Annotated in this window: 56 protein-coding genes, 2 tRNA genes and 1 pseudogene (2 of these 59 cut by a window edge); 24 read left to right on the plus strand and 35 right to left on the minus strand. The window is 65.9% G+C overall.

The features are described 5' to 3' along the window. The 3 genes in view from LG661_RS04535 to LG661_RS04545 are tightly spaced (at most 38 nt apart) and all read left to right on the plus strand, a layout consistent with a single transcriptional unit that may run on beyond the window. Positions 1–789 carry the 3' portion of an SDR family oxidoreductase gene (locus tag LG661_RS04535; RefSeq protein ID WP_230530676.1) on the plus strand. 63 nt of this gene lie to the left of the window's left edge, so the window shows 789 of its 852 coding nt (coding positions 64–852); the start codon falls outside the window, past its left edge; its stop codon occupies positions 787–789. Between the two features lie 38 nt (positions 790–827). Continuing rightward, positions 828–1,823 (plus strand): magnesium transporter CorA family protein, encoded by a 996-nt coding sequence (locus LG661_RS04540; protein WP_230530677.1) that lies wholly within the window; start codon positions 828–830, stop codon positions 1,821–1,823. A 9-nt stretch (positions 1,824–1,832) separates the two neighbouring features. Next, a complete protein-coding gene (locus LG661_RS04545; RefSeq protein ID WP_230530678.1) occupies positions 1,833–2,582 on the plus strand; it encodes an SOS response-associated peptidase in 750 nt (249 codons plus the stop codon). 106 nt (positions 2,583–2,688) lie between these two features. Here LG661_RS04545 and LG661_RS04550 read toward each other — a convergent pair whose 3' ends face one another. Further along, entirely contained in the window at positions 2,689–4,080 is a 1,392-nt protein-coding gene (locus LG661_RS04550) for a fused MFS/spermidine synthase (protein WP_230530679.1), read from the minus strand. Between the two features lie 677 nt (positions 4,081–4,757). On the opposite strand from LG661_RS04550, the gene LG661_RS04555 reads away from it, so the two are divergent. After that, positions 4,758–6,725: a diguanylate cyclase gene (locus tag LG661_RS04555; RefSeq protein ID WP_230530680.1), complete on the plus strand. Its 1,968-nt coding sequence runs from the start codon at positions 4,758–4,760 to the stop codon at positions 6,723–6,725. A gap of 379 nt (positions 6,726–7,104) precedes the next feature. Further along, positions 7,105–8,219: pseudogene (locus LG661_RS04560) on the plus strand (glycosyltransferase family 2 protein). 28 nt (positions 8,220–8,247) lie between these two features. Here LG661_RS04560 and LG661_RS04565 read toward each other — a convergent pair. From LG661_RS04565 to ygfZ, 12 genes are all read right to left on the minus strand, one after another. Next, complete coding sequence (locus LG661_RS04565; RefSeq protein ID WP_230530681.1) at positions 8,248–9,507, minus strand: class I SAM-dependent RNA methyltransferase; 1,260 nt, start codon at positions 9,505–9,507, stop codon at positions 8,248–8,250. After that, the gene (locus LG661_RS04570) at positions 9,500–10,228 is read right to left on the minus strand and encodes a TlyA family RNA methyltransferase (protein ID WP_230530682.1); all 729 of its coding nucleotides are present in this window, start codon (positions 10,226–10,228) and stop codon (positions 9,500–9,502) included. Before LG661_RS04570 ends, LG661_RS04565 begins: the two co-directional genes overlap by 8 nt. Positions 10,229–10,262: 34 nt before the next feature. Then, positions 10,263–12,170: a 1-deoxy-D-xylulose-5-phosphate synthase gene (dxs, locus tag LG661_RS04575; protein ID WP_230530683.1), complete on the minus strand. Its 1,908-nt coding sequence runs from the start codon at positions 12,168–12,170 to the stop codon at positions 10,263–10,265. Positions 12,171–12,272: 102 nt separating this feature from the next. After that, positions 12,273–12,521, minus strand: a complete 249-nt coding sequence (locus tag LG661_RS04580; RefSeq protein ID WP_230530684.1) for an exodeoxyribonuclease VII small subunit — start codon at positions 12,519–12,521, stop codon at positions 12,273–12,275. Positions 12,522–12,557: 36 nt separating this feature from the next. After that, on the minus strand, positions 12,558–15,251 hold the full coding sequence (locus LG661_RS04585; protein ID WP_230530685.1) for a DUF2339 domain-containing protein: 2,694 nt from the start codon (positions 15,249–15,251) through the stop codon (positions 12,558–12,560). A 58-nt stretch (positions 15,252–15,309) separates the two neighbouring features. Then, a complete protein-coding gene (locus LG661_RS04590) occupies positions 15,310–15,828 on the minus strand; it encodes a tyrosine phosphatase family protein (RefSeq protein ID WP_230530686.1) in 519 nt (172 codons plus the stop codon). A gap of 50 nt (positions 15,829–15,878) precedes the next feature. Continuing rightward, positions 15,879–16,472, minus strand: a complete 594-nt coding sequence (locus LG661_RS04595; RefSeq protein WP_230530687.1) for an HD family hydrolase — start codon at positions 16,470–16,472, stop codon at positions 15,879–15,881. Next, positions 16,473–17,081, minus strand: coding sequence for a DNA-3-methyladenine glycosylase I (locus LG661_RS04600; RefSeq protein WP_230530688.1), 609 nt, complete (start codon positions 17,079–17,081; stop codon positions 16,473–16,475). Between the two features lie 58 nt (positions 17,082–17,139). Next, positions 17,140–17,586 (minus strand): aminoglycoside 6'-N-acetyltransferase, encoded by a 447-nt coding sequence (aac(6'), locus tag LG661_RS04605; protein ID WP_407666660.1) that lies wholly within the window; start codon positions 17,584–17,586, stop codon positions 17,140–17,142. A gap of 16 nt (positions 17,587–17,602) precedes the next feature. Further along, a complete protein-coding gene (locus LG661_RS04610; protein WP_230530690.1) occupies positions 17,603–18,250 on the minus strand; it encodes an FMN-binding negative transcriptional regulator in 648 nt (215 codons plus the stop codon). A 97-nt stretch (positions 18,251–18,347) separates the two neighbouring features. Further along, positions 18,348–20,294, minus strand: coding sequence for a hybrid sensor histidine kinase/response regulator (locus LG661_RS04615; RefSeq protein ID WP_230530691.1), 1,947 nt, complete (start codon positions 20,292–20,294; stop codon positions 18,348–18,350). Between the two features lie 102 nt (positions 20,295–20,396). Continuing rightward, positions 20,397–21,284 (minus strand): CAF17-like 4Fe-4S cluster assembly/insertion protein YgfZ, encoded by an 888-nt coding sequence (gene ygfZ / locus LG661_RS04620; protein ID WP_230530692.1) that lies wholly within the window; start codon positions 21,282–21,284, stop codon positions 20,397–20,399. Positions 21,285–21,362: 78 nt separating this feature from the next. Here ygfZ and LG661_RS04625 point away from each other — a divergent pair, with 78 nt between their 5' ends. Further along, complete coding sequence (locus tag LG661_RS04625) at positions 21,363–22,697, plus strand: dihydroorotase (RefSeq protein WP_230530693.1); 1,335 nt, start codon at positions 21,363–21,365, stop codon at positions 22,695–22,697. Between the two features lie 30 nt (positions 22,698–22,727). Here the strand turns inward: LG661_RS04625 and LG661_RS04630 are convergent, their stop codons facing one another. The 6 genes from LG661_RS04630 to LG661_RS04655 form a co-directional block, all read right to left on the minus strand. Further along, a complete protein-coding gene (locus LG661_RS04630; protein ID WP_230530694.1) occupies positions 22,728–23,120 on the minus strand; it encodes a VOC family protein in 393 nt (130 codons plus the stop codon). 49 nt (positions 23,121–23,169) lie between these two features. Further along, a complete protein-coding gene (locus tag LG661_RS04635; RefSeq protein WP_230530695.1) occupies positions 23,170–23,553 on the minus strand; it encodes a VOC family protein in 384 nt (127 codons plus the stop codon). Positions 23,554–23,578: 25 nt separating this feature from the next. Then, a complete protein-coding gene (locus LG661_RS04640; RefSeq protein WP_230530696.1) occupies positions 23,579–23,842 on the minus strand; it encodes a hypothetical protein in 264 nt (87 codons plus the stop codon). Between the two features lie 161 nt (positions 23,843–24,003). Beyond that, on the minus strand, positions 24,004–24,612 hold the full coding sequence (locus tag LG661_RS04645; RefSeq protein ID WP_322098837.1) for a TIGR02301 family protein: 609 nt from the start codon (positions 24,610–24,612) through the stop codon (positions 24,004–24,006). Then, positions 24,600–25,058, minus strand: coding sequence for an NUDIX hydrolase (locus LG661_RS04650; RefSeq protein WP_230530697.1), 459 nt, complete (start codon positions 25,056–25,058; stop codon positions 24,600–24,602). Before LG661_RS04650 ends, LG661_RS04645 begins: the two co-directional genes overlap by 13 nt. After that, positions 25,048–26,214, minus strand: coding sequence for a citrate synthase (locus LG661_RS04655; RefSeq protein ID WP_230530698.1), 1,167 nt, complete (start codon positions 26,212–26,214; stop codon positions 25,048–25,050). Before LG661_RS04655 ends, LG661_RS04650 begins: the two co-directional genes overlap by 11 nt. A 78-nt stretch (positions 26,215–26,292) precedes the next feature. Here LG661_RS04655 and LG661_RS04660 point away from each other — a divergent pair, with 78 nt between their 5' ends. Next, positions 26,293–27,363: a citrate synthase/methylcitrate synthase gene (locus tag LG661_RS04660; protein WP_230530699.1), complete on the plus strand. Its 1,071-nt coding sequence runs from the start codon at positions 26,293–26,295 to the stop codon at positions 27,361–27,363. Here the strand turns inward: LG661_RS04660 and LG661_RS04665 are convergent. Both LG661_RS04665 and pdxH read right to left on the minus strand, forming a co-directional pair. Next, positions 27,360–28,082 (minus strand): SDR family NAD(P)-dependent oxidoreductase, encoded by a 723-nt coding sequence (locus tag LG661_RS04665; protein WP_407666661.1) that lies wholly within the window; start codon positions 28,080–28,082, stop codon positions 27,360–27,362. The genes LG661_RS04660 and LG661_RS04665 overlap by 4 nt on opposite strands. A gap of 109 nt (positions 28,083–28,191) precedes the next feature. After that, on the minus strand, positions 28,192–28,800 hold the full coding sequence (pdxH, locus tag LG661_RS04670) for a pyridoxamine 5'-phosphate oxidase (RefSeq protein ID WP_230530701.1): 609 nt from the start codon (positions 28,798–28,800) through the stop codon (positions 28,192–28,194). 47 nt (positions 28,801–28,847) lie between these two features. Between pdxH and LG661_RS04675 the strand changes: the two genes are divergently transcribed. From LG661_RS04675 to LG661_RS04690, 4 genes are all read left to right on the plus strand, one after another. Further along, positions 28,848–29,324, plus strand: coding sequence for an RT0821/Lpp0805 family surface protein (locus tag LG661_RS04675; RefSeq protein ID WP_230530702.1), 477 nt, complete (start codon positions 28,848–28,850; stop codon positions 29,322–29,324). Positions 29,325–29,495: 171 nt separating this feature from the next. After that, on the plus strand, positions 29,496–30,452 hold the full coding sequence (locus tag LG661_RS04680; RefSeq protein WP_230530703.1) for a DnaJ C-terminal domain-containing protein: 957 nt from the start codon (positions 29,496–29,498) through the stop codon (positions 30,450–30,452). A gap of 118 nt (positions 30,453–30,570) precedes the next feature. Continuing rightward, positions 30,571–31,395 (plus strand): enoyl-ACP reductase FabI, encoded by an 825-nt coding sequence (fabI, locus tag LG661_RS04685; RefSeq protein ID WP_230530704.1) that lies wholly within the window; start codon positions 30,571–30,573, stop codon positions 31,393–31,395. A 12-nt stretch (positions 31,396–31,407) separates the two neighbouring features. Then, on the plus strand, positions 31,408–32,001 hold the full coding sequence (locus tag LG661_RS04690; RefSeq protein WP_230530705.1) for a histidine phosphatase family protein: 594 nt from the start codon (positions 31,408–31,410) through the stop codon (positions 31,999–32,001). A 15-nt stretch (positions 32,002–32,016) separates the two neighbouring features. Here the strand turns inward: LG661_RS04690 and LG661_RS04695 are convergent, their stop codons facing one another. Further along, the gene (locus LG661_RS04695) at positions 32,017–32,907 is read right to left on the minus strand and encodes a DMT family transporter (protein WP_230530706.1); all 891 of its coding nucleotides are present in this window, start codon (positions 32,905–32,907) and stop codon (positions 32,017–32,019) included. An 89-nt stretch (positions 32,908–32,996) separates the two neighbouring features. On the opposite strand from LG661_RS04695, the gene LG661_RS04700 reads away from it, so the two are divergent. From LG661_RS04700 to LG661_RS04715, 4 genes are all read left to right on the plus strand, one after another. Beyond that, positions 32,997–34,421, plus strand: coding sequence for an aminotransferase-like domain-containing protein (locus tag LG661_RS04700; RefSeq protein ID WP_230530707.1), 1,425 nt, complete (start codon positions 32,997–32,999; stop codon positions 34,419–34,421). A gap of 120 nt (positions 34,422–34,541) precedes the next feature. Further along, a complete protein-coding gene (gene aroC / locus LG661_RS04705) occupies positions 34,542–35,657 on the plus strand; it encodes a chorismate synthase (protein ID WP_230530708.1) in 1,116 nt (371 codons plus the stop codon). A gap of 45 nt (positions 35,658–35,702) precedes the next feature. Next, the gene (gene ribB, locus LG661_RS04710; protein WP_230530709.1) at positions 35,703–36,992 is read left to right on the plus strand and encodes a 3,4-dihydroxy-2-butanone-4-phosphate synthase; all 1,290 of its coding nucleotides are present in this window, start codon (positions 35,703–35,705) and stop codon (positions 36,990–36,992) included. A 69-nt stretch (positions 36,993–37,061) separates the two neighbouring features. After that, on the plus strand, positions 37,062–38,486 hold the full coding sequence (locus tag LG661_RS04715; RefSeq protein ID WP_230530710.1) for a lipopolysaccharide biosynthesis protein: 1,425 nt from the start codon (positions 37,062–37,064) through the stop codon (positions 38,484–38,486). Here the strand turns inward: LG661_RS04715 and LG661_RS04720 are convergent. From LG661_RS04720 to LG661_RS04740, 5 genes are all read right to left on the minus strand, one after another. Then, on the minus strand, positions 38,461–39,402 hold the full coding sequence (locus tag LG661_RS04720) for a histone deacetylase family protein (protein WP_230530711.1): 942 nt from the start codon (positions 39,400–39,402) through the stop codon (positions 38,461–38,463). The two genes, LG661_RS04715 and LG661_RS04720, sit on opposite strands and share 26 nt — an antisense overlap. 144 nt (positions 39,403–39,546) lie before the next feature. Then, the gene (locus tag LG661_RS04725; RefSeq protein WP_230530712.1) at positions 39,547–39,735 is read right to left on the minus strand and encodes a hypothetical protein; all 189 of its coding nucleotides are present in this window, start codon (positions 39,733–39,735) and stop codon (positions 39,547–39,549) included. A 143-nt stretch (positions 39,736–39,878) separates the two neighbouring features. Next, a complete protein-coding gene (locus tag LG661_RS04730) occupies positions 39,879–40,334 on the minus strand; it encodes a DoxX family protein (protein WP_230530713.1) in 456 nt (151 codons plus the stop codon). 57 nt (positions 40,335–40,391) lie between these two features. Beyond that, entirely contained in the window at positions 40,392–41,237 is an 846-nt protein-coding gene (locus LG661_RS04735) for a patatin-like phospholipase family protein (RefSeq protein ID WP_230530714.1), read from the minus strand. Between the two features lie 5 nt (positions 41,238–41,242). After that, positions 41,243–41,734 carry a MarR family winged helix-turn-helix transcriptional regulator gene (locus tag LG661_RS04740; RefSeq protein ID WP_230530715.1) on the minus strand — a complete coding sequence of 164 codons (492 nt, stop codon included), beginning with the start codon at positions 41,732–41,734 and terminating at the stop codon, positions 41,243–41,245. A 237-nt stretch (positions 41,735–41,971) separates the two neighbouring features. On the opposite strand from LG661_RS04740, the gene LG661_RS04745 reads away from it, so the two are divergent. Next, positions 41,972–42,751, plus strand: coding sequence for a DUF1499 domain-containing protein (locus LG661_RS04745; RefSeq protein ID WP_230530716.1), 780 nt, complete (start codon positions 41,972–41,974; stop codon positions 42,749–42,751). Between the two features lie 5 nt (positions 42,752–42,756). Here the strand turns inward: LG661_RS04745 and LG661_RS04750 are convergent, their stop codons facing one another. Beyond that, entirely contained in the window at positions 42,757–43,668 is a 912-nt protein-coding gene (locus LG661_RS04750; protein WP_230530717.1) for an MBL fold metallo-hydrolase, read from the minus strand. A gap of 242 nt (positions 43,669–43,910) precedes the next feature. On the opposite strand from LG661_RS04750, the gene LG661_RS04755 reads away from it, so the two are divergent. Next, the gene (locus tag LG661_RS04755) at positions 43,911–44,522 is read left to right on the plus strand and encodes a biotin transporter BioY (RefSeq protein ID WP_230530718.1); all 612 of its coding nucleotides are present in this window, start codon (positions 43,911–43,913) and stop codon (positions 44,520–44,522) included. A gap of 67 nt (positions 44,523–44,589) precedes the next feature. Here LG661_RS04755 and LG661_RS04760 read toward each other — a convergent pair whose 3' ends face one another. Further along, a complete protein-coding gene (locus LG661_RS04760) occupies positions 44,590–44,880 on the minus strand; it encodes a hypothetical protein (protein ID WP_230530719.1) in 291 nt (96 codons plus the stop codon). Positions 44,881–45,043: 163 nt separating this feature from the next. Here LG661_RS04760 and LG661_RS04765 point away from each other — a divergent pair, with 163 nt between their 5' ends. Further along, entirely contained in the window at positions 45,044–45,730 is a 687-nt protein-coding gene (locus LG661_RS04765) for a hypothetical protein (protein ID WP_230530720.1), read from the plus strand. A 27-nt stretch (positions 45,731–45,757) separates the two neighbouring features. On the opposite strand, the gene LG661_RS04770 is transcribed toward LG661_RS04765, so the two are convergent. Continuing rightward, positions 45,758–46,198, minus strand: a complete 441-nt coding sequence (locus tag LG661_RS04770) for a DoxX family protein (protein WP_230530721.1) — start codon at positions 46,196–46,198, stop codon at positions 45,758–45,760. 573 nt (positions 46,199–46,771) lie between these two features. On the opposite strand from LG661_RS04770, the gene LG661_RS04775 reads away from it, so the two are divergent. Next, positions 46,772–47,203, plus strand: a complete 432-nt coding sequence (locus tag LG661_RS04775) for a hypothetical protein (protein ID WP_230530722.1) — start codon at positions 46,772–46,774, stop codon at positions 47,201–47,203. Between the two features lie 40 nt (positions 47,204–47,243). Here the strand turns inward: LG661_RS04775 and LG661_RS04780 are convergent. After that, positions 47,244–47,320: transfer RNA gene (locus LG661_RS04780), tRNA-Pro, on the minus strand. A gap of 148 nt (positions 47,321–47,468) precedes the next feature. Here LG661_RS04780 and LG661_RS04785 point away from each other — a divergent pair. From LG661_RS04785 to LG661_RS04805, 5 genes are all read left to right on the plus strand, one after another. Next, a tRNA-Gln gene (locus LG661_RS04785) sits at positions 47,469–47,543 on the plus strand. A gap of 163 nt (positions 47,544–47,706) precedes the next feature. Next, positions 47,707–48,030, plus strand: coding sequence for an XdhC family protein (locus LG661_RS04790; RefSeq protein ID WP_230530723.1), 324 nt, complete (start codon positions 47,707–47,709; stop codon positions 48,028–48,030). A 33-nt stretch (positions 48,031–48,063) separates the two neighbouring features. Then, complete coding sequence (locus LG661_RS04795) at positions 48,064–48,756, plus strand: XdhC family protein (protein ID WP_230530724.1); 693 nt, start codon at positions 48,064–48,066, stop codon at positions 48,754–48,756. Then, positions 48,753–49,772 carry a molybdopterin-binding protein gene (locus LG661_RS04800; RefSeq protein WP_230530725.1) on the plus strand — a complete coding sequence of 340 codons (1,020 nt, stop codon included), beginning with the start codon at positions 48,753–48,755 and terminating at the stop codon, positions 49,770–49,772. The genes LG661_RS04795 and LG661_RS04800 overlap by 4 nt, the downstream gene beginning before the upstream one ends. Next, a complete protein-coding gene (locus LG661_RS04805; RefSeq protein WP_230530726.1) occupies positions 49,769–50,353 on the plus strand; it encodes a nucleotidyltransferase family protein in 585 nt (194 codons plus the stop codon). The genes LG661_RS04800 and LG661_RS04805 overlap by 4 nt, the downstream gene beginning before the upstream one ends. Before the next feature lie 8 nt (positions 50,354–50,361). Here LG661_RS04805 and LG661_RS04810 read toward each other — a convergent pair whose 3' ends face one another. The 4 genes from LG661_RS04810 to LG661_RS04825 form a co-directional block, all read right to left on the minus strand. Next, positions 50,362–51,573 carry a vWA domain-containing protein gene (locus tag LG661_RS04810; protein WP_230530727.1) on the minus strand — a complete coding sequence of 404 codons (1,212 nt, stop codon included), beginning with the start codon at positions 51,571–51,573 and terminating at the stop codon, positions 50,362–50,364. After that, positions 51,570–52,484 carry an AAA family ATPase gene (locus tag LG661_RS04815; protein WP_230530728.1) on the minus strand — a complete coding sequence of 305 codons (915 nt, stop codon included), beginning with the start codon at positions 52,482–52,484 and terminating at the stop codon, positions 51,570–51,572. Before LG661_RS04815 ends, LG661_RS04810 begins: the two co-directional genes overlap by 4 nt. Before the next feature lie 74 nt (positions 52,485–52,558). Beyond that, complete coding sequence (locus LG661_RS04820) at positions 52,559–53,365, minus strand: FAD binding domain-containing protein (protein WP_230530729.1); 807 nt, start codon at positions 53,363–53,365, stop codon at positions 52,559–52,561. A 14-nt stretch (positions 53,366–53,379) separates the two neighbouring features. Continuing rightward, on the minus strand, positions 53,380–55,650 hold the 3' portion of the coding sequence (locus tag LG661_RS04825; RefSeq protein ID WP_230530730.1) for a xanthine dehydrogenase family protein molybdopterin-binding subunit. Its footprint extends 93 nt past the window's final position; only the last 2,271 of its 2,364 coding nucleotides appear in the window; the start codon falls outside the window, past its right edge; it ends in the stop codon at positions 53,380–53,382.

Below are 55,650 nucleotides of genomic sequence, written 5' to 3' on the forward strand. Positions count from 1 at the left end.
GGCCTTCGCGCAGCCAAGGACGGCGCGAATGTCGTCATCGCCGCCAAGACGGCCGATCCGCATCCCAAGCTCCCCGGCACGATCTACACGGCGGCCGAGGAGATCGAGAAGGCCGGCGGCAAGGCGCTCCCTCTCATGGTCGACGTGCGCGACGAGGAAGCGGTGAAAGGGGCCATCGAGAAAACGGTCGAGACCTTCGGCGGCCTCGACATTGTGGTCAACAATGCCAGCGCCATCAGCCTCACGCCGACCACGCAGACCGACATGAAGCGCTTCGATCTGATGCACCAGATCAATACGCGCGGCACCTACATGGTCTCGAAATACGCGATCCCGCATCTGGAAAAGGCCGAGGACCCGCACATCCTCATGCTCTCGCCGCCGCTCGACATGAGCGAGAAATGGTTTGCGCCCCATGTCGCCTATTCCCTGGCGAAGTACGGCATGAGCATCTGCGTGCTGGGGCTTGCGGGCGAATTGCGGGGCAGGGGGATCGCCGTCAACGCGCTCTGGCCGCGCACCACCATCGCCACCAGCGCCATCAAGAACCTGCTCGGCGGCGAGGAGATCATGCAGGCGAGCCGTACGCCGGACATCCTGGCCGATGCGGCCTATGCTATCTTCCACAAGCCCTCGCGGAGCTTTACCGGGCAGTTCCTTATCGACGATGTGTTTCTGCATGGCGAGGGCGTGAGGGATTTCGAGAAGTACCGGGTCGACCCGACCAAGCCCCTTGCCCCGGATTTCTTCGTGCCGGACGATACGCCGCCCCTCTCGCAGTTGTCATGAGAGCTGGGTTAAAGCATACCCGCTAATGGGAGACGGGTATGATTTTAATCCACAGGCCAGCGCAGGATACGGGACCGGCAGGGCAGTCCCTCGATCGTTACGTTCTGCCCCCCGGGGCGCCGATCCCCGACGATGCGCTGTGGATCGATCTCATCGAGCCGACCCGGGAGGAGGATCGGATTGTCGAGCTCCATCTCAATATCGAGATCCCGACCCGGGAGGAGATGGCCGACATCGAGCCCTCGGAGATCCTCTACCACGAGAACAACGCCCGCTACATGACGGTGCGCGTGCTCTGCAGCTCCGAGTCGGATGCGCCGAAGCTTATCGACGTATCTTTCATCCTGACCGAGAAGGCGCTCGTGACCGTTCGCTACGGCGAACCGCTCTCCTTCCAGATGTTCATGTCCCGGGCCGGCAAGCCGGGCGGGTGCCGGCATCAACCGGAAGCCGTTCTCGATGGGCTGATCGAGACGATCATCGACCGCGCGGCCGAGATCCTGGGCACGATGGGCATGCGCATTGACCGTCTGTCGCAGGCGATCTTCGAGAACGAGAAGCGGGGCGCGCGCCGCGCGGCGTCCTACCGCGCGGCATTGAAGTCCATCGGCCGGAAGGGCGACATCATCTCCAACGTGCGCGAGAGCATGGTCTCGGTCGAGCGCATGCTCCTTTTCCTTTCGGCCAGCATGCAGAGGCCGCAGCGCGCCTCCGGCTTCCAGGCCGAATGGCGCACCGCGCTTCGCGACGTGCAGTCCATCGAGGAGCACGCGACCTTCCTCTCCAACAAGATCCAGTTCCTGCTCGATGCGACGCTGGGCCTCGTCACCATCGAGCAGAACGACATCATCAAGATCTTCTCGGTCATGTCGGTGATCTTCCTGCCGCCGACCCTGGTTTCGTCGGTCTACGGCATGAATTTCGAGATCATGCCGGAACTCCAGTGGGACTACGGCTATCTCTGGGCGATAGGCCTCATCATCCTCGCCGCCGCGCTGCCCTATCTCTTCTTCCGCTGGAAGCGCTGGCTTTAGGAGGGAACTATGTGTGGGCGCTATGCGATCACGCTTCCTCCCGAGACGTACCGGGAGTTCTACGGTTATCCCGAGCATCCGAACTTCCCGCCGCGCCACAACGTGGCTCCCACCCAGCCGGTGCCCATTGTGCTGGAGGATCGGGGCGAGCGGCACTTCATGCTCGTGCGCTGGGGCTTCCTGCCCTCCTGGGCGAAGGATCCCAAGGAGTTCCCGCTCGTCATCAACGCACGCGGCGAAACGCTGGAGACAAAGCCTACCTTCAAGGCGGCCCTGAAGCGTCGGCGCTGCATCTTTCTCGCCGACGGGTTTTACGAATGGCGACGCAGCGGGCGCGAGAAGACACCCTTCCTTATCCGTCTGCGAAGCCGCAAGCCGATGCCGCTGGCAGGTCTTTGGGAGACCTACAGCAGCCCGGACGGCGGAGAGATCGACACCGCCGCCATCGTGACGACGGACGCCAATGGCACGCTTTCCGCCGTGCACGACCGGATGCCGGTGATCCTGTCGGAGAGCGACATCGCCGCCTGGCTCGACGTGCGCGATGAGCGCGCCGACGTCATGCGCCTCGTCAGGCCCTGTCCGGACGACTGGCTCGACATAGTGCCGGTCTCAAGCCGCGTGAACAAGGTCGAGAACGACGATCCCGGCCTGATGGAGCCCCTGAGCGCGCCCGTGGCCGCGCCGGTTCCTGCGGCAAAGCCCAAGGCGAAGAAGCCACTCTCCAGCGACGAGGACGGGCAGGGACGGCTGTTCTGAAATTGTCTCGGGCGTTCCGGATCGCTCCTATGCCTTGCAAGGCGGCTCGCCTCCGCCTCAGGGCTCTGTTCCGAAGAAAGCTGGAGTTCGCCAGGAGCGGGCAGGGTCAATGATCCAGGAAGGAACGGTTCCGGTCATCCGTGTAGATGTCGTAGGGCTCATTCTCGAGCCTGCCGGACAGGTAGAGCACGCTGGCGACCTTTCCGGTCTGCGTCTGCGGCAGGATCTGGCGCGTGACGAAGGGAAATACGCTGCGGATCGTGGCGTCGATGCTGCGGCTGAACCGGTCGGCGAAGGTCGGTGACGTGATGATGTTCATGATCACCTGACCGCCCGGGGCCAGCGCCTGTTTGGCCGCCGCGAAAGCTTCCTGGGTGATCAGGTCCGGCGGCAGGTTGATGCGGTTGGTGAAGGCGTCGAGCACGACGACGTCATAGGTCTGTTTATTGCGGCGCAGGAATGCGCGGGCGGATTCGGGGACGAATGTCTTGTTCGGACCCAGGGGGCGGTGCAGGAAATGCTCCTCGCTCACGTCACGAAGGGCAGGGTCGATATCCACGTAGGTGTAGTCGTTGAAGCGATCCTCGAGGCCGATGGTGAACCCTCCGGCCCCGATCACGAGAATGCGTTGCGGCCTGGCGGAGTCGAGCTTCCTGATCACCTCTTTCTCGATGAACTTCACATAGGCGAAGCGGTGCTCGGGATGCGCCGCCACTTTGGACGAGGGACTGTTGTTGATGATGAGAAGACGGCTGTCCTCGGCCGGATTGGCGACGACCCGGACCTCGCTGTAGAGGTTGTTGCTGACGATGCCGTACGCCTCGACCGATGCAGGACTGTTGATGAACGCAATGTAGAGGCCGAGTGCAGCGCTCGTGAGAGCCAGTCTGCTCCGTCCCTCCATTCGCCAGCCGATCAGCGCAGCGAGCAGAACCAGGAGTCCGAGGGTGATGGCCACCGTGATGTGGACGCCCAGAAAGGTCATGAACACCAGGGTCGACACCACCGAGCCGAGAAACGATCCGAGGGTGGAAAGAAAGAGCATCAGGCCCGTAGAGCGCGGCAGGTTTGCGCCGGTCGAGCAATAAGCCACCAGCGGAAGGGTCTGGCCCAGGAGATAGATCGGGTAGACCAGGAACAGGCACGCATGAACCGAGGCCTGAACCAGGCGGTGCGTGAGCCCGAGGCCGTCGAGGATCTGGAAGAAGGCCGCCAGAAAAGGATGGGACAGCCCGAAGCTGAGGACGAGGGCTGCAATCAGGAGATTTCGGGTCAGCTGCCGGCGAACTCCCGTCTCATCGCCCTGAGCGAGGCTCGCCCGGCCGCCCGCTTCGTAGCCGAGAGCGAGCGGGAGCAGGACCGCGGCAATCACGATGGCGACCGTATCGGTCGCATTGCCCACGTAGGGCGTGAGCTGACGGATGGCGAGGAGCTCCACCGCGAGGACGACGTAGCCCTCTATGGCGATGGCGCCGAGTAGCAACGGGGAGGAGAGCATGAGTGGTCGGTCGCCATTGATGGTGGAACGGTAGTCACCTGCAGCAGACTAGAGCCGTTTCCGCGCAAGTGGAATTGCTCCGGGCGGGTATACATCCTTCCGCCGTTCGGCATTTCCACCCCGATGCGCTCAGGAGTGAAATGGCGTTACAAGTGGGCCGGTGCGCAGCCCGTCCGCAGCGGACAGAGGCTCGGATGTGACGGATCGTCACAACTTCGCCTCGGCATCCTCCTCCAATGCTTATTTTCAAAGACGTTGAGGCAAATTTGCCTATCATAGCCCGTTGCCCGCCTACAGGATGTACCGTAACGGAAACAATGGTAATTGGGCGCGCCAATCCGTTGTCGTACTGCGCCGGTGACAGGCAGTTCAGACCGGCAATTGGATTCTGAACGCGCGCCCGGGACCGCAGTATCGGACGAAAGGCGTCCGGCCGTATCCGGCGGCCGGCTCAAACAATCGAAGCTCTTCATCGGGCGACTGCGCGAGGCAGTACGGGGCAATCATGTTTGCATTGAACGGGAGCGATCTCCTGCGCATGGCAGTTTTCAGCGGTGCGCTGGGATTTGCGGTCTTCTGCGCTTCCTACGGCGTCTTGGTCTGGAGGAAGCGCAACAAGTCCCGTGACCGACAGCCGAGCTGGATGCGACGCATCTCCTATGCCTCCGTGATCCTCGGTGCCTTGTCTCCTGATCACGTGGGCCTTCAGCAAGCTTGAGAGGCGCGACGGTGTCGCCGGCGGCAATGACCTCTTTGTCGTGCATGCCCGTCGCGACAACACGGCCCTGCGTCTGACCTCGCGCGACGAAATCGAGGCCGGGGAGGTGATTGCGGAGTTCGTTCCGCCTGCCAACGAGACGCAGCTTGCCGTCAAGGATATTCAGCAGGCGCAGGCACAGGCGAAAAAAGAGGTCGTTCGTGCCCAGCCCCTTCCGATCGATCAGGGGCTCGTCCAGCGCGAGCTGCAGATCCGCACGCAGATCACGCAAGCCGAAGGCTTTCTTCTCGAACTTCAGAAGTTTCGCAACGAGATCGAGAGGGCGCGCGCGGCGCTCCTGACGGAATGGACGCGTGAGAAGACCAGGATCGAGGGTGAAATCGCAGCCACGGAGAAGTTTCTGGCGGCTGCCCTGAGCCAGCTGGAGATTGCACGCTCTGCCCTGCAACAGGCGTCCGACTCCTTCAAGAAGCAGATCATCACGCAACCGGTCTATGACGCGCGGCGCTCGAACCTGATCAATGCGGAGCGTGAGGTCGATGGCCAGCGGGTGGCGCTTTCCTCGCTGAAATCTCGAAGTGAGGCGTTGGAGGATCAGTTCAGGCGTTCCGATGCGGCCCTGGCTCAGCAGCTTGTCCAGATCGGCGAAAACAACGCCAGGTTCAGCGCCTCGCTGGAAGAATACAAGGCGCAGCTCGCCGAGACCGAGCGCCTCCTCAACGATGACCGTGCTCGCGCAAGGGCGCTGGTCGCGCGCGAGATCGAGGCCGCGGACCTCGAGACGTCGATTGCGGCGGCCGAGAAGGACCGCGCCATCGAGACGACCCAGCTGAAAGCCCCGTTCTCAGGCCATGTCGTGTTCCGCCACCCGACGCCAGGGCTCGCCGCCGACGGAGCGCCGGTCCTGGCTCTCTCCTCCGGCACGGGCTTCCTGGCCCGGGTCCGCCTGACGCGGGCTGAGGCCGACAAGCTCGCAGCTCATGGGCAGCCGGTTCCGCTGATGCTGGATCACTCCGTGCTGCGCAACGTCATCACGGCAACCTTCGTGCGGGTGGACCCAGTCCCCCTGGTGAAGGACCAAGTGATTGCTCTGCTGGAATGCACGCTGCCGGCGGAGGTTGTCGCGGGGCTCGGAAATTCCAACGAGCCGATCAAGGTGCGTCTGCTCTGGAGGCCTTCCCTGCTGGAAAACACCGGGGCTCAGGCGAGCGCTGCGCTGGCCCTGTTTGGTCTCCTTGGCGGCATGTTCAGCGGCTCCCGCGCGAGGCAGGAAGCCCAGCCCGACGTGGTATCGGAAGCCCCGTCCTCAACGGCCGATCAGGTCAAGGCTGGAGATGACGCGACAGCGCCGGGCGAGAGCATTGAGGTCGAGGAAAAGACAAGCCGGATCGTCGACATCAGAAGCCGAAAGACTCTGGTGCAGCATCACGGCGGGCTCGTTCCCAAGGATTCCGTGACGGGCCTCCTTGATCGCGACCAATTCCTGACCATCGCCGAATCCGAAGTGAGAGTCGCGTCGGAGGCGGGCACGTCCCTCACCATATTGATCGTCCGCATCAATCAGCTCAGGGAGACCAACGCCTTCTATGGACGCAAGGTTGGCGACGAGGTCTTGAAGGACTTGGCGGATGTGTGCCGCGGTTCGCGCGAGCGGGATATCACCGCGCGCTGGACGGGCGAGGAGTTCGTCGTGCTGCTTCCGGAAACGGATCTTGCGGGGGCCGCAATCGTCGCGGACCGGCTGCGTCTGAAGGCGAAGCACCTGCAGGTCGGCGATCTGCCCCACATGCAGAACTCCATCAGCGTCGGCATGGCGCAGGTGCTTTCCGGAGAAACGACGGTCCTGCAGGCGCTGGAGCGAGCGGCTCAGGACCGGCAGGCCGACGAGGATGACGACGGCATGCAGACCGCCTCCGTGACGGCCTGAGGCGCAGCAGGAAATTCGCAAGACTGGCCGGAGCCCGTTCGGTATGGCTCGCAGCCAGGACAGTTCTGCCGATCCGTGAGCGAAGCTTAAAATGTCTGAGATGGTGGAACAGGCGGGGAATGCCGGCGGGTTCAGGGCGCGCCGCCGGATTGTTCCGCGAGCGCTGGTCAACTTCCTTGCTGCGGCCACCTTCACCTACGGGGTGGCCCTGTCGGTGACGCTGCCGTGGAGCATGAAGGAGGCCGCCTTCGCCGAAACCGGGCTTGCCGCCACGGGACCTCTGGGCCACATCCAGGCCATTCTCCTTGTGGCCACCGGAGCCTTCATCCTGGTGCGCTGGCTTTTGATTCAGGGGCTGGCATTCTTGGAGCTCGACCGGATGCGGTGCTCGACCCCGGCCGAGGTCGACGATCCGCCCTTCGTTTCGATTCTGGTGCCAGCGTACAACGAGTCGGAAACCGTTGTCGCCGCGCTCCAATCCCTCATCCGCCTCGATTATCCTTCCTACGAGGTCATCTTCATCGATGACGGATCATCGGACGATACGAGCGCTGCACGGTTCAGGTGCATACCAAACCGAATGGGGGCAAGTGGAGCGCGCTGAACTTCGCCTATCAGAAGGCGAGGGGAGATCTGGTTCTCTTTGTCGATGCGGATTCAGGGCTCGCGCGGGATGCGCTGAAAATCATGGTGTCCCGACTCCTGGAGTCCAATGCCGCGGCGGTATCGGGGCAGGTCACGATCCGCAACCGGATCAACGTGCTGACCCGGTTCCAGGCCATCGAATACCTCCTCGGCAACGGCGGCATGAGGACGGCGCTCAGTTCGCTGGGCGTGGTCACCGTCGTGCCCGGCCCCATCGGTCTCTACAGGCGGGAGGTTCTGGAGAAGGTCAGGCAACTGCCCGGAAACCAGCCGAAGGGGTCTGCCGGCAGCAAGCCCGGCGACGCCTTCGGCCCGCTCTCGGGTGAGACGTTTGCCGAGGATTTCCAGCTCTCGCTCTCGGTGCTCTCTCTGGGCGGCCGCATCGTCTACGAGCCGCGCGCCTACGCCTATACGCGATTCCCGGAGGACATCAGCACCCTCATGAACCAGCGCTATAGATGGTTCCGCGGCACGTGGCAGGTCTATGCCGTCTACTGGCGGCAGCTGCGCCACCTGAAGAAGGAGAAGCTTCGCTTCCTGCCGACGATCATGGCGCTGTTCTATCCCTTGGATATCTACGTCGTCCCGATTCTGAACTTCATCTTCTGGAGTTCGATCGCCCTGTCCGCGGCCGCCGGCGCGTCGCTGAACGATGCCGCAGCCTGGATCGGATCGGTGAGCCTTCTGAACATCATGACGGCGATGATCTATGTGCTCGAGCAGGACGACGAGTTCGATCTGCTGCCCTTCGTCCCCTTCCTCGACATCTACCAAAGCTTCCTGGTGAACAGCGCCTGGATCGTCGCTGCCATCGATGAGGTGCGCGGCGCCCGCATGAAGTGGTCCTGAGAGACCAACCTCCCGCTCCATGCGCGGATCATGAACGGCGCGACGGCTTCTTCGCCACGCCCCGCCGCAGGATCCCGACGACCTCGAGATGCGGCGAGTGCTTGAACTGGTCGACCGGGATGACGCGCTCCAGGCGGTAGCCGCCTTGCATGAGGATTGCAGCGTCGCGGGCGAAGGTAGCGGCATCGCAGGAGACGCTGACGACGAGCGGCACCTTCGAGACTGCCAACTGCTTCGCCTGCGCCTCCGCGCCTGCGCGCGGCGGATCGAGCACCACCGCGCCGAAGGCGTTCAGCTCCGGTGTCAGCAGAGGACGACGGAAGAGGTCGCGCGCCTCCGTCGCGATGCGCCGCAGGCCGGGCGTCGCGCGAAAAGCCTTGTCGAGGGCGGTCATCGAGCCCTGGTCGAATTCGACCGCGTGGACCTCGGACTTCTCCGCGAGCCTCAGCGAGAAGGGGCCCCATCCGGCAAAGAGATCGGCCAAGCGCTTGGTCTTCGCGCAGGCCTCTGTGACGAGGCTGGCAAGCGTCTCCTCGCCGAGCCGCGTCGCCTGCAGGAACGAGCCCGCAGGCGGCACCACGGAGGCGCGGCCCATGACGATGGCGGGCGGACGCCGCTCCACGATGACGTCCCCATGGACCGACAAACGCGAGAGATCTAGGCTGGCCGCAAGGTCGATGAGGCTCAGGCGTTCCTTGTCCTTCAGAGGGCCATGACCGCGCACGTCCACGTCGAGGCCGGTTTGCGTGTTCGTGATCTGAACATCGAGCGGCTTGCGCGCAGCGCTCAGGTGCTCGCCGATGGCGCGGGCGACGACGGGCGCGCGCTCCTTCAGTCCGGGCTCGGCGATGGGGCAGAAGGCGATCTCGACGATCCTGTGGCTCCTCGGCGCCATATAGCCTACATGCATGGCGCGCTCGGGAAAGCGCACATGGAGCGTCACGCGCCGCCGGCCTTCGCCGTGGGCGTCGATGAGCGGCTCGATGGGAGCCTCGATCCGAGCCTGTCTCAGGGTATGGGCAAGAATGTCCCGCTTCCAGGTCTGGTAGAAGCCGTGCTTCATGTGCTGCGTGGCGCAGCCGCCGCATTCGTCGAAGTAGGGGCAGAACGGCGTCTCGCGCTCGGGCGATGGCGCATCGACGCTGACGAGGCGCGCATGCGATCCGTCCCGTTCGATGGTGACCGTCTCGCCCGTCAGCACCTTCGGCACGAAGACGGGGCCGGATGCGCTCTCCGCGATGCCGTCGGCCTTTGCGCCGAGGCGCGTGATCGTCACCTGTTCAGCCACGGCGTGCTCCCAGCAGGAATTCGCGATTGCCGTCCCCGCCCTCGATAGGGGAGGAAACGAGTCCGATAATCTCGAAACCGAGAGACGCAACGAAGCCCTTCATGTCCTCGCATACGGCCCGATGCACCGCCTCGTCACGCACGATGCCTTTCTTGACACGATCGCGTCCCGCTTCGAATTGCGGCTTCACCAGAACGGCGAGCTCGGCGCGGGCAGCGAGGCGTGCGACAGCGGCCGGAAGGACGAGTCTGAGCGAGATAAAACTCACGTCGGAAACCAGAAGGTCCATGGCTTGAGGAATGAGTTCAGGTGTCAGGGAGCGGGCGTCAGTGCCCTCCAGATTCGTCACGCGCGCATTGCCGACGATGGTCGGATGCAACTGGCCGTGCCCGACATCGACCGCATAGACATGCGCCGCCCCGCGCTGGAGCAGCACTTCCGTGAAGCCGCCGGTGGAGGCGCCGATATCCAGGCAGATCCTGTCCTTCGGATCGATGTGGAAGGCGTCGAGGGCCGCCGCCAGCTTCACGCCGCCGCGCGAAACGTAAGGATGCGGCTGCTCGGCCGTGATGACGGCTTCTTCCGGCACCGTGTCGGAGGCCTTGCGGATCGTCGCGCCGTTCACGGTGACGAGGCCCGCGGCGATGGCCTCCTGCGCCCGGGCGCGGCTTGCGAAGAAGCCGCGCTCGACGAGAACCACATCGGCGCGCTTGCGGGTCATGCTGCCCTCGGGATGAAGAAAATCGGTGCGCCGGTCAGGCCCGGGCCTGCTGCGCCATGTCCTGGCCGAGCGCTTCGAAGACCTTGGTCACAATGCCCACGGCATCGAGACCGGCCTTGGCGTACATCCGCTCCGGCTTGTCCTGGTCGATATAGGTGTCGGGCAGGATCATCGAGCGAACCTTGAGGGTGCCGCCGTCGAGCGCGCCTTTGTCCGAGAGAAGCTGCAGAACGAAAGAGCCGAAGCCGCCGACGGAGCCTTCCTCGATGGTGATGAGCACCTCGTGCTGGCGGGCGAGCTGCAGGATCATCTCCTCGTCCAGAGGCTTGGCGAAGCGGGCATCCGCCACGGTGGTGGAGAGGCCCCGCGCCTCCAGCTCTTCCGCCGCCTTCAGGGCTTCGGAGAGGCGTGTGCCGAGCGACAGGATCGCGATGCGGCTGCCCTCGCGGACGATGCGTCCCTTGCCGATGGGAAGCGGCACGCCTTTCTCGGGCATGTCGACGCCGACGCCTTCGCCGCGCGGATAGCGGAAGGCGATGGGACCGTCGTTGTAGGCCGCGGCCGTCGCGACCATGTGGACGAGCTCCGCCTCGTCGGCGGCGGCCATCACCACCATGTTCGGCAGGCAGCCGAGATAGGCGATGTCGAAGGAGCCTGCATGGGTAGGCCCGTCCGCGCCCACAAGGCCTGCGCGGTCCAGCGCAAAGCGCACCGGCAGGTTCTGGATCGCCACGTCGTGCACGACCTGGTCGTAGGCGCGCTGCAGGAAGGTGGAATAGATTGCGCAGAACGGCTTGTAACCTTCCGTCGCCATGCCGGCGGCAAAGGTCACCGCATGCTGCTCGGCAATGCCGACATCGAAGGTGCGCGCCGGGAACTCCTTGGAGAAGTGGTCGATGCCCGTGCCGGAGGGCATGGCCGCCGTGATCGCTACGATCTTGTCGTCGGCCTGCGCCTCCTTGATGAGGCTCTCGCCGAAGACCTTGGTGTAGGCGGGCGCATTGGCTTTCGCCTTGGTCTGGGCTCCCGTGATTACGTCGAAGGTGACGACGCCGTGATACTTGTCGGGCGCAGCTTCCGCCGGCGCGTAGCCCTTGCCCTTCTGCGTCACGACATGGACGAGGATCGGGCCCGTTTCCGTGTCCCTGACATTCTTCAGGATCGGCAGCAGGTAGTCGAGGTTGTGTCCGTCGATGGGGCCGACATAGTAGAAGCCCAGCTCCTCGAACATGGTGCCGCCGGTCCAGAACCCGCGGGCGAACTCCTCGGCGCGCTGGGCCTTCTCATAGAAGAATTTCGGCAGCTTCTTCGCCAGCTGCTTGGCGGTCTCGCGGATGCCGCGATAGGTGCCGCCCGAGACCAGGCGGGCGAGGTAGGACGACATGGCGCCGGTGGGCGGCGCAATCGACATGTCGTTGTCGTTGAGGATGACGATAAGGCGCGAATGCATGGCGCCGGCATTGTTCATGGCCTCATAGGCCATGCCGGCGGACATCGCCCCGTCGCCGATCACGGCGATCACGTTGTTCTGCTTGCCCTCCAGGTCCCGCGCCACGGCCATGCCGAGCCCGGCCGAGATCGAGGTGGAGGAATGGGCTGCGCCGAAGGGGTCGTACTCGCTCTCAGCGCGCTTGGTGAAACCCGATAGCCCGTCTGCCTGGCGCAGCGTGCGGATCCGGTCGCGCCGGCCGGTGAGGATCTTGTGCGGATAGGCCTGGTGTCCCACGTCCCAGATCACCCGGTCGCGGGGCGTATCGAAGACGTAATGAAGCGCCACCGTCAGCTCGACGACGCCCAGCCCTGCGCCCAGGTGCCCGCCCGTGACGGACACGGCGCTGATCGTCTCGGAGCGCAGCTCGTCCGCCACCTGCTTGAGCTGATTTTCGGGAAGCTGACGGAGATCTTCCGGGATCTTGATGGTGTCGAGGAGAGGTGTGGACAAATTGCTCTCGCCAGGCGCTCGCAGGGATCTGATCTAGTGCAGATAGGGTCTCACGGGGGCCGGGTCAAACGCAGGGTTCAGCATTCCCTTGAGAAAGCTCGACTATTCCCCGACACCAAGCGGAGCCGTTCCGGAGGCCTGGCCGTCCGGGCCGACGGTGATCTTCTCGATTCGGGCCTCGGCCTTTTTCAGAAGCTGCTCGCAATGCTTCTTCAGGGCTTCCCCGCGCTCGTAGATCGCAATCGAGTCCTCGAGGGGCACATCCCCGCGCTCCAGGCGGCGCACGATCTCCTCCAGCTCGGCCAGGGCCTTCTCGAAGGGGAGCGTCTTGATGGAAGTGGTATCGGTCATGGAGCTATCCGCCAGTGATTTCGTTGCTCCGCCCTCTCACGGTGAGAGGGCGGCATGGCTCGGTCGTTGCGCGAGGAGCCTTTGATAGACCAGACCGATGCCGATGAGAACAAGCCCGAGGCCGATAAATGACAGGGCCCGCATCACCCCTTCCAGGTTGGCCAGGTCGATGATGAAGACCTTGAGCACGGCGAGCACGAGATAGACCGCCGAGGCGAGGCGGGCGAAGCGGTTGCCGCGGAGAAGCCCGAAGCCGAGAAGGGCTATTCCGGTGACGAGCAGCGCTACGGAGTATCCCCACTGCTCGCCTTGGGTGAAGCCGCGCCACAGGCCTGGCTCCGGCCCCTGGAAGAACAGCCGGATTTCCAGCGCCACAAAGCCTGAGAACAACAGCAGGCTCAGGACGGCTGAGGACAGGGAATAAAAGCGAGGCCGCGCCTCCCGCTCGACCAGGGCGAGAGCGCCTGCCAGGAGGGACGGCATCAGATAGGCGAGGATCAGGACGTTGAAGAACGTGCCGCCGGAGATCTCGTCGTTCCCGAACAGCGGGTTCTCCACAATCAGGAGGCCGCCGGCGCAGAGGGCGAGCGACAGGAGTTTGAAGATCAGCGAGCCCCAGCGATAGACCGGATCGGCCCTGCGCAGGTCCAGCCGTGTCAGGAGGATCGCGAAGACGAGGCTTTCTGTCGCAATGAGCCCGACCTCCAGGAGATCGGTCGTGGCAGCGAGCGGGTCTCCCATCCAGAGCACGTGGCGGATCTCGAAGAAGATCAGGAACGCCCCAAAGACGATGCTCAGGCTCTCGGCGAGCCGGACGATCCGATCGCGCCCGGTCCGCTCCATCAGGCGGCTGGCGAGGAGGAACGAGAGGGCCGGGACGCCGTAGCCCCAGAGCAGCCAGTTGAACAGGAGGGGGCCCGGGTCGCCGCCCACGATGGTGGGGTCCCAGATCAGCCGTCCCAGGATGACGAGGCCGATAGCGCCGACCGCGTAGCGGAGGGCCGGAATGGCGACCCGATCCGCGATCCAGGCCGTACCCAGAGCCGTCAGGGCGAAGGCGACGGTGAGCATGCCTCTGTCGAGTGCGAAGGTCAGGCCCAGGGACAGGGCGGCCAGGACCGCCGAGGCCGTTGCGCCGAGCGCCAGATGGGCGGACGGTCCGTTTTCGCCCTGTCGGCGCGCAAGCCAGCTGGTGGCGGTGACGAAGGCGAGGGCGAGCCCCCCGGCGACGAGGGAGAAGGACAGGCTGCGCTCGAATTCCGCGATCCGCCAGTAGGAAGCCACCAATGCGAGAAGCGGGCCAGTCGTGGCTGCGCCGACGTACCAGGCGGCGGCAGGCAGGCGGAGGTGGGGCGAGCGCGCCAGCCGGAGCAGCGAAATACCGGCGATGATGGGCGGAAGCGCGAAGGCAACGGCCAGATAGAGCCCGAGGGAGTGGGGGCGGACCGCGAAAATATCCCCGCTCTGGTAGAAGAGATTCTCGGGATTGCCGCCGATCTCCGCTTCGATGGGCCAGACCAGAAGGGTGCCGATGGCCGTCAGAGCCGCCCAGGCTGCGGCGGGTGCTGCCGGCGCGAAACGGATGCCGGTGGCGAGGAGAACAAGCGCGATGGCTGCGAGGAGGACCGGGCGTCCCTCTCCGGCCGCGATCGAAGCGGAGACGATGACCGCAGCGAGGGCAAAGGCGAGCAGAACGGCGCTCGCGGCCCAATCGGTCCGGGCTTCCGGGTCGGGAACATGGCGGTAGGGCTCGGCTCCCAGGAAGAATGCGGCCAGAGCCGTCTGGAGCACCAGGTGCACCATGGCCGGCATCACGTCCGACGGCTCCATGAGGAAGACCGGCAGGGCCCAGATCAGCGCGCCGATGGCGGCGGCCAGGGCAAGCCTACGCCACAGGCGCAGCCGCGCGACGCCGTAGGCGGGGAGCACCACGAAGGCGAGATAGATCACGAGCGCCCAGGGCTGCGGTTTGTCCGACGACACGAGAAGCGGGCTTGCCATCGCGGCAAGCAGGCCGAGTGCGGCCAGTGCGGGCCCGTGCAGCATGGCGGCGATCATCGTCAGTACGGCGATGACGCCCAGAAGCACGAAGGCCGTCGCAGGGCCGATCAGGCTGTAGAGCGCATAAGCCGCATAGGCCGAGGCGAAGGCGGTGCAGGTCCCGGCCGCCGTGAGGATGCTCGGCACATTGGCGTTGGGAATGCCCGGCAGGGCGAAGCTGCGTTCGCGGCGGCGCAGCCACTCGCCCGCGCCGATCAGGGCCAGCGCAAACAGCCCGCCGAGGGCGATGCGGGTCGCGGGGCTCAGCAGGTTCTGCTCGATGGAGTACCGGACGAGGAAAATCCCGCCGAGCGCCAGCGCTACGCCGCCGACCCAGATCGCCCAGCGGGAGCCTATCGTCTCCTCGAGATCCTGCCTGTCCCGGACGGGCCGGGCCGCAGCGGCCGGGATGACCGGAACGGGGGCAGTTGTCTGGGCTATCGGTTCCGGGGTTGGGGGCGGGGATGCTTCAGGCGCGATGGGCTCTTCGTCCAGGATTTCAGGGGATGATGCTTGGGCCGCTGGTGGAGCATCTCGGGTGGCCTGTTCCCTGATGGCCCGCAGCTCGCTTTCCAGGACGGCGAGGCGGCGACTCAGAACATCGAGCCGGCTTCGCGCCGACAGGCCGAGCACGAGGCCCGCAATTGCACAGATCGGAATGCCGAGAGCCAGCAGAGCGAGCAGCACCATGTCCAAGAAGAAGCCCTCAGGTTCACGCCAGGGGCCAAAGCCGCTCCGAGGGAATCGGCTAGTCCCTGTTAACCTGTAACATGAAGGGCGTGCCCTCCATAGCCTCCGCGCCCCGGCCGATGGCGCGGATGGAATCGACCATCCTGCCCCGGCGTCCGAGGATGTCGTCGGCGAGCGCAACGAAGCGGGCGTTCGGCGTGGCCGAGGGGGATGCCTGGCGCAGGGCGCGGGCGATCTCGGCCTCGTCCCGCTCGGGCGTCAGCGCGCAGGCCGCAATATAGGCGGCTGCCGTCGAGCGGCTGATGCCCGCCCAGCAATGGATGACAAGGGGACTTTCGCGGCCCCAAAGCCGCACGAAGGCGAGGAGCTGCTCGATATGCTCGGCCCCCGGCAGGATGTGCCCGTCCAAAGGCTCCACGATGTCGCTGACCCCGATGAAGAGGTGGCGGTCCGCCGTGATGGTGGCAGGCCTTTCGACCGCAGACCCCGTATTGATGAGGGTCACCACATGGCTGGCGCGGGTCTCCGCCACGGTGTCGTGCAGGCGGGAGAGGGGGCAGACGTGCAGGGTCGGCATGGGCTTGATCTCCGCTTGCGGTGGGGCAGCCTTACACGATTCGGGCGGTCTCAATGAGACAGCGCGGCTGTGACGTGATCCCGGTAGCGCTCCTCCGCCTTCGCCACGGGCCAGGGATCGAGGAAATCCTGGATCGCGCGGGGCAGGGGCTTGGGGCGGCCGAAGAACTTGACCGCCTCTTCCCGTCCGAAGCCGGCGAGGTTCGTCGCTTCGAGAAAGGCCGCCTGCCGGTCCGCGCGCTTGATGAAGCGCTTGAGGGCGGCTGTCGGTTCGGCGGGCAGGCCGAAATGCAGGTGGATCGCGCCGAGCAGGCGCGCCTCGATGGTCTTGTAGGCATCCCCGATCACCGCCTTGAAGGGCGAGATGATGTCGCCGATCACGTATTCGGGCGCATCGTGCAGCAACACCGCAAGCCGCGCGGGGCGGGTCATGCCGGGGTCGAGATGATCCGCAATCGCCTCCACCAGCAGGCTGTGCTGCGCCACGGAAAAGATATGCGCGCCTTCCGTCTGCCCGTTCCAGCGGGCGACGCGGGCAAGCCCGTGGGCGATGTCGTCGAGCTCGACGTCGAGAGGCGAGGGATCGAGGAGATTGAGGCGCCGGCCCGAGAGCATGCGCTGCCAGACGCGAGGCTCCTTGGCCATCTATCGGGCCTCGGCGAGGGCGGCGCATTCCGCGTGGCGATAGCAGCCGGTGAGATGATCGTTCGACATGCCGACCGCCTGCATGAAGGCATAGACGATAGTGGGGCCGACGAAGTTGAACCCTTCGGCCTTCAGGGCCTTGGAGATCTTCCGGGAGACATCGGTCTCCGTCGGCACGTCCCTGCGAGTCCTCGCATTGGTCTGGACCGGCCTTCCGTCCACGAAGTCCCAGAGAAATTTCGAGAAGCCGCCGCGCTCCTGAATCGCCAGCCAGACGCGCGCGCCCGCAATCGTCGCCTCGATCTTGGCGCGGTTCCTCACGATGCCGGAATCGAGCATCAGCGCCTCGACCTGCGCCTGGTCGAATCGGGCGATCACCGCGGGCTCGAAGCCGGCGAAGGCGCGGCGGAAGTTCTCGCGCTTGCGCAGGATCGTGATCCAGGAGAGGCCGGCCTGAAACCCGTCGAGGATGAGCTTCTCGAAGAGCGCCCGGTCGTCGAATTCCGGCACGCCCCATTCGGTGTCGTGATAGGCGACATAGAGCGGGTCCGTGCCGGGCCACCGGCAGCGGGCCCTCTGGTCGGGATGAAGGATCAGTCCGTCGGTCATGGCCACCTGTGTAGCTGGGCCGTGCGCAAACGGAAAGATCCGCTCCTGACGGAATGCCTCAGGAGCCCGGCAGCAGCTTGCGGAAACAGACCACCCGTTCCGTCTCCTCGAAGCCGAGGGCGGCATGCATCTGCTGGGAGTCCCGGTTGTGCAGTTCCGTATCCGACGCCAGTTCCCGGCAGCCGAGTCTGACGGCCCATTCTTCCACGGCCCGGACCAGCAGCCGGGCGAGGCCCTGCTTCCGGAAGGCCGGCTGCACGTAGATGCCCTCGACAAACACCACCGGGGAGCTGGCGCAGCCATTCACGTAATCATGCCGCAGGGCAGCCTCGGCGAAGCCGGCGGCCACGCCGCCCGGCACCCGCGCCAGGAAGGCTCGCGCCTTCTCCGGTTCCCAGATCATGGCCTGGGACTCGGAGAGATGGTCCTGCTCCGGCGTCTCGGGCCACAAGGCCTGCCGCAGGGCGACCCATTCCGAAAGCGTCCGCCGCGCGCAGGGTTCGATCCAAGGCTTGCCGCTGTCACTCACGGGGCACGGCCCCCTTGGCTTCGACCAAATCCGCCATCTGCCGGGCGGCATCGTCGTCCAGAAGCCGCAGGCCAGCGGAGACGCCCTGGCGGTCCGCCTCCGACCGGTTCTGGCTCACCTTCCACTTGCCTTCGATACGGGCGATCTCGATCTCCACGCCGACGATGCCCTTGAGCTGCGCGGCGACGAAGGCATCGGGTGCATCGCTCACGGCCCAGGGCGTCGGCTGCACGGCTTCCTGCCCAGCGGTCATCGTGGTGACCTGGCGCAGGATCCATGCGGGATCGTCAATCACCCGCAGACGCCCACGAGCCTGCACGATGGCGTAGTTCCAGGTCGGCACCACCTTGCCGTGCTCGCGCTTTGCCTCGTACCAGGAGGGCGTGATGTAGGTCTCCACCCCCTGGAAGACGACGAGCGCCTCCTGGGCGGAATCGAAGTCGCGCCATTGCGCGTTGGCCCGGGAGAGATGAGCCTTCAAGGTCCCCAGCGGCGAGGCGGAGGAGTCGAGCACGAAGGGTATCGGGTTCGCGGCCAGTCCCGTGCTCCCGACCGTCACGAGGAGCCCGAGCGGGTGAGCCCGGATCAAGTCGTGCTGGACCTCGAGGCGGTCTTCGCGGAAGTGCGGCGGCTGGTACATGGCGTTCCCGTCATCGGCGGAGCGGGAAAGCTAGCGGCAAGCGCCATGGTGCACCAATCAAAAATGCGGATGCCATGCATCACGGGGCATGAACGGATCAGGGTCCGCTCCGGAGGCTCCTCAGCTTTTCCGAAAGCTCCGTCCAGCGATATGGCTTGCTGATGAAGGAGATATCCGCGCCGAAGCCTTCCGATGACAGGGCCGACATGGGATAGCCGGAGGCCAGCAGGATCTTGATGGCGGGCCGCAATTCGCGGGCCTTTCGCGCCAGCTCGACACCGTTCATGCCGTGCGGCATGACCACGTCGCTGAACAGGACGTCGATCTTTTCGTCGCGCCCCAGGATGTCGAGGGCGGCGAGGGCGTGGTGGGCCGAAAGGACGTCATAGCCCAGGCTCTCGAAGATTTCGGTGGCGACGTCCAGAACGGCCGGCTCGTCCTCCACGATCAGCACGGTTCCCGTGCTGTCGGCGGCCGTGCGGATGTCGCCGGGACCGGCCGTCTTTTCCTCCTCGGGACCGACCCGCGCAGGCAGGAGAAGGGTGACCGTCGTGCCGTTCCCGGCCGCGCTTTCGACGGCCACATGGCCGCCCGACTGGGTTACGAAGCCATAGACCTGGCTCAGACCCAGGCCGGTGCCCTTGCCGACCTCCTTGGTCGTGAAGAAGGGCTCGAAGACGCGGGACGCGACATCGGGCTCCATGCCGGTCCCCGTATCCTGCACGGCGATGGACACGTAGTCCCCAGGCAGCGGGCCGGATCGCGCGGCTTCGGCGCTGCCGATGTCGATATGGCCGGTCGTGATCGTCAGGGTGCCTCCCTCCGGCATGGCGTCGCGGGCATTGACGACGAGGTTGAGGAGCGCGGCCTCGAATTGCTGCTCGTCGATATGCGTCCACTTGAGGGGCGACGTCAGAGCGAGGCGCAGGTCGATCATCTCGCCGCAGGCGCGGCGAAGGACGGCCTCGAAGCCGCCGATCAGCCTGTTCGGGTTCAGGAGTTGCGGCTGCAGAGGCTGGCGGCGGGCGAAGGCCAGGAGCTGCTGCGTGAGCTTCGCCCCGCGCTCGGCCGCTCGCTGCGCGCTCTCGATCAGTTTCATGTCGCGCGGGTCGCCGATCCTGCGGGTGAGCAGGTCGAGGTTGTTGACGATGACGGTCAGCAGATTGTTGAAGTCGTGCGCCACCCCGCCCGTGAGCTGGCCGACCACGTCCATCTTCTGGGACTGGAACAGGGCGGCCCGCGCCTCGTCGAGGGACTCTTGGGCCTTGCGCCGCTCGGTCATGTCCCGGGTGATCTTGGCGAACCCGATCAGGCGGCCGAGATCGTCATGGATGGCGTCGATGACCACGCTCGCCCAGAAACGGGAGCCGTCCTTGCGGACGCGCCAGCCTTCGTTCTCGAAGCGGCCCTCGCGGGTGGCCGTGTCGATGGCCCGCTCGGGCAGACCGCTCGCCCGATCCTCCTCCGTATAGAAACGGGAGAAGTGCTTCCCGACGATCTCATCCCTGCTGTAGCCCTTGATGCGCTGGGCTCCGGCATTCCAGTTCGTGATCCGGCCCTGGAGATCGAGCATGAAGATGGCGTAATCCGTGACGCCCTGGACCAGAAGCCGGAAGCGCTCCTCGCTCTCACGCAGCGCCTCCTGGGCCTGCCGGCGCTCGGTCAGGTCCCGGGTGATCTTGGCGAAACCCAGGAGGTCTCCGTTCTCGGCGCGGATCGGGTCGATGACGACATGGGCCCAAAAGCGGGTCCCGTCCTTGCGGACGCGCCAGCCCTCGCTTTCGAACCGCCCCTCCAGGGCCGCCGTTGCGAGGGCGCGCTGAGGAAGGCCGATCAGCCGGTCCTCTTCCGTATAGAACTTGGAAAAATTCGAGCCGAGGATTTCCTCTTCCGTATAGCCCTTGAACCGTTGCGCACCCGGATTCCAGCTCGAGATCGTTCCGGTCGGATCGAGCATGTAGATGGCGTAGTCGGTGATGGCGTTGACGAGGAGCTGGAACCGCCCTGCATCCTGCTCCGTCCTGTACGCTTTTACGGCGCTCATGGAAGATCCCCTGACGGTCCGGGCGCGCGCAATTGCTTCGGCGCATCACTGGACCGATCATGCACAACGCCACGGGAATTGTGCGGTTCCGCGGCCCGCCTCTTATTTTCCTAGGCTAGCGTCGGATATCTCGCCTGGGAAGGCGAAACCGGCCCATGCAGGCCTCCTGAGCTCGACAGGAATGCCTCCGGCCCTGATCGTCTCGCCGGCGGCCAGGGCATCCGCCGCCCGGTCGAGACGGATCATGAGAAGACCGCGGCCTTGCGCGCCGGTGCCCGTCTTGCCCAGGGCCTTGTCGCCCGCCGTGACATCGACCCCGAGCTCCGCCGCGAAGCCGCCCTCGTAAACGGCGGGCACGATCCGCGTCCTGGCCGTGCCCCGGTGCTGCATGCGAGAGACCACCTCCTGGCCCACATAGCAGCCCTTGTCGAAATCAACTCCGTGGAGCTGATCCATGAGGGCCTCGTGGGGAAAGGCGTCGCCGAAGAGGAAGTCGCGGCCGCCCTCGGGGACGCCGAGCGCAATGCGGTGCGCGTGGTAGGCATCCACCGGGTTCTTCGCGAACTCCGCCGCATCCTCGGCGGCGACGATGGCGCGCCAGCCGAGATCGGGCAGTCGGGGATCCCCCGCCACGAGGCCGGCCTCGTCCTCGGGCCGGGGCATGTCCCAGCCTGCGATGACGGCAAGGGATTCGGACAGGTCCTCGACCGCCACCTTGGCGCGCAGCTTGTAGAAGGACAGGCGCTTGGCGAGATCGGGCGCAAAGACCTTGAGCACGTCGAGGTAGTAGGCGCCGCCGATTTCGGCGGGTGCTTGGAAGACGATGAAGTCGAACAGGATCTTCCCCTGGGGCGTCAGCAGGGCGCCGAATCGCGCGGCTTGCGGAGAGACCCGGTCGATGTCGCAGGTTACGAGGCCGTCGAGAAAAGTCTTGGCGTCGTCGCCCGAAACCCTTACCACGCCCCGGTCGGCCAGATGGACTGACGGCATATAACCCGCTCCCGCTGCTCTTTGCTACAAAGCGTGACATATGCTCCCCGCGCACCGGCCTCAAGGGATGAGATCGCCATGCCCCAGACCTTCGACCTGATCCTCAAAGGCGGCGTCGTCGTGAACCACGACGGACGCGCCGAGCGCGATGTCGGCGTGAGGGACGGCCGGATTGTCGCTATCGGCGACCTGCCCCAAGCCTCTGCCGGGCGGGAGGTCGATTGCCGGGGGCTCCACATTCTGCCGGGGGTCATCGATACCCAGGTGCATTTCCGCGAACCCGGCCTCGACCATAAGGAAGACCTGGAATCCGGCTCCCGCGCCGCCGTCATGGGCGGCGTCACGGCGGTCTTCGAGATGCCGAACACCGATCCGCAGACCACGAGCGCGGAGGCGCTCGCGGACAAGGTGCGGCGCGGCCATCACCGGATGCATTGCGACTTCGCCTTCTGGGTCGGCGGAACGCATGAGAACGTCAAAGACCTCCCGGAGCTGGAGCGCTTGGCCGGTGCTGCCGGCATCAAGGTGTTCATGGGCTCCTCCACCGGCTCGCTCCTGGTCGAGGACGACGAGGGAATCGCCAACATCCTCCGCCACACGCGCCGCCGCGCCGCATTCCATTCCGAGGACGAGGCGATGCTGCGTGAGCGGAAGGGGCTGCGCGTGGACGGCGATCCCAGCTCGCATCCCGTCTGGCGCTCGGCGGAGGTCGCGCTCGCCTGCACGCAGCGCCTCGTGCGCATCGCCCGGCAGACCGGCGCACGCATCCACGTGCTCCATGTGACGACCGCGGAGGAGATGGCGCTCCTGAAGGATCACAAGGACCTCGTCACCGTCGAAGTGACGCCGCACCACCTGACGCTCTGCGGGCCTGACGACTACGAGCGCCTCGGCACCTATATCCAGATGAACCCGCCCGTGCGCGACGCCGTGCACCGCCAGGCCCTCTGGCAAGGGCTCGACGAGGGCATCGCCGACGTCCTCGGCTCCGACCACGCGCCGCATACCCGCGAGGAGAAGGACAAGGCCTATCCCAACACGCCCTCCGGCATGACCGGCGTGCAGACCCTCGTTCCCGTCATGCTCGACCATGTGAACGCGAGCCGCATGACGCTTGAACGCTTCGTCGACATGACGAGCGCCGGCCCCAAGCGCCTCTTCGGCATCGCCAACAAGGGCCGCATCGCTGTCGGCTACGACGCCGATTTAACGGTGGTGGACTTGAAGCGCACCGAGACGATCACGAATGCCTGGATTGCCTCGAAATGCGGCTGGACCCCCTATGACGGCCGCAAGGTCACCGGCTGGCCCATCGGCACGGTGGTGCGCGGCAACATCGTCATGTGGGACGGCGCCCTCGCGACGCCGTCTCAGGGCGAGGTGGTGCGGTTCGAGGAGACGATTGGGGAATAAGGCTTGTTGCGTCTTTGCATCCCGGGACGCCTACTGCGTCCAGGCGGAGTTTTGGAGCACGACGCGATAGCCGTCCGGATCCTCGAAGGTGACTCCTAAACGATCCCAGTAGGGATTGAACGACGGGACAGGGGAGTGTCCGTTGGCACGCATGCGCTCGACTGCGCTCTGCCATTCGGCGTGATTTGGAATGTAGAGAGCAAGCAGGTTGTCTTGCGTGGGCGCGCGCCCGGCGGTGTGACCACGCTGCCGGGTGAATTCCAGGTGCCACATCGCACCAGGATGCCCAAGCATTCTCCCGTCGAAGCCGTCGTGATCATCGAAGGCGGCGATGACCTCGAAACCAAGACCGTCCCGGTAGAATCCCACGACCGCCTCGAGGTTGTCGGTAGGCCGCGCCACTCGAATTTTGATGTCTTTCATGGCTGATGCTCCGCGAAGCGCAGGCAAAGGCGCTCTCAGGTCAGGTGGTTTACTTCACCCAATCCATGTTCTGGAGCACGACACGGTAGCCATCAGGATCCTCGAAGGTCACTCCTTGACGATCCCAATAGGGGTTGAAGGAGGAGACAGGAGTATGTCCCTTGTCACACATCCGCTGGACAGCAGCTTCCCACTCCGTGCGATCCGGAAGGTAGAAGACGAGCAGGTTGTCCTGCGTTGGAGCGCGACCGGCCTTATGATTGCGATAATATGTAAAGGCGAGATGCCATGGCGCCTGCGGATGACCAAGGATCCTGCCCGCGAACCTGTCGTGATCATCGAAGGCGGCAATGATCTCGAAACCTAGGCCCTCCTGATAGAAGCGCACGACCTCGTCGAGCTGGTCCGTCGGGCGCACGACTCGAAGCTTCATGTCCTTCAAGGGAGGAGTGCCAGCTTCAATGCTTCGGCGAAACCGCCATCGAGAAGGCGCCGGTGCGAATCTTATCGGGAAGGCTGGCTGCGTATTCCGCAACGGCATCCTCGCCATAGGTGGCGACGAGTTCCGTGAAGGCCGCGAAGAGGGCGGCATGGGCCATGCAATCGGCGTCCAGTCCGTCGAACTCGGCCTCGGCGAAAGCCTCGGTCACATAGCTCAAGGCCGCCTGCTTGATGGCGCTGAGTTCGGGGAGTTCGGAGAGAGTGACGTCGTTGTCGTTCATGATCCAGGCCCCTTCGAGGGGCGGCGCACAGGTTCGGTTGATTCGTACTTAAAACATCGCGCCGTCCCACGACCAGCATCACCTTGCAAAGAGGTTAACGCGAGAGGGGTACACCGGAAAAATGTGGATAATAGTGTCGCAGCTCCCGACCGATCGAATCCCTAGCCGCCGTAGCGTCCGGTGATGTTGCGGGCGAGCTGTTCGCCTTCCCTTAGGAAACGAGCCGAAGCCTCCTGGGCCGACGGGGTGCAGACCCGGTAGGTGAGGGCGTAGGCCTGATAGCCCCTGTTGTAGGCCCCCGCGAGACGCTCGCGCCGCCCGGGGGTGGTGCCCTCGGCCTCGAGCAGGGTCTGCATGCGCCGGCTCCATTCATTGGCGTCGGGCGCGGTGCAGAGGGGGCGCAGCATGGCGAGCGCTCCGATGATCTCGGCAAGCCGCAGCATCTCCTTCTCGTAAGGGGCGGGCGGCGGTTCGATCACGGGGGCGGGTTCGGCCTGCTGCTGCGGTTCCGATGGCGGCGGGCTCGAGCGCTGCGGCTGCGTCTGCTGCCGTCTCTGCGGCTGGGGCTGCGGCTGCGGCGGAGGCCTGTATTGCGGCACGGGCCGGTATTGCGGCTGCGGGCCGTATTGCGGCTGCGGGCCGTATTGCGGCGGGACGCCCGGAGGCCGGGGCGGGCCGAACAGGCGCTCGAAGAAACTCTGGGCGGCCAATGGTTCAAGGGAGACCAGCAGGGCCGCGAGCGCGGCAAGGCCCGTCCTCACGCGCCGCATGGGACCGCGTCCTCCCGTTCCAGCCGGAAGGCCTGCTCCAGAACCGCGGCGAGACCTGGCGTCATAGGCAAATCGGCGATGTCCCGTTCCGTGACCCAACGGATATCCTTTGCTTCCGGTCCTGTCTGGGGTTCGCCGGAGACCCAGCGGGCGGCGTGGGCGGCGATGACGACGTGATGCTTTATATGGCCGTCCGCATCCCTTTCAATGAATTCGACAGGCGCGATCAGGCCGACGAGCTCCGCTTCCACCCCGACCTCCTCGCGGAGCTCCCGGAGGGCCGCCTCGCCCAGGGTCTCGCCGATCTCCACCATTCCCCCAGGCAGCGAATAGAGATCCTCGCTCGGCGGCTTGCCCCGGGCGGCGAGGAGGATGCGTCCCTCACGGAAGACCGCGACGGAGGCGGCGAGGACGGGGCGCTCGGGGTAGAAACGGTCACGGCTCATGGGGGGCCTCCTCCGCCACAACATAGCGGGCACGGGGCCGGATGAGCGAGCCTTGGGAACGCTGCTCCACCGCATGGGCGAGCCACCCGGCGCTGCGGCCGCTGGCGAAGAGGGCGAAGGCCGCGCCTCGCGGCAGGCGGAAGGCCCGCTCCATGGCGACGAGCCCGACATCGACGCTGGCATGGCCCGCGCCCGCCTCCGCGATGGCGCTGAGGGCTGCGGCGTCGCAGGCAAGCAGCGGCAGGCCCTCGACGATCGCCGCCCCGCGCGGGTCGCCGTCCGGATAGAGCGGGTGGTGAAAGCCGGGGATCTCCTCGCTCGCTTCCAGCCTCGCGGCGAGGCGCTCCACGCCTCCTTCCGCCTCATGGTCCTCCAGCAGGGCGCGGACCCGCTCCGTCGCGCCGCCATGGAGCGGACCGCTGAGCGCCGCCAGCCCCGCGATCACCGCATTGCCGAGGGTCGCGCCCGTGGAGGCCGCGACCCGGACCGCGAAGGCGGAGGCAGACAACTCATGATCGGCGCAGAGAACGAGCGCCCGGCGGATCGCCTCGCCCGCCTCCTCGGCATTCCAGGCTCCTGCGAGATGGCGGTGGAAGGGCCGGGCTCTCGGATGCGAGCCACTCCCCGCCATGACCATGAGGCGCAGGATCGAGACGACATCGCAGGCCGTGTGCCCTGTCTCCTCTCCATGCTCCGACAAAAGCCGGATCGCCCGTGCGACATAGGCGCGGGGGCCGAGAGCCGGAGACTCGGGCGAGCCTGTGGGCGGGGAGGGTGCGTCGAATGCCTCCGCCTCCATGCCGCCGACGAGAAGACACGCGACGGCTTCGATCCCCGCAGTCTCAGCCAAGGTGAGCGCATCCGCGCCCCGGTAGAATAATCTCCCGTCCTTGATTTGCGTGATGCGGGTCTCCAGCACCGGCAGGCCCCAGTCGAGGGCCGTCGCCGCCGCGGCAGCCGGGCGGCGGAAGCGCGCCTTGCGCTCGACCAGGGCCTCCACGTCGTCCAGGGCGTAGAGCCGCTGGCGCGGATCGTGCGGCGAGGTGAAGGAGCGGATCAGGCCCCGGCTGACATAGGCATAGAGGCTCGCCCGGCTGATGCCGAGGCGGGCGGAGGCGACCTCCGCAGAGGTCAGGTCGAGGGCGGAGGATCTCATAGGTTGATATGTTGATTCAAGATTGACCGCTCCGCAAGCCCGGCGCGAAGCTTCACCCACAATCGATGGAGAAGCCTCATGAAAATCGGACTCGATGACGTCGTTGCCGCGGAAACAATCCTCAGCCACGTGGACGGCGCGGCAGGCCGCCTGATCATCCGGGGCCACGATCTGGAGGAGTTGGCGGGCCGCGCATCCTACGAGGAGGTTGTCGCGATGCTGTGGGAAGGGCTCGTTCCGGATGCCTCGGCGGATCCTCGCGCGCTTCTCGGCCGCGCAAGAGAAAGGGCTTTCCGGCATCTCGCGCCGCTTGCCCCCCACTTGGCCGGCCTCACTCCGGTCGAGGGCATGCGCCTCCTGCTCTCCGTCCTGCCGCATGCGGAGGAGGACCATGCCGGGCTTGCCGTCGGCGCGGCCGCGGTGGCAGCGGCCATGGCGGTGCGAGGGGCAAGCGGTCTGCCGCCCATCGCGCCGGACGCGACCGCCGGCCACGCCGCCGACCTCCTGCGGATGCTGCGCGGCGCACCCGCCGACGAACGCGAGGCGAGGGGGCTCGATACCTATCTCGTGACGGTGATCGACCACGGCCTCAACGCCTCCACCTTCGCAGCGCGGGTGGTCGCTTCCACGGAAGCGGGCCTCCTCTCATCCGTCGTCGCCGGCCTGTGCGCCTTGAAGGGCCCCCTCCATGGCGGCGCGCCGGGGCCTGTGCTCGACATGCTCGACGCCATCGGCCGCGAGGAGAACGCGGAGCCCTGGCTCGATGCGGCCATTGCCAGGGGCGAGCGTCTCATGGGCTTCGGCCACCGCATCTATCGGGTGCGGGACCCGCGCGCCGATGTGTTGAAGACCGCCGTCGGCCGGCTCAAGGGGCGCGACAACCGCATCGCCTTCGCCGAGGCCGTGGAGCAGACGGCGCTTCGCGTGCTGGAACACCGCAAGCCGGGCCGGAGGCTCAACACCAATGTGGAGTTCTACACCGCGCTCCTGCTGGAGGTCTTGGGGGTTCCCCGCGAGGGCTTCACGCCCCTCTTCGCCGCGGGCCGCAGCGCGGGCTGGGCGGCGCATGCCGTCGAGCAGGTGAAGACCGGCCGAATCATACGCCCGCGGTCGCACTATGTGGGGCCGCGGCCGGCGGAGGCGGCCTAAACGTGCTGCCCGCCGTTGATGTGCAACTCCGCGCCGGTGACGTAGGAGCTGGCGTCGGTGCAGAGGAAGTAGATGGCTTTGGCGACCTCGTCGGGGGTGCCGAGGCGGCGCATGGGGATCTGCTCGACGATCTTCTCCGTGCCCGGCGAGAGGATCGACGTATCGATCTCTCCGGGCGAGATCGCGTTCACGCGAACGCCCAAGGGCCCGAAATCGGCGGCCATCTCGCGGGTGAGCGCCGCGAGGGCAGCCTTCGAGGTGGCGTAGGCCGCGCCGGCGAAAGGATGGACGCGCGAGCCCGCGATGGAGGTCACGTTCACCACCGAGCCTTTGGCCTTTGTCAGTTCGTCCTGCAGACCGCGGGCCAGCATGATGGAAGCGAAGAAGTTCACGTGGAAGACGCGGATCCAGTCCTCGTAGGGAGTCTCGATGGCTCCCAACCGTGAGCCGCCGGGGCCCTTGGGCGAGATGCCCGCATTGTTGACCAGCGCATGGAGGCAGCCGCCTTCGGCTGCGAGCCTTTCCTTCACCTCGGCGATGGCCCGGCGGGTGTCGTCCGGGTTGGCGAGATCGACCTGGAGGTGATCCTCCGGGCCCATCTCCCAGGGGCAGTTTTCGGGAAAGCCGTGCCGCGAGCAGGTGATGACCCGCCAACCGGCCGCGGAGAAGCGCTTGACCGTGGCATGCCCGATGCCGCGGCTGGCGCCGGTCAGCAGCATGATGCGGCGGGAATTGGTGGACGAAGACGACATGGCACACCTGACCTGAGAGGGCGCAGACCTTTAACCTGAGCGGCGATCCGGGTCCATGAGTGTTTCCGCGTCCGGCTTACGGATAGAGCCGCAACTTCCGCCAGCCATCACCCTCGCGGGTGAAGACAACCCGGTCGTGGAGGCGGAAGGGCTTGTCCTGCCAGAACTCGATGGAGACCGGCGCGATGCGGAAGCCCGTCCAGTAGGGCGGGCGCGGCACCTCGCCGATGGCGAATTTGGCGGTGTTGAGGGCAACCGCCTTTTCCAGGGCGAAGCGGCTTTCCAGCGGGCGCGACTGCTGGCTCGCCCAGGCGCCGATGCGGCTGTCGCGGGGGCGGCTATGGAAATAGGCGTCGGCCTCTTCGTCGCTCACCAGCGTCACCGGACCCCGCGCACGCACCTGCCGGCGCAGGCTTTTCCAATGCAGAACGAGAGCGGCCTTCTTCTGCCCCAGAAGCTCGCGGCCCTTGTTCGATTCCGTGTTGGTGTAGAAGACGAAGCCATTCTCGTCCGCACTCTTCAGCAGCACCATGCGCACGTTCGGCAGGCCGTCCTCGTCCACGGTGGCGAGGGCCATGGCGTTGGGGTCGTTGGGCTCGGAAGCCTCCGCCTCCTTCATCCAGTCCCGGAACAGGGCGATGGGCTCTTCGGTCTCGGTGAAGTCACCGGTTGTTAACTGGTTCACTGTTTTATCTCGGTGTGTGACTTTTCGTTCTGGGGGACCGACGCGTGATGATGATCAATACGCGCCGTTATAGATCAGATGCCGCCTTCAGCGAAGCCATCAAAATCCTTGCCGCAGGTCTCGTTGCGCTCTCGGTCAGCGCCTGCAGCTTCTCCGTCGGGGTCATGGATGTCGAGCCCGAGGAGCCGGAGATCACGGGCACCATCGCGCTCAGTGCCGCTATATCCCTCTCTCCCGACCTGAACGAGGAGGACTGGCGGAGGGCCAAGGCGGCGCTGGGCCTCGCCCTCGATCCGCAGGGGCCGGGCACGCAGGTGTCCTGGGACAATCCCGATACCTCCATGAAAGGCACCTTCACGCCCACCGGCGCACCCTTCGTCAAGGACGACGAGATCTGCCGGGCATTCGCCGCCCGCCTCGGCCCTCCCTCCGGCGCATCCCTTCAGGGCACGGCCTGCCGCCCCTCGGGCGGGGAATGGGCCATCAAGGACATCAAGCCGGCAAAAGTGGCTTCCAAGGCCTAGCTTTCCGCGGCAGGGGCGTTGCAGTCCGGCAACACTTTCCCCATATGGTCGTCAGCTTCCGTTAGAGCATCGTGCGGAAAAGCGGATCCGGTTTTCCGCGCTGAACGATGTTTTCACATAAGAGCTTCAGGCTTCCCGCCCTCAATTCGACGGTCCATTGGATTCCATAAGATGCGCAACCCCTACGACGTTCTTGGCGTGCCCCGCACCGCGAGCGAAGCGGACATCAAGAAGGCGTTCCGCAAGCTTGCCAAGACCTACCATCCGGACAGCAACAAGGACGACCCGAAGGCCAAGGACAAGTTTGCGGAGGTGAATTCCGCCTACGAGATCCTCGGCGATGCGGGCAAGCGCGCCCAGTTCGACCGGGGCGAGATTGATGCCGAGGGCAAGCCCCGCTTTACCGGCTTCGAGGGGTTCGGAGGCGGGCGCGGCGGCGCGCGGCCCGAGGATTTCGCCGGTTTCGGCTTCGGGTCGGGCTCCAGCGGGCCCTTCGGGGGCGGCCGGAGCCGCCGCGGTTTCGGCGCCGATCCGGGCGAGGATTTCTTCTCCCAGATTTTCGAGAACGCCTTCCGCTCCTCGGGCGAGGGCATGCGTCAGGAGCGCGGGCGTCCCAACCAGCAGAAGGGCGGGGATGTATCCGCCACGCTTACCGTCACGCTCGAGGAGATTGCCAGCGAGGCCAAGAAGCGCCTGCGCCTGCCGACGGGCCGCGACGTGGACGTGGTGATCCCCAAGGGCGTAGCGGATGGACAGGTGATCCGTCTGCGCGGGTTGGGGCAGGGGGCTCCCGGCGCCGATCCGGGCGATGCGCTGCTGACCATCAAGTTCACTCCCCATGAGCGCTTCACCGTCGAGGGCCAGAATCTGCGCCTGCGGCTGCCGGTCGAGATCGAGGAGGCGATCCTCGGGGGCGCGGTTCGCATCCCGACGCTGACCGGCGCGGTCGAGATGACCATTCCGCCCCTGACCAATTCCGGACGCACCTTCCGCCTGCGCGGCAAGGGCCTGCCCGGCAAGTCGGGCCCCGGCGATCTGCTCGCGACGGTCGAGATCAAATTGCCCGACATCGTGGACGAGGACCTGATGGATTATGCCCGCAAGCGGCGCTCGGCCAAGGCGAAATAGAAAATTCAGCCTGTCGCGACTGGATTGGGCATCGCAGGGATAACAGGACTTCCCCCCTGCCGCGCTGTCGGCTAAGAAGCCGTCTTTCTGACGTGTCCAGCGACGGTTTAGGTGAATTATGGCGCAGACAACGGCTCCCGGCATTCTGGCCGGCAAGCGCGGCTTGATCATGGGTGTGGCGAACAATCGTTCCATCGCCTGGGGCATCGCGCAGGCGGCTCGCAAGCACGGGGCGGAACTCGCCTTCACCTATCAGGGCGAGGCCCTTAAGAAACGCGTCGAGCCCCTGGCGAAGGAGCTTGATGCGGCGGTCGTCGGCCATTGCGACGTGACGGACGGCGCGACCATCGACGCCGTGTTCGAGGAGGTGAAGCGCCTCTGGGGCTCGATCGACTTCGTCGTCCACTGCATCGCCTTCTCCGACAAGGATGAGCTGACCGGCCGCTATGTGGAGACGTCCGAGGGCAACTTCACCAAGTCGCTCCTGATCTCCTGCTATTCCTTCACGGCCATCGCCCAGCGGGCCGAGAAGCTGATGAACGAGGGCGGCTCGCTCCTCACGCTCACCTATTACGGCGCCGAGAAGTGGATGCCGCACTACAACGTCATGGGCGTGGCGAAGGCGGCGCTCGAGGCCTCCGTGCGCTATCTCGCGGCGGATCTCGGGCCCAAGAACATCCGCGTCAACGCGATCTCGGCGGGACCCATCAAGACCCTCGCCGCCTCCGGCATCGGGGACTTCCGCTATATTCTCAAGTGGAACGAGTACAACTCGCCCATGCGCCGCACGGTCACCATCGAGGAGGTCGGCGAGACCGCAGCCTATCTCGTCTCCGATATGTCCCGCGGCATGACCGGCGAGATCCTGCACGTGGATGCGGGCTATCACGTGGTCGGCATGAAGAACCCGGAAGCGCCCGACCTTTCCCTCGACAAAGAGTAGCCTGGACCTGCCGTGACCGCGTCCCGCCCCACGATCTACTTCATCCGCCACGGCGAGACGGACTGGAATCTCGAAGGCCGGCTCCAGGGGCAGAAGGACATCCCGCTCAACGATCTCGGCCGCGTGCAGGCGGAGGAGGCGGGCCGCCGTCTCCAGACCCTCGCACCCCACATCGAGGATCTCGCCTTCATCGCGAGCCCCATGGGGCGGACCCGCGAAACCATGGAGCGGCTGCGCCAGACCATCGGCCTGCACCCGGAGGGCTACCGGCTCGACGAGCGCCTCGTCGAACTGACCTTCGGCTCCTGGGAGGGCATGACCTGGAAGGAGGTCCGCAAGGCCGAGCCGCAGATGGCCGCCATGCGCGAGCGCGACAAGTGGAACTACGCCCCGCCCGGCGGCGGCGAGAGCTACGCCATGCTGACGGAGCGCATCCGCCCCGTCCTGGAGGATCTCACCCGCGATACGGTCCTCGTCGCCCATGGCGGCGTCGCCCGCGCCTTTCTGGCCCTCTGCTGCGGGGTGTCTCCCCGCCAGGCCGCCAGCATCGACATCTGGCAGGGCAGGGTGCTGGTGATCGAGGGGCGCAATCACCGCTGGGTGTAGAGCCCAGCGGAGCTCCTACGAGATTCGCAGTTTCACCTCGCCGGGCTTTGCAAAGCGCTTCGCTCCTGCCACGCAGAGAATGACGGCAGTGGTCACGGCGATCATCGGCCATCCGACGCTCTCGTGCAGAAGCATGGCCGAAAGCGTCAGCCCGAAAAAGGGCTGAAGGAGCTGCAGCTGGCCGACGCCGGCGATGCCTCCGAGAGCCAAGCCTCTGTACCAGAAGACGAAACCGATCAGCATGGAAAACAGCGAAACGTATCCAAGCGCGAGCCAGGCCGGCATGGCAACGCCGCTCCATGACGCAGGGAAGGCGAGAAGCGTTCCTCCCGCCGTCAAAGGCAGTGACAGCACCAGCGCCCAGGAAATGACCTGCCATCCGCCCAGCTTGCGTGAGAGTTTGGCCCCTTCCGCATAGCCGAGGCCACAAAGTAGGATTGCCCCCAGCATCAGACTATCGCCGACCAGGGAGGCGGAGCCCCCATGGGCGAGCGCATATCCGGCGACCAGGGATCCCCCTAGGCCGGAGAACGCCCAGAACGCGGCCCGTGGCCGCTCCCCGCTTCGAAATACGCCGAACATGGCTGTGGTGAGGGGAAGCAGGCCGATGAGGACGATGGAATGGGCTGCGGTGATGTGCTGGAGCGCGAAGGCCGTCAGCAGGGGAAAGCCCACGACCACACCCAGGGAGACGATAGCGAGCGGGACGTAGTCTTCCCGATCCGGCTGCTTCTGCCGCAAAGCGATGAGCAGCGCCGCTCCCAGAAGACCCGCAATGGTCGCCCGCGCCAGGGTGAGGAACAAAGGATCGAAGCCTGATACGGCGATGCGGGTTGCCGGCAGCGATCCGCTGAAGATCAGCACCCCGAGAAAGCCGCAGAGCCATCCTTCCGTCGTCCTGTCCATGCATCCGCCTCCCGACATGGCCTGTTTTCAATGAGGCGGCATGGCTTTTCCAGATACGGTCCGGTACGGTTCGCCTGAACTGTTATGGCATGGGGAACAGTACAGTGGACGACCTCTCAGCCCGTCGGCGCTCTGGAACCCAGGTTGAGCGCGTCATGCGAACGATCCGCGACCGGATCGCCAGCCGCTCCCTTGCCCCCGGCGCAAAAATTCCGTCGATCCGCTCCGCCGCCGAGACGATGCGAGTATCCAAGTCCACTGTGGTCGAGGCTTACGAGCGTCTGATGGCTGAGGGCATCATCAAATCCCGGCCCGGCTCGGGCTTTTACAGCGCCGCCCCGCTGGCTCCTCTGTCCCTGGCGGAGATCGCCCCGCGCCTCGATCGCTCGATCGACCCGTTCTGGGTGTCTCGGCAGTCGCTCGAAGCCGGAGGCGACATGCTGAAGCCGGGTTGCGGTTGGCTGCCGAGCCATTGGATGCCCGAAGAGGAGATCCGCCGCTCGCTGCGCTCTCTCGCAAAGCTGGAGGACCGGACCGGGCTCACCGACTACGGCTCGCCTCTCGGACTATCTGCTCTGCGGCAGTACCTGTCGCGGCGGATGGCGGAGCAGGACCTGCATGTAACGGTTGAGCAAATCCTTCTGACGGATTCGGGTACGCAGGCCATCGACCTCGTCTGCCGGCTTCTGCTCCAGCCGGGAGACACGGTGCTTGTGGACGATCCCTGCTATTTCAACTTCCTTGCCTTGCTGCGCGCGCATCAGGCAAAGGCCGTTGGCGTGCCCTATACTGCTACGGGTCCCGACATAAGCCTTTTCGAGCAAGCGTTGGCCGACCATCGGCCTCGCCTCTACATCACCAATTCCGGGCTTCACAATCCTACGGGAGCGGCGCTCTCGGCCGTGACCGCGCACAAGGTCCTGAAACTCGCGGAGAAGCACGATCTCATCATCGTCGAGGATGACATCTTCGCGGATTTCGAGATCGAGCCTGCTCCCCGGCTGGCTGCTCTCGATGGTCTCGACCGTGTGGTGCGGGTGGGCAGCTTCTCCAAGGCCTTATCGGCATCGTTCCGGTGCGGGTACGTCGCCAGTAGCCGGGACTGGATCGATAAACTGACAGATCATCGGATTGCGACGGGTTTCTCCAGCAGTCGCCTGACAGAGGAACTGGTCCTCGGCGTGCTGAGCAGCGGTGCGTACCGCAAGCATAGGGAGATCCTGCGAGGGCGTCTCGCCGAAGCGAGGGCGGCAACGCTCCCCCGGTTGAGGGCGCTTGGGATCGAGCCGTGGATAGAGCCCAGGGCGGGCATGTTTGTCTGGGGCCGGCTGCCCGGCGGGATGGACGCGGCCCATGTTGCGCGTCACGCGCTCGCGGACGGTGCGGTTCTCGCCCCCGGCAATGTCTTCAGCGCATCACAGACGATGACCGGCTTTCTTCGGTTCAACGTCGCACAATGTGCCGACGACCGGGTTTTCGACATTCTCGAAAAGGCAATGAGGCGGGCCGCCTGATGAGACCCGGCGCTGGGAGCGCATGACGACGGCCTTCCGCCGCCGGGAGGCTCGACCGCCATGTGGGCGTGACTCCCGGGCGCTTTGGTTTTAAGAGGCCTTGTACCTCGAAGAAGCGCCATGTCCCACAACACCTTCGGTCATCTTTTCCGCGTCACCACCTTCGGCGAAAGCCATGGGCCGGCCCTCGGCTGCGTGGTCGACGGCTGTCCGCCCATGATCCCGCTGGAAGCGGCCGAGATCCAGGCGGAGCTCGATCGGCGCCGGCCGGGGCAGTCGCGATTCACGACGCAGCGGCAGGAGCCGGACCAGGTGAAGGTCCTGTCTGGCGTCTTCATCGACGAGCGCACGGGCCGGCAGGTCACGACCGGGACCCCCATCGCGCTGATGATCGAGAACGTGGACCAGCGCTCGAGGGATTATTCCGAGATCAAGGAGAGCTACCGTCCGGGCCATGCGGATTTCACCTACGATGTGAAATACGGCATCCGCGACTATCGCGGGGGCGGGCGCTCCTCGGCCCGCGAGACGGCGGCGCGTGTCGCTGCAGGCGCAATCGCCCGAAAGGTGCTGCCCGGCGTTACGATCCGCGGTGCGCTCGTGCAAATGGGCCCCTATGTCATCGACCGGAACAACTGGGACTGGGACGAGGTGTCCCGCAACCCGTTCTTCTGCCCGGACGCCAAGGCCGCGGCCTTCTACGAGGAATACCTGGATGGGCTGCGCAAGGACGGCTCCTCCATCGGCGCGGTTCTGGAGATCGTGGCGGAGGGCGTGCCGCCGGGTCTTGGCGCTCCGGTCTACGGCAAGCTCGACGCGGACCTTGCCGCTGCGCTCATGTCCATCAATGCGGTGAAAGGCGTCGAGATCGGCGACGGCTTTGCCGCAGCAAGCCTACGTGGCGAGGAGAACGCGGACGAGATGCGGCCCGGCAACCGGGGCGCGCCGACCTTCCTGTCGAACCATGCGGGCGGCGTCCTCGGCGGCATCTCCACCGGCCAGCCGGTCGTGTGCCGCTTCGCCGTGAAGCCGACCTCCTCGATCCTGACGCCCCGCGCCAGCGTCACCCGTTCCGGTGCGGAGGCGGAGGTCAGGACCAAGGGGCGGCACGATCCCTGTGTGGGCATTCGTGCGGTGCCGGTGGGTGAGGCCATGGTGGCCTGTGTCCTGGCTGATCACGTCCTGCGCCATCGGGGGCAGGTGGGGGAAAGTGCTCCCTGGCCGATCAAATCCTGACAATTTTAGTTTTACTAAAATCGCGTCCTCGGCTAATCCACCGCCATGAAACTGGCTGAGTGGTTATCCCGTAATGGCATGTCGCGCGTGGAATTCGCGCGCCGGATCGGCGTCACGCCTGGCGCCGTCACCCAGCTCTGCAACTCCGAACATGCCTGGCTCTCCCGGGACACGGCCGAAGTGATCGCCCGTGAGACCCGCGGAGGCGTCACGCCCAACGACTTTCTGCCCACATCCGCCAAGGAGGCTCTGATGCCCAATTCCGTCACCGACGCCATCGAGGCTTTCGCCCGCGGTGAAATTATCATCGTCACGGATGACGACGACCGCGAGAACGAGGGCGACCTCATCGTCGCCGCCTCCCTCTGCACGCCGGAGAAGATGGCCTTCATCATCCGTAATACCTGCGGCATCGTCTGCGCGCCGCTGACCGCCTCGGAAGCCCGCCGCCTGCGGCTCGACCCGATGGTGGCCTCCAACGATGCGCCGCTCGGAACGGCCTTCACCGTGTCGGTCGATGTGAGGCACGGGCTGACCACCGGCATCTCCGCCGAGCAGCGCTCCAATACCGTGCGCGCTCTCGCCAACAACAACATGGGCGCAGTCGATTTCGTGCGGCCGGGCCACGTATTCCCGTTGATCGCCAAGGACGGCGGCGTTCTCATGCGCTCCGGCCATACGGAAGCGGCGGTCGATCTCTGCAAGCTCGCAGGTCTGCCCCCCGTCGGCGTCATCTGCGAACTCGCAAACGACGACGGCACGGTGATGAAGGGCGCGCAGATCGACGCCTTCGCCGAGAAGCACAGCCTCAAGCGCATCTCGGTCGCGGATCTCATCGCCTATCGCCAGGCGCGCGAAAAACTTGTGGAGCGAATCGCAACCTTCCCGATCGAAACGCAGTGGGGCCCTTTCACGGGCTATGCCTATTCGACGCCTTTCGACAGCGTGCAACACATGGCCATCGTTCATGGCCGCATCGGCGACGGTCGCAACCTGCCCGTGCGCCTGCACCGCGCCAATGCGCTCACCGATGTATTCGAGGGCGGCAGGACGATCGCTGCGGCGATGCAGCGCTTCGTGAAGGAGGGCAGGGGCGTGCTCGTCTATCTGCGCGACGGCACGGCCGGCGTGCCTGTGACGAACTTCACGGATGACGAAACGACGGCCTCGGAAGCCATGCGCTCGAACCAGTGGCGGGAAGTCGGCTTGGGTGCGCAGATCCTCAAAGATTTGGGCGTCGTTTCCATCCGCAATCTTGCCACATCTTCCCGCTCATACGTGGGATTGGCTGGCTTCGGAATCGAGCTCCTTGCCGAGGAGCCGCTCGAAGCTTAACCATAATGATACCAATCCTCCGCTCAGACTTTTTCCGAAGTCTCCTCACCACACGGCTACGGCTTCCGTTTGAACCAAGTTCGCGACCGATCGAACCTGACTTGTGCCGCGCGCGCGGAGGGGAGATCGGACGAAGGGCTCGAGGAACGTGATAACAGATATGGTCTTCCGCTCTCCGGGCTCTGGGCTCCGCTGATCCTTCTCCGGCTTGCTGCTGGGCGCATCATCACCGGAAAGCCTGGACGGGATGCCCTTTTCCTCGCGGCGCGCCTCATCGGTGCGCGGGCGATGTCGATCCTGACGTTGATCGTTGCGGCGTGGCTGGTGGACATCGAAGCCTTCGCCGAGTTCGGCGTCTATCAGACATTCGCGTCACTGGCCTGGATCGCTCTGTTCCTCCGCTACGAGGCCGCCATCGTCGCAGCGCAGACCGATGAAGATGCGGGCCAGGCGCTGCGTCTCTGCCTTGTTGTCGGCGGCGCGCTTTGGATCGTCTTTTCGGTCGTGGCTGTCGGAGTCGGCACCAGTGATCTGATGCGGATGCAGGTCGCCCTGCTGCTGCCGCTTTCCAACTTAGCGCGCGGCATCCTGCGCCTTGCCTTTGTGGTGACGACACGGATCGGCGATTTCAAAGGTCTTGGACGCGGATCCCTCGTTCAGGCGCTTCTGCAGCCGACGACGCTGCTCATTCTCGTCCTGTCGCCGGTCGAGGACACCTTTTGCTTCGTCATCGCCGATATCGTCGGACATGGAGGCTGGGCAGCCTATCTCGTGTGGCGCCGCAGGCAGCATCTGCGGCCACTGATGCAGGGATGGGCGAAGGCGGCGCTCACCGACACGGCCCGGCAGTGGAAAAACCTGCCGATCTACAACCTGCCGGCCTCCTTCCTTGGCCTTGCCTTCGTCCTGTCGCCGCTTCTGATCATGCCGATCGTGGCCGACGACGTGCTCGCCGGTCACATGGCGCTGGCCTACCGCATCTTCGACGTGCCGACGCAGATCATTACGGGCGCGTCGACTCCGATCTTCCTGAACCGGCTGCGGCCATCGGCCGACAGGGCAAACCCGATCTTCCACCGGCACGTCATGCTGGGCCTGATCGTGGTGCTCGGGGCGGCCTATGCCGCCATGGCGGGATTGCTGATCCTGGCGGATCCACTTTTGAACGGCACGGGGCTTGGCAACCTTGCCGAGGTGGTTCCGTACGTGGCTCTCTTCCAGCTTTTCGTCGCCCTGGCCGCGCCGGTCGGGGATTCGTGCGCCCTCTTCCCGCAGCAGAAGCGCCTCATGGCGATCCACGGGCTGGCGGTGCTCGCCGGCCTTGCCGTCGTGGTGCTCGCCCCGGGCCCGACGCCTTACGGTGTCCTGCTGTCGCTGGCTCTATTGTCGGGCCTGCGGACACTAGCGCTCGGCGAGCTGCTGCATAAACTGTCGAGCATAAGCCGCCGCGCCTTCACGAAGGCGCCGATCAGCCCCGCATATCCCGCCCCATGAGGGCGTCGAGGTGGAAGGCGACAGATTTCGAGAGCCCTTCGAGATCGTAGCCGCCCTCGAGAAGGGAAACGATGCGCTGGCCGCAATGCCGGTCCGCGAGGGCCATGAGCTTATGCGTCGCCCAGGCGAAATCCGACTCCGTCAGGCTCAGGCTCGCCAGCGGATCGCGCCAATGGGCGTCGAAACCGGCCGAGATCACGATGAGGTCCGGCGCGAAGGAGTCGATCCGCGGAAGGACGATGGTCTCCAGCGCTTCGCGGAAGGCCTCGCTTCCATCGCCTGCGCTCAGGGGCGCGTTGACGATGGTGCCGTGCTCGCCCGTCTCCGATGCCGCGCCGGTGCCAGGATAGAGCGGTGCTTCGTGCGTGGAGCAGTAGAGTACGCTGCTATCACTCCAGAAGATGTCCTGCGTGCCGTTGCCGTGATGGACGTCCCAGTCGAAGATCGCGACCCGCTCAGCCCCGTAGCGGCTCTGGGCATGGCGCGCAGCGATCGCCGCATTGTTGAAGAAGCAGAAACCCATGGCCCTGATGCGCTCGGCGTGGTGGCCCGGCGGGCGCATGGCGACGAAGGCATTGGCAGCGCGTCCGGACATCACCTCGTCGACGGCGAACACGGCGCCGCCCGCCCCGCGCAGGGCCGCCTCGTAGGTGCCGGGCGACATGACCGTGTCCTCGTCGATCCGGACCAGTCCCTCCCGCGGCGAGATCTCCCGCAAGCGGACGACGTAGTCTTCCGGATGGGCCAGGATCAGGCTCTCCATCTCCGCCATCGGCGCCGGCTCGCGGACGAGGGCCGTGAAGCGCTCCTTCTCCAGGGCGCGCTCGATGGCGCGGATCCGGTCCGGCCTTTCGGGGTGGCCGAGAGGGGTTTCATGGGCGAGGGCGGCCGGATGGCTGATGTAAAGTGTGGTCATGGGCGCTCTTGATTGAGGGTTGCCGCTACTGTCGCAGCGTCACGAGCGCCTGTCCATTCCGTGCTTCATTCCGGCGAGGCAGTTCATGCTTCGCCGGAAAAGACCTGAGGCGAGGCTCATCTCGGAGCCGGGAGTGCGAGGGCCTCAGCCCAAGACTGCTTCTTTACGCAGGATCGCAGGGAGTTCGCGATTCGGCTGCCGGGTCGGCTGTGGCTTGGCGGCCTGCACGGCCGCCGCAAGGGCCGGAAGAGCGACGGGCTTGAAGGCGGAAGCAGGCTGGGCTTCCGCCGGGCGTTTCGGGCCGGGTTCTTGGTTCGTAGCGCGGTGAATCATGATGCTCCCTATAAGTTTCTGGGCCGTTTCGACGACCTGACCGCATGATCCGGTCTGTCGTGACCGCTTCGGGGCGGAGCCGTGATCATTTGCTGGCTAGTCAGCAAATGATCCAGGCAGGCTTAACCTCTGGTGAATGTCCGTCAGGCTCCGGTGCCGATGGCGTAGTCCAGCTCGCGCTCGTGCGTGGCGGTACGCCGTGGGCGCAAAGCAAGGACCGAGACGAGAACCAGCGCGCCGATCATCCCGACATGCTCCGTGGCGGTGTGGAAGGCGACGACGGCGCGCTCCCCGTCCAGGCTCCAGAAGTTGTGGACGATCGGGATGGTCAGGAAGGTGAAGACCCCGAGCGCCCCCGCGCCCAGCCAGGTCCAGCGGTTGGCGATGATGAGGGCGGAGCCGCCGAGCTGAACGATGACCGTCAGCGTGTTGAAGAACCAGGCGGGCTCGAGCCCGAAGTGGCTCATCTCCGCCATGCCTCCTGAGAAATCCAGGAGCTTGGCGAGGCCGCTGCCCCAGAACGGGAAGGTGAGAAGAATACGGGCGGCGACTTCCGTGATGCGGCTCGACAGAACCGCATCGATCCAGCGTGGCGTCATGAATAGCTCCCCTGTGGGTTGGTTGACGATAGGGAGGCCTATACCGCCAAGCTCTTGCTATAAGGTGTGTGCGCCCACACGCTTCGCGAAAGCCTCTCCGTCCCTCAGACCCATCTCATAGGCCTTGCGGATGCCGGAGGGATCGGTGATGTCGAACTGGCCGATGGGGACGGGTTCGGACGGCTGGACATAGGTCCGTCCCGGCACGTGCGGGAAGGCGCGGTAGAGCCTTGAGAGGATGACGAGGCTCTTGCCGCCCCGCTCCTCAATGGGGAGAAGCGGCTCCGCGGGCACGTTGTCCACGAGTCCGCCGTCAAGGGCCGCCATGCCGCCCACGAGCCCGACCGGCATGAAGGGCGGTACGCTGGCGCTCGCCATCAGGGCGGCCGAGAGTTCCGCCGGAGACGACAGGTCCTGCACGCGGACGAATTCCGGCCGGAAGCCGATGACGCGCCCGCCCCCGGGGTGGACCGGCGAGCGCCATTTCTTCTCGACCTGATAGGTCGCGATCCCGAGCGGAACGGCGATCGACAGGGGCAGCCGGCGCGGCTTGCGGGCGAGCCCGATCAGGATCCCCGGGCCACGCGTGAGACGCTCCAGCGCATGCTCGTCGATGATGCTCTCGATCAGGCTGCGATACATGCGCGAGACCGGCCAGGGCGAGCCTTCGCTGCGCCAGGCGCGCCACTCGAAATTGCGGCGTCCCAGGCTGCAGCCTTCCGCCACCATCTCGTTCACGCGCCGTCCGAGCCCCAGAAGGCTGTAGCAGGCCGACCAGGCGCCTGCGCTCACGCCCACCACCATGTCGGGCTTGAGACCGAGCAGGGGCGCCGCCGCCTCCCAGAAGCCGCCCTGCCAATAGCAGCGGTTCCCGCCGCCCGCGAATGCCACCGCGTCGAACATGGAGGTTACCGCCGCTGCTTGGATTCCATCGTCTCCTCCTCGACCCGCGCCTTCTCGCGCCAGGCGAGAACGATGCGCTCCAGATCGACGAGGTCCTGCGGCGGCAGCGTGCCGAGGGTGCGCTCCACATAGGCCCGCTGGGCGGCGATGCCCTTCTCTGCGAGGTCGCGGCCCTTATCCGTCAGGTGGAGCGCATTGGAGCGCCTGTCCCCCGGAATCGAGCGGCGCTCGACGAGCCCCGCCTCCACCATCCGGTCGAGGAGACCGGAGACATTGCCCTTGGTGACATAGAGCCGCTCAGCCAGTTCCTGCTGGCTCAGCCCTTCCCGCTCCGTGAGGGTGGAGAGCAGGTCGAATTGCGGAATGGAGAGGCCGAGCTCCTTCAGGGTGCTCGCAACCGTATTCACGGCCCGGCGATGCAGGCGGATGACTCGAAACCAGACCCGCAGCGGATCGACTGTTTCCTGGCCGGCCGGGGTGGGGGAGGGGAACGACAACGAACAACTCCTCGGTACTGTGGAAACAGTTTACATCGGAACCTTTCCGGACGTCATCCCCTCGTATTGATCGACATTCGGCGGAACGAAAGGCAAAGCTTCTGCTTTACTGTCTAGCCATCCGCTGACAGGCGAACGCCTGAAAGCTTTGGAAAAACATGTCCCGCCCCGGCAAGGCCAGCCGCTCCTCACCGGCGAGGAGTGGCGTGCGCTGAAAGAGATCTGTAAGACGACCTGATGCGCCGTCTCATCATCGAGGAACCGTATTCCCGGCCCGCGAAGTGGTCGCCCAAGCTCGCGTGGTTCGCGCTGGCCGTGACCGTCATGGCCGTTCTGCTGATCCGGTTCGAGCGCGTGGAGTACCAGTCGGGATTCGTCGCCCTGGGAGCCGGGCTCGCCATGGCGTTGCTGGCGGTGGGGCTGTCGTTCATCGCCTTCATCCGCATCTGGCGGGAAGGGCGGCGCGGGCTGGGAAGCGCCATCCGGGGCCTCGTCATCGCAGCCCTCGTCCTCGCCTATCCCGGCCTCATGGCGGTCCGGGCCGTGACCCTGCCGCCCATCAACGATGTCGCCACCGACACGGAGGACCCGCCCGCGTTTTCGCGCTCCCGGGCGGCACTGGCCGTTCGGGGCGGTCACGTGCCTCCCGAGGTGTCTTCCGAGGCGCGCGAGATGCAGCGCGAGGCCTATGTGCAGATTGCGCCGCTCACCCTCGATATCGGCCCCGAGGAGGCCTTCGCCCTCGTGCGCAAGGCCGCGGACAATCTCGGCTGGCAGGTGATCGAGGCGGTGCCGCCGGGCGGGCGTGTGGGGGCAGGGCGCCTGGAGGCGGTCGACCGCACCTTTCTGCTTCGGATGCCGGACGACATCACCGTGCGCATCCGCCCGCGGGTCGACGGAACGCGAATCGATGTCCGCTCCGCATCCCGCTTCGGCACGCACGATCTCGGGATGAACGCGCGTCGCATCCGCGCCTTCCTGGAGGAGACCTCCAATCTGGCGCTGGCGGTGAACTAGACGCTTCAGGCGAGCCGGTATTCGCCGTCGAGGGCCGGGGTTCCATCCGTCCTGACGCGCCCCTTCTCCACCAGGTCCTCCAGATGCGCGAAGACCGAGAGTCCCGCCGCGCCGACGAGGGCGGGCTTCAGTCCCTGGTAGATGGCGGCTACGATCTCCGGGACCGTTCGGTCACCCGCGGCGAGCCGGTTGAGAATCGAGGCCTCCCGCTGCCGACGATGGTGGATCAGCGCCCGCACGAAACGCTGAGGCTCCCGCACAGGACCGCCATGACCAGGCCAGTAGATCGTTTCCTCCCGCCCTTTCAGCTTGTCGAGGGAGGCCATGAACTCGCTCATGGACCCGTCGGGGGGCGCAACGACGGTTGTGGACCAGGCCATCACGTGGTCGCCGGAAAAAAGCGCCTTCTCCTCGAGGAGCGAAAAGGCCGTGTGGTTCGCCATGTGCCCGGGCGTCGCCAGGGCCGCAAGGGTCCAGCCATGGCCTTCGACCACATTGCCGTCGGTCAGCTCCCGGTCGGGGGCATAGTCCTTGTCGGAGCTCGCCTCGAGGCGGTTGACCTCGCCCGTGAAGAGAGGGCGTGCGCTCCGATGCGGCCCGCAGCCGACGATGCTCGCGCCCGTCGCCGCCTTGATCGCCTGCGCCGCGGGCGAGTGATCGCGGTGAGTGTGGGTGACGAGCACATGGGACACCGTCTCGTGTCTCACTGCATCGAGCAGGGCGCTGACATGCTCCGGCAGGTCCGGGCCTGGATCGATAATCGCCACCTGCCCTGAGCCGACGATGTAGCTGCAGGTTCCGGTGAAGGTGATGGACCCCGGATTGCCGGCGACGATTCGGCGGACGAGGGGGCTCACCCGCAAGCACTCGCCCGGTTGAGCCGGGGGGCGGGTATCGAAGGTCAGGTCGTCGGCCATGAAGTGGAATTCCCTGCCAATGCCGTTCCAGAGGGTCCGGCGTGGGAGAAGCTGTCCGTTCTTGAGGGAAACGCCAATCGCCCTCAAGCGCTTTCTTGGTTTTGACGGGGGCTACCTGGCCGGCGAGAGCTGTGCCCTTCGTTTGAAATGCCGAGCGTGGCGGCTTGAGGCGCTGGCAGGACCCACCTATAAGGCGTCATAGGCCGCCTCGGAAAAGGCGGAACGATCTGGAGATTCATATCATGTCGACTGGCGCACCCTCGCTGTCCTCCCCGTCGACCCTCGTCGGCCTCATCTGGCCGTCCCGGGACGATGCCCGCTTTGCCGCCCTGCGCGCCATCGTCCTGATGGCCGTGGGCTCGGCCTTGCTCACCCTGTCCGCCAAGGTCCAGGTGCCTCTGCCCTTCGTCCCGATGACGATGCAGACCCTGGTCGTGCTGCTCATCGGCGCGACCTATGGCTGGCGTCTCGGCGGCGCGACGGTCGCCCTCTATCTCGCCGAGGGCGCGATGGGCATGCCGGTCTTCGCAGGTCCGACGGCCGGCATCGGCTATCTGATGGGCCCCACCGGCGGCTTCCTCTTCGGCTTCCTGGCGGCAGCCGTGGTCATGGGCCTCATGGCCGAGCGCGGCTGGGATCGTTCGCTCCTGCGCGTCATCGTCATGATGAGCATCGGCCACGCGGTGATCTTCGCTTTCGGCCTCGCCCAGCTCTCGCTGGTGATGCCTTTCGCCAAGGCCTGGACCGTGGGCGCCGCGCCTTTCGTGGCCGCGACAATCGTGAAGACGGCCCTGGCCGTGGCTCTCCTGCAGGCGGCCTGGTCCGTCACGCGGCGGGGCGGCGACGCCCGCTGAATGCGACGAAAAGCCAAACGCAAGAAGCCGCCCGAAGGCGGCTTCTTCTTTTTTGGGCGGTGTCGCTTTAGCCGGCGGAGTGGACGAGGCGGAGTTTCGGCTTCGCCTTGGCCGGACCGAAGCGGAAGGTGAGATCGACCCACTCTTCGTCGCCGTTGCCCGCGACAACATGGTAGCCGAGCTGCCTGGCGATGGCCTCGACCTGGGCGAAATTGCCCCGCGAGATCCAGCGGGAGAACTCCGGCATGCCTTGATCCATCAGCGCTGCCAGCATGCCGATCTCGACACCCTGGTCGAAGTCCTCGCTGCGGCCCGGGAAACGCAGCCGCAGTCCATCGTCGAAATGAATATGTCTCATGATGGGTTAGCCCCCTAAAGCGCCTTTGAATGGCTTCTTTGTTGCGGATCTAGCAATCCAGGGATGCTTCCGAAAGGCGGCATGGAAGCGCAGGGCCGTCCCTCAGGAACCGGGTCGCCGGTCGCACATTAGCCCCCAGATAACTTCGCAACGGGAGGTGCCTATGGCCGAGCGCAGAATCACCGCGTTCTTCGATACTTACGACGAGGCTGCGACGGCCGTACGCCGGCTCGAGACCTCGAATATTTCCGGGCTCGAGCTCAGCCTCATCGCCAGCAATGTCGGCGAAGACTATGCCCCGCGCGCAACCCATGCTTCTGACGAGGATACCGCCACAGGAGAGATGGCGGGGGCAGGCGCGACCGCGGGCACCGTCATCGGCGGCGGCGCTGGGCTGCTTGCCGGCCTCGGCACGGTCGCGATCCCGGGCTTCGGCCCCATCGTGGCGGCGGGGTGGCTGGTGGCGACCCTAGTCGGTGCGGGAACCGGCGCTGCAGTGGGCTCGCTTGCGGGCGCGCTCGCCGGTGCCGGCCTCGACGAGGAGGAGGCGCATACTTACGAAGAGGGTATCCGCCGAGGCGGCGTGCTGGTGATCGCGAGAGTTGGTGAAGCGGAAGCCGACCGGGTGATCGACATCCTGGACGACGAAGGGCGCATCAACGCCGGTGAGCGCAGCAATGCCTTGCGCTCTGACGACCGGGCGCCCCCCATCGGCGCCGCCGCTTCGACCACCACCGGCCTCATGACGGATCTCATGCCGAATCCGCTCGATCAGGAGAACGTCACCGAGGTCGAGGTGGAGGACGAACGCCTGCGCCGCATCTCGGGCGCGGATCGCGAGCGCGGCTGAGGACTGAAGAGGCGCGGAAAGCCCTTTTCAGCTTTCCGCGCGCTTTTGCGGGCTTGAGCCTCGGGCTGTGCGGCGCCGGTTCAGGAGCCTGTCCAGACTCCACGCGCCGCCGCCAGCGGCTGCGATGTACAGAAAGACGAAGCAGTAGAGAATGGCCGCGTCTCCTCCGTTCAGGACGGGATAGAAGCTGCGCGGGGCATGCGCGATCCAATAGGCCGCCGCCATTAGCCCGGAGAGCACGAAGGCGACCGGGCGGACGAACAGGCCTGGGATCAGAAGCGCGCCCCCGAACAGTTCCAGCACGCCTGCGATCCAGGACAGGGTGAAGGCCTCCGGGGCAGGATTGGACGAGGCCGGAAAGCCGAGGAGCTTCTGCGTTCCGTGCGCCATGAAGATGAGTGCTGCGACGATTCGCAGAACGCTGAGAAGGCGCGGGGCCCAGACTTTTTCGAGGGAAGCGGTGTTCATCAACTGTCTCCGGATGGATCGACAAGCCGGCTGGCGCCGGTGCGTGACGGACCCCGGTTAGCGGCGAAGCTTCCGGAAGACGAGGCTGCGATGCGCACCATTCAGTAACGAATTGCTTACCATGTTCTCAGCATCATTCGATCTTCCGGGACGGTCGGGCGTTTCTCCCACGCCAAGGCATCGTGCAAGAAGCAGGACGGTTCCTGGGCAGCGGACTCGATCTCAAAGCTATGGAGCAGCACATGACGATCCTCGATCCCAGAACCGGGCAGCTCGTGACGATCGAGCGTCCGACGAAGCCGGTCGGTGCATCCGCGACCGGACGGCGGGCCGGCTGACCCTTTACCCGACGGGCTCTCCTTTTACGCTTCCCAGTCCGGCCGGACACAATCGGATCACCCGTCGAGAAACTCCCCCTGTCCTGAAGCGACAAGCTTCCCATAACCCGTCTTCATTCCATTCGAAAGCGGCTGAAATTCCTGCAGCAAAGCCCTCACGGAAACGGCATCGCACCGCGGCGGGAATGCCCGGAACCCGAGGCCTGCCAAGGCATTGGCTTCATGACGGAATCGGATGAGCGCCGCGCCCGCGGGCATTGCGAAAGGCAGCCTCGGCGATGTCGCTCCGGCCGACTTCGGTTGCGCATGGCAGGTGATCGAGGAGAGGTCGATGGCTCTGACAGGACGTTTCAATCTCCGTAAGACCTTCACGGGACGGATTGTCCTGCAGGTCGAGGAGGAGGCCCGCAGCTTCTGGAGCATACTGACGGGCAAGAATAAGCTGCATCGCCGCTGGCGCGACGCGACCATGATGGATCTGGCGGCCCCCGAACTGCGCGCCCTCGTGGATCTGCGCTTCCGCCCCCGCTACACGCCCTCGGGCATGGAGCCGCTCCCTGACCGAGAGCCCCAGGATAGGCAGCGCGCCTCACGTCATCAGATCGAAGCCGCCCCGACGCAGGTGCTCCACTACGAGCCCTATGACGGACGATTCCCGACGCACTGAGAGTGCGGTTCAAGTTGTTTCTGAGTTTTGCGGGAAAGAATGGTCGGAGTGGCAGGATTTGAACCTGCGACCCCCACGTCCCGAACGTGGTGCGCTACCAGACTGCGCTACACTCCGACACCGAAAATTCTCGGGAGGCCGGTCTTATAGCGGCGAGGGGGGAGCGCCGCAAGGGGAGATTTGGGACTTCGTGCAGATATCCGGTCCGGTGCAAATCGGAGTTGCCAGCGACGTTTGTGCCGACTATGTACACGCCTCATCCCGGTGGGGCGTAGCCAAGCGGTAAGGCAGCGGTTTTTGGTACCGCCATTCCCAGGTTCGAATCCTGGCGCCCCAGCCACTCCGCCCCGGTTCCACACCAAGGGGCCGCCGGAACCCTTTCCCAGGATTGAGACGCTTACCGCCAGTCGGATCGCCTTTCGGCAGCCTGCCCCTGTTGCACCTTCGGTTCCGACAGTGGCACAATCGGCCGTGTTCATCGCCACCACGCCCGGAAGGCCCCCATGGTTTCGACCGAGACTGACATCTTAAGGGCTGCGGAGGAATGGAGGCGCGCGGGCAGGGGCGTGGCTCTGGCGACGGTGATCGAGACCTGGGGCTCGGCTCCGCGCCCTGTCGGCAGCCACCTGATCATCGACGAGGATACGAACTTCCTCGGCTCTGTGTCCGGGGGCTGCGTCGAGGGCGCGGTGATCACAGAGGCCTTGGACGTGATTGCAGATGGAAAACCGCGAATGCTAGAGTTCGGCGTCGCCGATGAGACGGCCTGGCAGGTCGGCCTGTCCTGCGGCGGGCGGATCAGGGTTTATGTGGAGCGGGTGGAGTAAAGTGCCCGTTCTGCCGTGAACTGAGGGAGCGACATGCGGCTGGGTCTCCTCTCCGATCTCAACGCGGAACGGGCCGCCCGGCGCGCAGCGATCCTCGTGACGGAGCTCGCCTCGGGCGAGCAGCGCCTCGTCCGGGAAGGGGATATCGGGCAGGATCCTTTGGCCGCCGAGCTGCAGGAGGCCCTGCGTCGGGGCAAGAGCGGCTTGCTCGAGCAGAACGGGCGCCAGTTCTTCCTGACCGTTCAGGCCCCGCCTGTGCGGGTTGCCGTCATCGGCGCAGTGCATATCAGCCAGGCGCTCGCGCCCATGGCGAAGGGCGTCGATCTTGACGTCACCATCATCGATCCGCGTACGGCCTTCGCGACGCCCGAGCGCTTTCCGGACGTGCCTGTATTGGCCGAATGGCCGGATGCGGCGCTCCCGGATTACGGCCTCGACCGCTACACCGCCACGGTGGCCCTGACCCACGATCCGAAGATCGACGATCCTGCGCTCATCGCCGCCCTTCGGTCTCCATGCTTCTATATCGGGACCCTCGGCTCGCGGAAGACCCATGAGCGGCGTGTCCAGCGCCTGCTCTCGGCCGGGTTCGGAGAGGCGGATCTCGCCCGCATCCACGCACCCATCGGGCTCGATATCGGCGCGGTCTCGCCCGCCGAGATTGCCGTGTCCATCCTCGCCGAGATCATCGCCGCATTGCGACAAGACCGGAGGCGCGCGGCGTGAGGTTCGGCCTCGTTCCGGTTCTGGAAGCGGTTGGGGCCCTGGCCGCTCACACCGTGAGGGCCGGCGGCATCGTGCTGAAGAAGGGGAGCGCCGTCACGCCGGACATCGCTCAGAGCCTCCATCAGGCTAGCGTCGAAAGCATCATCGCAGTGCAGCTCGAGCCCGGCGATATCGGGGAAGACGAAGCCGCATGGCGGCTCGCAAAGGTGCTTGCAGGCGAGAACATCACGGTCGAGGAGCCCTTCACCGGCCGCTCGAATCTCTACGCCGAGGTCGCGGGCGTCCTGTGCGTCGACCGCGAGGCCGTGGACAGCCTCAACGCGGTGGACGAGGCCATGACGGTTGCGACCCTGCCGGCTTTCCGGCCGGTCGTCGCCGGCGAGATGATCGGCACCGTCAAGATCATTCCCTATGCCATTCCCGAGGCTCTGCTGCGGGACGGCATCGCCAGGACTCACCGGCAGGCGCTGCGGATCGCGCCTTATCTCCGCCGGAAGGTGGGGGTGATCGCGACCGTGCTGCCGGGGCTGAAGGCGAGCGTGATCGACAAGACGAATGCGGTCCTCGCCAGGCGCCTGGAGCCGGCGCAGGCGGCGATTGCCTGGGAGAGCCGCGTGGCGCACGATGCTTCCGCCCTGGCGCAGGAGCTGGCGCAACGGGCTTCGGGAGAGGCGGATCTCATCGTGATCTTCGGGGCCTCCGCGATCGCCGACCGGCGCGACGTCATCCCGAGTGCCATCGAGAAGGCCGGTGGAGCCGTTGAACATTTCGGCATGCCCGTCGATCCCGGAAACCTGCTCCTCATCGGATCCCTCCATGGGAAGCCCGTGATCGGAGCGCCTGGCTGTGCCCGCTCCCCGAAGGAGAACGGGTTCGATTGGGTGCTGCACCGGATCCTGGCAGGCGTGCCCGTCACGCGGGCGGACATCACGGCGCTCGGCGTCGGCGGACTTCTGATGGAGATCGTGTCGCGGCCGCAGCCGCGTGCGGGTGGCGAGAGCGGGGATGAGGAATGAGCGACGTGGCCGCCATCGTTCTCGCGGCGGGACGGGGCACCCGCTTCGGCAGCGAGCCCAAGCTCCTGGCGCCGCTTTCGGACAAGCCCCTGGTGCGCCACGTGGCGGAGGCGGCGGTTGCGTCGTCGGCCCAGCCGGTCGTCGCAGTCACCGGCCACCGGGCGGAGGAGGTCGAGGCTGCGCTTTCCGATCTGTCCGTCCGCCTCGTCCGCAATGCAGCCTTTGCGGAGGGACTCTCGACTTCGCTCAGGGCCGGTTTCTCCGCGCTGCCCTCCCATGCAAGAGCCGCCATCATTCTCCTCGGGGACATGCCGCTGGTCTCGGCGGCACTGATCGATACGCTCGTGAGCGCGTGGAGAGAGCAGGGAGAGCCCGCAGCCCTCGTCCCGACCCTCGATGGGCGGCGGGGCAATCCGGTCGTCCTCTCGCTTGTGCTCGAAGACACGATCCAGGGCCTCTCCGGCGACGCCGGCGCTGGTCCTCTCCTGCGTGGTCGGGCGGATGTTCTGGAATGGCCGGTGGAGGACCCTGCGATTCTCCAGGACGTGGACACGGCGGAGGAGCTCGGGAGGCTCCGCTGAAACCGGGATCAGGAGGCCTGCAGCCATTGGCGCGGGTCGCTTCGTCCCGCGTGCTTGCCGGAGAGGGCCTGACAGAGCGCCCCCATCGAGGCGAGGCTGTGGATGGGGCGGAGCTCGTGGACATGGGGCAGCATGGCCCGGATGCCGGAGGCGCGGGCCTCGAAGGCGTCGAAGCGCAGGAGCGGGTTGAGCCAGATCAGGCGACGGCAGGACCGCTTCAGGCGATCCAGTTCGAAGGTCAGCTCGTCCGTGACCTCCCGCTCCAAACCGTCGGTGAAGAGCAGCACGATGGCGCCCTGGCCCAGCACCCGGCGCGACCAGTGGCGGTTGAATTCGTGCAGGGCCTGAGCGATGCGCGTGCCGCCCTCCCAGTCCTGCACGCGCTTCGTGGCGCGCGCGAGCGCCTCGTCCGGATCGCGGCTCGTGAGTTCGCGGCTGATATTGGTCAGGCGCGTCGCGAAGACGAAGGAATGCACCCGCCGCCGCTTCTCGGCTACCGCATGAAGGAAGTGCAGGAACAGGCGCGAGTACTCCGCCATGGATCCGGAGATGTCCACGAGCGCCACCAGTGGTGCATGACGGATGGCGGGCGAGCGGTAGGCGAGGTCGATGACGGCTCCTCCACCGCGCAGCGAACGCCGGAAGGTTTTGCGCGGGTCGATGCGGCGGCCCCGGTGATCCGCCAAGAACCGGCGCGTGACGACTTCATCCTCCGGCAGCGATAGCGCGGCAATCAGGCGCTTCGCTTTCACGATCTCAGGCGCAGACATCTGCGCAAAGTCCTTCGCCTTCAGCATCTCCCTGTCCGAGACCGTCAGGCGCGCCGAGAATTCGGGCTGCTCCACCGGCTCGGTCTGCTGCGGCTGGGGCGGGTTCGTCGCTTCGGCTACGCGCAGGGCGCCGGCCTTCGGCTTGTCCTCCTTCTTCGCATTGCCGGGAGCGACTGGGGACATCATGGCGATCAGCTTTTCGAGGAGCGCGCGCCGCCGCCAGAAGATCCGGAAGGCCTGATCGAACAGGATGCTGTGCTCGTGCCGCTTCACGAAGACGGCGTGAAGCGTCCAGTAGAAATCCTCGCGGGTGCCGATCCGGGCGGCCTCAATCGCGGCGATGGCGTCGAGGACCGCGCCCGGCCCCACCGGCAGGCCGGCAGCGCGAAGCGTCCGGGCGAAATAGGCGACGTTCTCCGCGAGGTGACCGCTGCCCTGCTCCTCGCTCACTCCGCAGCCCTCAGCGCGCCCTGCACCCGGTCGAGCATCTCCTTGGCGCGGCTGCCCTGCATTTTCTGGATGTCGTCCTGGTATTTCAGCAGGACGCCGAGCGTGTCGGAGACGAGGGCGGGGTCCAGCGCCACCGCATCGAGCTCCACCAGGGCCGAGGCCCAGTCGAGGGTTTCCGCGACGCCGGGCGCCTTGAACAAATCCTCCTTGCGGATCGCCTGGACGAAGCCGACGATCTCCTGCGAGAGCCGTGCGGGAGCATCCGGCACGCGGCTCTTGAGGATCGCGAGCTCACGCTCCGCATCCGGATAGTCGACCCAATGGTAAAGGCAGCGGCGCTTGAGCGCGTCGTGGATCTCCCGCGTCCGGTTCGAGGTGACGATGACGATGGGCGGATGCTCCGCCCTGACTGTGCCGAGCTCCGGGATGGTGACCTGGAAGTCGGACAGGACTTCGAGGAGGAAGGCCTCGAAAGCCTCGTCGGTGCGGTCGAGTTCGTCGATGAGGAGAACCGGAGCGCCGGCGGTGTCAATCTCGAGTGCCTGCAGAAGCGGCCGCTTCACCAGATAGCGCTCGGAGAAGAGATCGCTTTCGAGCGTGTCGCGGTCCACCGATCCGCCGGCTTCCGCAAGACGGATCGCCATCATCTGCCCGGCATAGTTCCACTCATAGACCGCAGCCGCCACGTCGAGGCCCTCGTAGCATTGCAGGCGGATGAGCCTGCGCCCGAGCGCCGCGGACAGCACCTTCGCGATCTCCGTCTTGCCGACGCCGGCTTCCCCTTCGAGGAAGAGCGGCCGCCCGAGCCTCAACGCGAGGAAGAGCACCGTTGCAAGCGGCCGGTCGGCCACGTAGCCGGTGCTCTCCAGCAGGGCGAGGGTTTCGTCGATGGAACCGGGTTGTTCAGCCACGGGATGATCTGCTCCACAAGGGCAAGATGCCCGGGTCAGGCCCGGGCATCGGCTGTCGCTCAGGTGCCTGTCGCTCAGCTCCGCGAGGCGGCCGCCTGCACGGCCCGGCGCGTCATGACGCCGACGAGATGGGCGCGGTAAGCTGCATCCGCATGGATGTCGCTGTTCATCTCGTCTTCCGGAGCGGCGATCCCGTTGAGAGCCTCAGGCGCGAAGTTTTGGGCGAGCGCCTGCTCCATCTCCGGCATACGGAAGACGCCGTTCGAGCCCGCGCCCGTCACCGCCATTCGCACGCCATCCGCGAACCTCGCGACGAACACGCCGACGAGGGCATAGCGCGAGGCGGGATTGCGGAACTTGGCATAGGCCGCCTGCGACGGGACCGGGAAGGCGATCCTCGTGATGATCTCGCCCTCGTCGAGAGCCGTCGTGAAGATGCCCTGGAAGAAATCGTCCGCCGCGATCTCGCGCCGGTCGGTGACGATGGTGGCGTTGAGCGCCAGACACGCCGCCGGATAGTCTGCGGACGGATCGTTGTTGGCGACCGAGCCGCCCATGGTGCCGCGGTTGCGCACATGCGGGTCGCCGATGACTTCGGCGAGTTCGGCAAGGGCCGGGATGGCCTGCCGGACGTCCGCTGAATGGGCGACCTCCGCATGCTTGGTCATGGCGCCGATGCTGAGCGTATCGCCCGAGCGCTCGATCCCGCGCAGCTCCGCGATCTGGCCGAGATCGACCAGATTGGTGGGGCCTGCGAGACGCATCTTCATGGTCGGCAGCAGGGTGTGCCCGCCGGCGAGGAACTTCATGTCCTCGAATTGCGAGGCAAGGTCGGCAGCCTGCCGGGCGCTCGTGGGGCGGTGATAGTCGAAAGCGTACATCCCTCTCTCCTCCCTTATTCCGCGGCCATGGGCATGCGCGCCTTCTGCGCGGCCCGCCAGACGGCCTGAGGCGTCGCCGGCATGGCGATGTCCTCGTGGCCCAGCGCATCGGTGATCGCGTTGATGACCGCAGGCGGCGCGGCGATGGCGCCGGCCTCGCCGCAGCCCTTGATCCCGAGCGGGTTCGACGGGCAGGGCGTCACCGTCATCCCGACCTGGAACGACGGCAGGTCGTTGGCGCGCGGCATGCAGTAATCATTGAAGCTGGCCGTCACGAGCTGTCCGCTCCGGTCGTAGACGGCGCCTTCCAGAAGCGCCTGTCCGACGCCCTGGGCGATGCCGCCATGGACCTGGCCCTCCACGATCATCGGGTTGATGATGACCCCGAAATCGTCCACCGCCGTCCAGCGCTCGATGGTGGTGACGCCCGTGTCCGGATCGATTTCCACCTCGCAGATGTGGACGCCGGCGGGGAAGGTGAAGTTGGTGGGATCGTAGAACGCTCCCTCCTTCAGGCCCGGCTCCAGATCCTGGCCGGAGAACTTGTGGGCGATGTAAGCCTGCAGGGCCACCTCGCCGAAGGCGAGCGAGCGGTCCGTGCCCGCGACACCAAAGCGTCCGTCCTTGAACTCGATGTCGCCTTCCGAGGCTTCGAGCACATGGGCCGCCACCTTCCTGCCCTTGGCGATCACCTTGTCGATGGCCTTGGCGATGGCGGACATGCCGACCGCGCCGGAGCGCGAGCCATAGGTGCCCATGCCGAACTGCACCTTGTCGGTGTCGCCATGGACGATGCTGACCTGATCGATGGGAATGCCTAGGCGGTCCGAGACCAGCTGGGCGAAGGTGGTCTCGTGGCCCTGGCCGTGGCTGTGCGAGCCCGTGAGCACCTCGACCGAGCCGGTCGGGTTCACGCGCACTTCCGCCGATTCCCAGAGGCCCACGCCTGCGCCGAGCGAGCCCACCGCCTGCGAGGGGGCGATGCCGCAGGCCTCGATATAGCTGGAGAAGCCGAGGCCCCGCAGCTTGCCGCGACGGGCGCTCTCCTGCTTGCGCGCCTGGAAGTTCCTGTAATCGGCAAGCTCCAGCGCCTTGTCGAGGGAGGCGGCGTAGTCTCCCGTGTCGTAGGCCATGATGACCGGCGTCTGGTGCGGGAACTGCGTGATGTAGTTCTTCCTGCGGAACTCCGCCGGATCTTGCTTGAGTTCGCGGGCGGTCTTCTCGACGAGCCGTTCGACCACAAAGGTCGCTTCCGGCCGCCCCGCGCCGCGATAGGCGTCGACGGGCGCGGTGTTCGTATAGACGCCGTCCACCTCGCAATAAATCGCCGGGATATCGTACTGGCCCGACAGGAGAGGGGCGTAGAGATAGGTCGGCACGGAGGAGGAGAAGGTGGAGAGATAGGCTCCGAGATTGGCGGTGGTGTGGACCCTTAGGCCTAAGATCTTTCCATTCTCGTCCGTCGCCATTTCCGCATGGGTGACGTGGTCTCGCCCATGGGCATCCGCCAGGAAGGCCTCGGTGCGGTCCGAGGTCCACTTCACCGGCCGCTTCACCTTCTTCGCCGCCCAGACGCAGACCGTCTCCTCGGCATAGATGAAGATCTTCGAGCCGAAGCCGCCGCCCACATCCGGCGCGATCACCCGCAGTTTGTGCTCCGGCGCGACGCCGATGAAGGCGGACAGCACGAGGCGGGCCACATGCGGGTTCTGGCTTGTCGTGTAGAGGGTGTAGTTGTCGGTTCCGAAATCGTATTCACCCAGAGCCGCACGGGGCTCGATGGGATTCGGCACGAGACGGTTGTTGACGAGGTCGATCTTGGTGACGTGCTTCGCCTTCGCGAAGGCAGCCTCGGTCGCATCCTTGTCGCCGAGATGCCAGTTGAACACCGTGTTGTCGGGCGACACGTCGTGCACCTGCACCGAGGACTTCGCCGCCTCGGCGGTGTCGACGACGGCGGGGAGCACGTCGTAATCGACGACGATGGCTTCCGCCGCATCCTTGGCCTGGGCCAGGGTCTCGGCGATCACCACGGCCACGTGGTCGCCCACATAGCGCACCTTGCCCTGGGCAAGCGCTGGGTGCGGCCCGGCCTTCATCGGCGTGCCGTCCTTCGAATGGATCATCCAGCCGCAGATGAGGCCGCCGATCTTGTCCGCCGCGAGATCATCGCCCGTGAAGACGGCGAGCGCACCCGGCATGGTCTGCGCCGCGCCGACATCGATGGACCTGATCGCCGCATGGGCGTGCGGGGAACGAAGGAAATAGGCATAGGCCTGGCCAGG

It is taken from the genome of Microvirga roseola (genome assembly GCF_020866965.1).
Taxonomy (GTDB): Bacteria; Pseudomonadota; Alphaproteobacteria; order Rhizobiales; family Beijerinckiaceae; genus Microvirga; species Microvirga roseola.

Excerpts from the sequence above, each read along its gene's own strand:
- LG661_RS04700 (WP_230530707.1), top strand. The coding sequence starts at position 32,997 with ATGGGGAACAGTACAGTGGACGACCTCTCAGCCCGTCGGCGCTCTGGA.
- LG661_RS04595 (WP_230530687.1), bottom strand. The coding sequence starts at position 16,472 with ATGGCCAAGGAGCCTCGCGTCTGGCAGCGCATGCTCTCGGGCCGGCGC.
- LG661_RS04695 (WP_230530706.1), bottom strand. The coding sequence starts at position 32,907 with ATGGACAGGACGACGGAAGGATGGCTCTGCGGCTTTCTCGGGGTGCTG.
- LG661_RS04760 (WP_230530719.1), bottom strand. The coding sequence starts at position 44,880 with ATGAGACATATTCATTTCGACGATGGACTGCGGCTGCGTTTCCCGGGC.
- ribB (WP_230530709.1), top strand. The coding sequence starts at position 35,703 with ATGAAACTGGCTGAGTGGTTATCCCGTAATGGCATGTCGCGCGTGGAA.
- LG661_RS04600 (WP_230530688.1), bottom strand. The coding sequence starts at position 17,081 with ATGACCGACGGACTGATCCTTCATCCCGACCAGAGGGCCCGCTGCCGG.
- LG661_RS04655 (WP_230530698.1), bottom strand. The coding sequence starts at position 26,214 with ATGAGATCCTCCGCCCTCGACCTGACCTCTGCGGAGGTCGCCTCCGCC.
- LG661_RS04775 (WP_230530722.1), top strand. The coding sequence starts at position 46,772 with ATGAGCGCCGCGCCCGCGGGCATTGCGAAAGGCAGCCTCGGCGATGTC.
- LG661_RS04625 (WP_230530693.1), top strand. The coding sequence starts at position 21,363 with ATGCCCCAGACCTTCGACCTGATCCTCAAAGGCGGCGTCGTCGTGAAC.
- LG661_RS04755 (WP_230530718.1), top strand. The coding sequence starts at position 43,911 with ATGTCGACTGGCGCACCCTCGCTGTCCTCCCCGTCGACCCTCGTCGGC.
- LG661_RS04570 (WP_230530682.1), bottom strand. The coding sequence starts at position 10,228 with ATGACCCGCAAGCGCGCCGATGTGGTTCTCGTCGAGCGCGGCTTCTTC.
- LG661_RS04770 (WP_230530721.1), bottom strand. The coding sequence starts at position 46,198 with ATGAACACCGCTTCCCTCGAAAAAGTCTGGGCCCCGCGCCTTCTCAGC.
- LG661_RS04630 (WP_230530694.1), bottom strand. The coding sequence starts at position 23,120 with ATGAAAGACATCAAAATTCGAGTGGCGCGGCCTACCGACAACCTCGAG.
- LG661_RS04745 (WP_230530716.1), top strand. The coding sequence starts at position 41,972 with ATGCGCCGTCTCATCATCGAGGAACCGTATTCCCGGCCCGCGAAGTGG.
- LG661_RS04615 (WP_230530691.1), bottom strand. The coding sequence starts at position 20,294 with ATGAGCGCCGTAAAAGCGTACAGGACGGAGCAGGATGCAGGGCGGTTC.
- LG661_RS04540 (WP_230530677.1), top strand. The coding sequence starts at position 828 with ATGATTTTAATCCACAGGCCAGCGCAGGATACGGGACCGGCAGGGCAG.
- LG661_RS04645 (WP_322098837.1), bottom strand. The coding sequence starts at position 24,612 with ATGCGGCGCGTGAGGACGGGCCTTGCCGCGCTCGCGGCCCTGCTGGTC.
- LG661_RS04680 (WP_230530703.1), top strand. The coding sequence starts at position 29,496 with ATGCGCAACCCCTACGACGTTCTTGGCGTGCCCCGCACCGCGAGCGAA.
- ygfZ (WP_230530692.1), bottom strand. The coding sequence starts at position 21,284 with ATGCCGTCAGTCCATCTGGCCGACCGGGGCGTGGTAAGGGTTTCGGGC.
- LG661_RS04735 (WP_230530714.1), bottom strand. The coding sequence starts at position 41,237 with ATGTTCGACGCGGTGGCATTCGCGGGCGGCGGGAACCGCTGCTATTGG.
- LG661_RS04640 (WP_230530696.1), bottom strand. The coding sequence starts at position 23,842 with ATGAACGACAACGACGTCACTCTCTCCGAACTCCCCGAACTCAGCGCC.
- LG661_RS04650 (WP_230530697.1), bottom strand. The coding sequence starts at position 25,058 with ATGAGCCGTGACCGTTTCTACCCCGAGCGCCCCGTCCTCGCCGCCTCC.
- LG661_RS04550 (WP_230530679.1), bottom strand. The coding sequence starts at position 4,080 with ATGCTCTCCTCCCCGTTGCTACTCGGCGCCATCGCCATAGAGGGCTAC.
- LG661_RS04730 (WP_230530713.1), bottom strand. The coding sequence starts at position 40,334 with ATGACGCCACGCTGGATCGATGCGGTTCTGTCGAGCCGCATCACGGAA.
- LG661_RS04580 (WP_230530684.1), bottom strand. The coding sequence starts at position 12,521 with ATGACCGATACCACTTCCATCAAGACGCTCCCCTTCGAGAAGGCCCTG.
- LG661_RS04790 (WP_230530723.1), top strand. The coding sequence starts at position 47,707 with ATGGTTTCGACCGAGACTGACATCTTAAGGGCTGCGGAGGAATGGAGG.
- LG661_RS04665 (WP_407666661.1), bottom strand. The coding sequence starts at position 28,082 with ATGCTGCTGACCGGCGCCAGCCGCGGCATCGGGCATGCCACGGTCAAG.
- LG661_RS04750 (WP_230530717.1), bottom strand. The coding sequence starts at position 43,668 with ATGGCCGACGACCTGACCTTCGATACCCGCCCCCCGGCTCAACCGGGC.
- LG661_RS04635 (WP_230530695.1), bottom strand. The coding sequence starts at position 23,553 with ATGAAGCTTCGAGTCGTGCGCCCGACGGACCAGCTCGACGAGGTCGTG.
- LG661_RS04675 (WP_230530702.1), top strand. The coding sequence starts at position 28,848 with ATGATGATCAATACGCGCCGTTATAGATCAGATGCCGCCTTCAGCGAA.
- LG661_RS04545 (WP_230530678.1), top strand. The coding sequence starts at position 1,833 with ATGTGTGGGCGCTATGCGATCACGCTTCCTCCCGAGACGTACCGGGAG.
- LG661_RS04795 (WP_230530724.1), top strand. The coding sequence starts at position 48,064 with ATGCGGCTGGGTCTCCTCTCCGATCTCAACGCGGAACGGGCCGCCCGG.
- fabI (WP_230530704.1), top strand. The coding sequence starts at position 30,571 with ATGGCGCAGACAACGGCTCCCGGCATTCTGGCCGGCAAGCGCGGCTTG.
- LG661_RS04725 (WP_230530712.1), bottom strand. The coding sequence starts at position 39,735 with ATGATTCACCGCGCTACGAACCAAGAACCCGGCCCGAAACGCCCGGCG.
- LG661_RS04610 (WP_230530690.1), bottom strand. The coding sequence starts at position 18,250 with ATGTACCAGCCGCCGCACTTCCGCGAAGACCGCCTCGAGGTCCAGCAC.
- LG661_RS04820 (WP_230530729.1), bottom strand. The coding sequence starts at position 53,365 with ATGTACGCTTTCGACTATCACCGCCCCACGAGCGCCCGGCAGGCTGCC.
- LG661_RS04720 (WP_230530711.1), bottom strand. The coding sequence starts at position 39,402 with ATGACCACACTTTACATCAGCCATCCGGCCGCCCTCGCCCATGAAACC.
- LG661_RS04585 (WP_230530685.1), bottom strand. The coding sequence starts at position 15,251 with ATGGTGCTGCTCGCTCTGCTGGCTCTCGGCATTCCGATCTGTGCAATT.
- LG661_RS04590 (WP_230530686.1), bottom strand. The coding sequence starts at position 15,828 with ATGCCGACCCTGCACGTCTGCCCCCTCTCCCGCCTGCACGACACCGTG.
- LG661_RS04660 (WP_230530699.1), top strand. The coding sequence starts at position 26,293 with ATGAAAATCGGACTCGATGACGTCGTTGCCGCGGAAACAATCCTCAGC.
- LG661_RS04805 (WP_230530726.1), top strand. The coding sequence starts at position 49,769 with ATGAGCGACGTGGCCGCCATCGTTCTCGCGGCGGGACGGGGCACCCGC.
- LG661_RS04765 (WP_230530720.1), top strand. The coding sequence starts at position 45,044 with ATGGCCGAGCGCAGAATCACCGCGTTCTTCGATACTTACGACGAGGCT.
- aroC (WP_230530708.1), top strand. The coding sequence starts at position 34,542 with ATGTCCCACAACACCTTCGGTCATCTTTTCCGCGTCACCACCTTCGGC.